At 44.8% G+C, this 57,671-nt stretch carries 56 protein-coding genes, 1 pseudogene and 1 riboswitch (1 of these 58 running past the window's edge); of the genes and pseudogenes, 50 read left to right on the forward strand and 7 right to left on the reverse strand.

Annotation, left to right across the window (positions count from 1 at the left end; translation table 11 throughout):
* Both AWB54_RS03140 and AWB54_RS15185 read left to right on the forward strand, forming a co-directional pair.
* On the forward strand, positions 1 to 229 hold a 229-nt coding region (locus AWB54_RS03140; protein WP_160328897.1), incomplete at its 5' end, for an ATP-binding protein.
* Between the two features lie 336 nt (positions 230 to 565).
* Positions 566 to 763 carry a hypothetical protein gene (locus AWB54_RS15185; protein ID WP_174520053.1) on the forward strand — a complete coding sequence of 66 codons (198 nt, stop codon included), beginning with the start codon at positions 566 to 568 and terminating at the stop codon, positions 761 to 763.
* A 1-nt stretch (position 764) separates the two neighbouring features.
* Here the strand turns inward: AWB54_RS15185 and AWB54_RS03145 are convergent, their stop codons facing one another.
* Entirely contained in the window at positions 765 to 1,310 is a 546-nt protein-coding gene (locus tag AWB54_RS03145) for a hypothetical protein (RefSeq protein ID WP_061213178.1), read from the reverse strand.
* Positions 1,311 to 1,645: 335 nt separating this feature from the next.
* A complete protein-coding gene (locus AWB54_RS03150) occupies positions 1,646 to 2,500 on the reverse strand; it encodes a DegV family protein (protein ID WP_235811075.1) in 855 nt (284 codons plus the stop codon).
* Between the two features lie 438 nt (positions 2,501 to 2,938).
* Between AWB54_RS03150 and ylxM the strand changes: the two genes are divergently transcribed.
* The 30 genes from ylxM to AWB54_RS03300 all read left to right on the forward strand — a co-directional run bounded on the left by ylxM (position 2,939) and on the right by AWB54_RS03300 (position 31,374).
* Entirely contained in the window at positions 2,939 to 3,283 is a 345-nt protein-coding gene (gene ylxM, locus AWB54_RS03155; protein WP_061213180.1) for a YlxM family DNA-binding protein, read from the forward strand.
* Between the two features lie 12 nt (positions 3,284 to 3,295).
* Positions 3,296 to 4,642: a signal recognition particle protein gene (gene ffh, locus AWB54_RS03160; protein WP_061213181.1), complete on the forward strand. Its 1,347-nt coding sequence runs from the start codon at positions 3,296 to 3,298 to the stop codon at positions 4,640 to 4,642.
* 130 nt (positions 4,643 to 4,772) lie between these two features.
* Entirely contained in the window at positions 4,773 to 5,039 is a 267-nt protein-coding gene (rpsP, locus tag AWB54_RS03165) for a 30S ribosomal protein S16 (protein WP_061213182.1), read from the forward strand.
* 28 nt (positions 5,040 to 5,067) lie between these two features.
* A complete protein-coding gene (locus AWB54_RS03170) occupies positions 5,068 to 5,304 on the forward strand; it encodes a KH domain-containing protein (RefSeq protein WP_011640898.1) in 237 nt (78 codons plus the stop codon).
* 295 nt (positions 5,305 to 5,599) lie between these two features.
* The gene (gene rimM / locus AWB54_RS03175; RefSeq protein WP_011640897.1) at positions 5,600 to 6,118 is read left to right on the forward strand and encodes a ribosome maturation factor RimM; all 519 of its coding nucleotides are present in this window, start codon (positions 5,600 to 5,602) and stop codon (positions 6,116 to 6,118) included.
* A 7-nt stretch (positions 6,119 to 6,125) separates the two neighbouring features.
* Positions 6,126 to 6,860, forward strand: a complete 735-nt coding sequence (gene trmD, locus AWB54_RS03180) for a tRNA (guanosine(37)-N1)-methyltransferase TrmD (protein ID WP_011640896.1) — start codon at positions 6,126 to 6,128, stop codon at positions 6,858 to 6,860.
* Positions 6,857 to 7,435, forward strand: coding sequence for an RNA methyltransferase (locus tag AWB54_RS03185; RefSeq protein WP_011640895.1), 579 nt, complete (start codon positions 6,857 to 6,859; stop codon positions 7,433 to 7,435). Before trmD ends, AWB54_RS03185 begins: the two co-directional genes overlap by 4 nt.
* A 114-nt stretch (positions 7,436 to 7,549) precedes the next feature.
* The gene (gene rplS, locus AWB54_RS03190) at positions 7,550 to 7,900 is read left to right on the forward strand and encodes a 50S ribosomal protein L19 (protein ID WP_011640894.1); all 351 of its coding nucleotides are present in this window, start codon (positions 7,550 to 7,552) and stop codon (positions 7,898 to 7,900) included.
* Between the two features lie 93 nt (positions 7,901 to 7,993).
* Positions 7,994 to 8,830: a ribosome biogenesis GTPase YlqF gene (gene ylqF / locus AWB54_RS03195; RefSeq protein WP_061213183.1), complete on the forward strand. Its 837-nt coding sequence runs from the start codon at positions 7,994 to 7,996 to the stop codon at positions 8,828 to 8,830.
* A 68-nt stretch (positions 8,831 to 8,898) separates the two neighbouring features.
* Positions 8,899 to 10,083: a CapA family protein gene (locus AWB54_RS03200; protein ID WP_235811076.1), complete on the forward strand. Its 1,185-nt coding sequence runs from the start codon at positions 8,899 to 8,901 to the stop codon at positions 10,081 to 10,083.
* 135 nt (positions 10,084 to 10,218) lie between these two features.
* Positions 10,219 to 10,599, forward strand: coding sequence for a hypothetical protein (locus AWB54_RS03205; RefSeq protein ID WP_061213184.1), 381 nt, complete (start codon positions 10,219 to 10,221; stop codon positions 10,597 to 10,599).
* A gap of 218 nt (positions 10,600 to 10,817) precedes the next feature.
* Positions 10,818 to 12,923 carry a sigma-54-dependent Fis family transcriptional regulator gene (locus AWB54_RS03210; protein WP_061213185.1) on the forward strand — a complete coding sequence of 702 codons (2,106 nt, stop codon included), beginning with the start codon at positions 10,818 to 10,820 and terminating at the stop codon, positions 12,921 to 12,923.
* Between the two features lie 723 nt (positions 12,924 to 13,646).
* Positions 13,647 to 13,832 carry a Com family DNA-binding transcriptional regulator gene (locus AWB54_RS03215; protein WP_061213186.1) on the forward strand — a complete coding sequence of 62 codons (186 nt, stop codon included), beginning with the start codon at positions 13,647 to 13,649 and terminating at the stop codon, positions 13,830 to 13,832.
* A gap of 219 nt (positions 13,833 to 14,051) precedes the next feature.
* On the forward strand, positions 14,052 to 15,407 hold the full coding sequence (locus AWB54_RS03220) for a thiolase family protein (protein WP_061213187.1): 1,356 nt from the start codon (positions 14,052 to 14,054) through the stop codon (positions 15,405 to 15,407).
* Between the two features lie 21 nt (positions 15,408 to 15,428).
* Positions 15,429 to 16,283 (forward strand): 3-hydroxybutyryl-CoA dehydrogenase, encoded by an 855-nt coding sequence (locus AWB54_RS03225; RefSeq protein ID WP_061213188.1) that lies wholly within the window; start codon positions 15,429 to 15,431, stop codon positions 16,281 to 16,283.
* A 38-nt stretch (positions 16,284 to 16,321) separates the two neighbouring features.
* Positions 16,322 to 17,104 carry an enoyl-CoA hydratase-related protein gene (locus tag AWB54_RS03230; RefSeq protein ID WP_061213189.1) on the forward strand — a complete coding sequence of 261 codons (783 nt, stop codon included), beginning with the start codon at positions 16,322 to 16,324 and terminating at the stop codon, positions 17,102 to 17,104.
* Positions 17,105 to 17,118: 14 nt separating this feature from the next.
* Positions 17,119 to 18,267 (forward strand): acyl-CoA dehydrogenase family protein, encoded by a 1,149-nt coding sequence (locus tag AWB54_RS03235; protein ID WP_061213190.1) that lies wholly within the window; start codon positions 17,119 to 17,121, stop codon positions 18,265 to 18,267.
* Between the two features lie 149 nt (positions 18,268 to 18,416).
* Entirely contained in the window at positions 18,417 to 19,394 is a 978-nt protein-coding gene (locus tag AWB54_RS03240; RefSeq protein ID WP_061213191.1) for a CoA-transferase, read from the forward strand.
* Positions 19,395 to 20,210 (forward strand): CoA-transferase subunit beta, encoded by an 816-nt coding sequence (locus AWB54_RS03245; RefSeq protein WP_061213192.1) that lies wholly within the window; start codon positions 19,395 to 19,397, stop codon positions 20,208 to 20,210.
* A gap of 322 nt (positions 20,211 to 20,532) precedes the next feature.
* A complete protein-coding gene (locus AWB54_RS03250) occupies positions 20,533 to 21,411 on the forward strand; it encodes an MBL fold metallo-hydrolase (RefSeq protein ID WP_061213193.1) in 879 nt (292 codons plus the stop codon).
* A gap of 145 nt (positions 21,412 to 21,556) precedes the next feature.
* Positions 21,557 to 23,509 carry an NAD(P)/FAD-dependent oxidoreductase gene (locus AWB54_RS03255; RefSeq protein ID WP_011640883.1) on the forward strand — a complete coding sequence of 651 codons (1,953 nt, stop codon included), beginning with the start codon at positions 21,557 to 21,559 and terminating at the stop codon, positions 23,507 to 23,509.
* A 100-nt stretch (positions 23,510 to 23,609) separates the two neighbouring features.
* A complete protein-coding gene (locus AWB54_RS03260; protein ID WP_235811077.1) occupies positions 23,610 to 24,293 on the forward strand; it encodes a ribonuclease HII in 684 nt (227 codons plus the stop codon).
* On the forward strand, positions 24,265 to 26,628 hold the full coding sequence (locus AWB54_RS03265; protein WP_061213195.1) for a hypothetical protein: 2,364 nt from the start codon (positions 24,265 to 24,267) through the stop codon (positions 26,626 to 26,628). Before AWB54_RS03260 ends, AWB54_RS03265 begins: the two co-directional genes overlap by 29 nt.
* 122 nt (positions 26,629 to 26,750) lie before the next feature.
* Positions 26,751 to 27,020: an EscU/YscU/HrcU family type III secretion system export apparatus switch protein gene (locus tag AWB54_RS03270; RefSeq protein WP_011640880.1), complete on the forward strand. Its 270-nt coding sequence runs from the start codon at positions 26,751 to 26,753 to the stop codon at positions 27,018 to 27,020.
* 11 nt (positions 27,021 to 27,031) lie between these two features.
* Positions 27,032 to 27,379: a YraN family protein gene (locus AWB54_RS03275; RefSeq protein ID WP_061213196.1), complete on the forward strand. Its 348-nt coding sequence runs from the start codon at positions 27,032 to 27,034 to the stop codon at positions 27,377 to 27,379.
* Positions 27,380 to 27,415: 36 nt separating this feature from the next.
* Complete coding sequence (locus AWB54_RS03280) at positions 27,416 to 28,234, forward strand: bifunctional 5,10-methylenetetrahydrofolate dehydrogenase/5,10-methenyltetrahydrofolate cyclohydrolase (protein WP_061213197.1); 819 nt, start codon at positions 27,416 to 27,418, stop codon at positions 28,232 to 28,234.
* 352 nt (positions 28,235 to 28,586) lie between these two features.
* The gene (locus AWB54_RS03285) at positions 28,587 to 29,573 is read left to right on the forward strand and encodes a FecCD family ABC transporter permease (protein ID WP_235811078.1); all 987 of its coding nucleotides are present in this window, start codon (positions 28,587 to 28,589) and stop codon (positions 29,571 to 29,573) included.
* 2 nt (positions 29,574 to 29,575) lie between these two features.
* Positions 29,576 to 30,385, forward strand: a complete 810-nt coding sequence (locus AWB54_RS03290) for an ABC transporter ATP-binding protein (RefSeq protein ID WP_061213199.1) — start codon at positions 29,576 to 29,578, stop codon at positions 30,383 to 30,385.
* A 31-nt stretch (positions 30,386 to 30,416) separates the two neighbouring features.
* The gene (locus tag AWB54_RS03295; RefSeq protein ID WP_061213200.1) at positions 30,417 to 31,157 is read left to right on the forward strand and encodes a hypothetical protein; all 741 of its coding nucleotides are present in this window, start codon (positions 30,417 to 30,419) and stop codon (positions 31,155 to 31,157) included.
* A gap of 1 nt (position 31,158) precedes the next feature.
* Positions 31,159 to 31,374 carry a hypothetical protein gene (locus AWB54_RS03300; protein ID WP_061213201.1) on the forward strand — a complete coding sequence of 72 codons (216 nt, stop codon included), beginning with the start codon at positions 31,159 to 31,161 and terminating at the stop codon, positions 31,372 to 31,374.
* 81 nt (positions 31,375 to 31,455) lie between these two features.
* On the opposite strand, the gene AWB54_RS03305 is transcribed toward AWB54_RS03300, so the two are convergent.
* Positions 31,456 to 33,867, reverse strand: a complete 2,412-nt coding sequence (locus tag AWB54_RS03305; RefSeq protein WP_061213202.1) for an HD domain-containing phosphohydrolase — start codon at positions 33,865 to 33,867, stop codon at positions 31,456 to 31,458.
* Positions 33,868 to 34,436: 569 nt separating this feature from the next.
* Here AWB54_RS03305 and AWB54_RS03310 point away from each other — a divergent pair.
* From AWB54_RS03310 to AWB54_RS03385, 15 genes and pseudogenes are all read left to right on the forward strand, one after another.
* Complete coding sequence (locus AWB54_RS03310) at positions 34,437 to 36,125, forward strand: ABC1 kinase family protein (protein WP_061213203.1); 1,689 nt, start codon at positions 34,437 to 34,439, stop codon at positions 36,123 to 36,125.
* Between the two features lie 383 nt (positions 36,126 to 36,508).
* The gene (locus tag AWB54_RS03315; protein WP_061213204.1) at positions 36,509 to 37,582 is read left to right on the forward strand and encodes a HEAT repeat domain-containing protein; all 1,074 of its coding nucleotides are present in this window, start codon (positions 36,509 to 36,511) and stop codon (positions 37,580 to 37,582) included.
* Positions 37,583 to 37,587: 5 nt separating this feature from the next.
* Positions 37,588 to 38,418, forward strand: coding sequence for a CheR family methyltransferase (locus tag AWB54_RS03320; protein WP_061213205.1), 831 nt, complete (start codon positions 37,588 to 37,590; stop codon positions 38,416 to 38,418).
* Between the two features lie 11 nt (positions 38,419 to 38,429).
* Positions 38,430 to 38,804 (forward strand): response regulator, encoded by a 375-nt coding sequence (locus AWB54_RS03325; protein ID WP_082735988.1) that lies wholly within the window; start codon positions 38,430 to 38,432, stop codon positions 38,802 to 38,804.
* A gap of 87 nt (positions 38,805 to 38,891) precedes the next feature.
* Positions 38,892 to 41,675, forward strand: a complete 2,784-nt coding sequence (locus tag AWB54_RS03330; protein ID WP_061213206.1) for a chemotaxis protein CheA — start codon at positions 38,892 to 38,894, stop codon at positions 41,673 to 41,675.
* A gap of 3 nt (positions 41,676 to 41,678) precedes the next feature.
* On the forward strand, positions 41,679 to 42,467 hold the full coding sequence (locus AWB54_RS03335; protein WP_061213207.1) for a ParA family protein: 789 nt from the start codon (positions 41,679 to 41,681) through the stop codon (positions 42,465 to 42,467).
* On the forward strand, positions 42,464 to 42,859 hold the full coding sequence (locus tag AWB54_RS03340) for a tetratricopeptide repeat protein (RefSeq protein ID WP_061213208.1): 396 nt from the start codon (positions 42,464 to 42,466) through the stop codon (positions 42,857 to 42,859). Before AWB54_RS03335 ends, AWB54_RS03340 begins: the two co-directional genes overlap by 4 nt.
* Before the next feature lie 267 nt (positions 42,860 to 43,126).
* Positions 43,127 to 44,617, forward strand: a complete 1,491-nt coding sequence (locus tag AWB54_RS03345) for an Hsp70 family protein (RefSeq protein ID WP_235811086.1) — start codon at positions 43,127 to 43,129, stop codon at positions 44,615 to 44,617.
* 73 nt (positions 44,618 to 44,690) lie between these two features.
* A pseudogene (locus AWB54_RS16770) lies at positions 44,691 to 46,605 on the forward strand (methyl-accepting chemotaxis protein).
* Between the two features lie 37 nt (positions 46,606 to 46,642).
* Complete coding sequence (locus AWB54_RS03360; RefSeq protein ID WP_061213212.1) at positions 46,643 to 48,199, forward strand: chemotaxis protein CheW; 1,557 nt, start codon at positions 46,643 to 46,645, stop codon at positions 48,197 to 48,199.
* The gene (locus AWB54_RS03365) at positions 48,192 to 49,253 is read left to right on the forward strand and encodes a protein-glutamate methylesterase/protein-glutamine glutaminase (RefSeq protein ID WP_011640855.1); all 1,062 of its coding nucleotides are present in this window, start codon (positions 48,192 to 48,194) and stop codon (positions 49,251 to 49,253) included. The genes AWB54_RS03360 and AWB54_RS03365 overlap by 8 nt, the downstream gene beginning before the upstream one ends.
* Before the next feature lie 29 nt (positions 49,254 to 49,282).
* A complete protein-coding gene (locus AWB54_RS03370) occupies positions 49,283 to 49,672 on the forward strand; it encodes a response regulator (RefSeq protein WP_011640854.1) in 390 nt (129 codons plus the stop codon).
* Between the two features lie 9 nt (positions 49,673 to 49,681).
* Entirely contained in the window at positions 49,682 to 50,158 is a 477-nt protein-coding gene (locus tag AWB54_RS03375; RefSeq protein ID WP_011640853.1) for a chemotaxis protein CheX, read from the forward strand.
* Positions 50,159 to 50,160: 2 nt separating this feature from the next.
* The gene (locus tag AWB54_RS03380; RefSeq protein ID WP_061213213.1) at positions 50,161 to 50,619 is read left to right on the forward strand and encodes a chemotaxis protein CheX; all 459 of its coding nucleotides are present in this window, start codon (positions 50,161 to 50,163) and stop codon (positions 50,617 to 50,619) included.
* A gap of 537 nt (positions 50,620 to 51,156) precedes the next feature.
* Positions 51,157 to 51,699 (forward strand): gamma carbonic anhydrase family protein, encoded by a 543-nt coding sequence (locus AWB54_RS03385; RefSeq protein WP_061213214.1) that lies wholly within the window; start codon positions 51,157 to 51,159, stop codon positions 51,697 to 51,699.
* Positions 51,700 to 51,725: 26 nt separating this feature from the next.
* Here the strand turns inward: AWB54_RS03385 and AWB54_RS03390 are convergent, their stop codons facing one another.
* From AWB54_RS03390 to AWB54_RS03400, 4 genes are all read right to left on the reverse strand, one after another.
* A complete protein-coding gene (locus AWB54_RS03390; RefSeq protein ID WP_061213215.1) occupies positions 51,726 to 51,953 on the reverse strand; it encodes an ATP-binding protein in 228 nt (75 codons plus the stop codon).
* Positions 51,954 to 52,101: 148 nt separating this feature from the next.
* Entirely contained in the window at positions 52,102 to 52,428 is a 327-nt protein-coding gene (locus AWB54_RS15195; protein WP_082735989.1) for a type II toxin-antitoxin system PemK/MazF family toxin, read from the reverse strand.
* Entirely contained in the window at positions 52,415 to 52,588 is a 174-nt protein-coding gene (locus tag AWB54_RS15860) for a hypothetical protein (RefSeq protein ID WP_160328898.1), read from the reverse strand. Before AWB54_RS15860 ends, AWB54_RS15195 begins: the two co-directional genes overlap by 14 nt.
* Positions 52,589 to 52,805: 217 nt before the next feature.
* Complete coding sequence (locus AWB54_RS03400; protein ID WP_061213217.1) at positions 52,806 to 54,341, reverse strand: YifB family Mg chelatase-like AAA ATPase; 1,536 nt, start codon at positions 54,339 to 54,341, stop codon at positions 52,806 to 52,808.
* A 176-nt stretch (positions 54,342 to 54,517) separates the two neighbouring features.
* Here AWB54_RS03400 and AWB54_RS03405 point away from each other — a divergent pair, with 176 nt between their 5' ends.
* From AWB54_RS03405 to AWB54_RS03415, 3 genes are all read left to right on the forward strand, one after another.
* Positions 54,518 to 54,847, forward strand: coding sequence for a phage holin family protein (locus tag AWB54_RS03405; RefSeq protein WP_061213218.1), 330 nt, complete (start codon positions 54,518 to 54,520; stop codon positions 54,845 to 54,847).
* Between the two features lie 266 nt (positions 54,848 to 55,113).
* Positions 55,114 to 55,446 (forward strand): Sec-independent protein translocase protein TatB, encoded by a 333-nt coding sequence (gene tatB / locus AWB54_RS15200; protein ID WP_082735990.1) that lies wholly within the window; start codon positions 55,114 to 55,116, stop codon positions 55,444 to 55,446.
* Between the two features lie 17 nt (positions 55,447 to 55,463).
* Positions 55,464 to 55,562: riboswitch (SAM riboswitch) on the forward strand.
* Between the two features lie 66 nt (positions 55,563 to 55,628).
* Positions 55,629 to 57,671, forward strand: the 5' portion of a protein-coding gene (locus tag AWB54_RS03415; protein WP_061213219.1) for a homocysteine S-methyltransferase family protein. The gene runs 477 nt beyond the window's last position; the window shows 2,043 of its 2,520 coding nt (coding positions 1–2,043); the start codon lies at positions 55,629 to 55,631; the stop codon falls past the right edge of the window.

The raw sequence follows: 57,671 nt of genomic DNA on the forward strand, positions 1-57,671 counted from the left end.
CCCTTTAAAAGAAACACAGGCATTGGATTTATTGGAAATCGTTGAAGCACGGCACCAGAATGCATCGACCATCTTCTGTACGCAGTTTGCACCAGGCGGTTGGCATGAGAAGATTGGAGAAGTCACTCTGGCAGACGCCATTCTTGACCGCATTGTCCACGATTCTCACACGATTTTAATCGATGGCCGGGTGTCCATGCGGGAACGGCACGGAATCAACGGTAGTTAAAGAATCAAAACTGGTTTTTAAGGGCACGAACTTGCTCTTTGGAGACATCAGCTGTACCAACTGCGGAGCGATATTCCTCCCGAACTCAAGAAAGCGAAATGCGGGGTACAACCCCCAAAAGCGGGGACTCTATACGATCCGGGCATCTTGTACGGCAAAGTAAAATACGCTTTGCCGTTGCCCTCCCGCATTTGGCAGATGTGGGGTTGTTTTTAAAGGGTACAACACATGAAATTTTCAAAGAACAAAATATTAATAAAAGTGGTTCTAATGGTTGCACAAGGTGGCTCTATTTCATGCACAATGTGGCTCTAAAACATCACACTGCTGGCTTTTTTGGATCGCAGTAAACATACGGTGCATGTAATATGTGATCGTGATTACAATTTAATACACCCGCCCTTTGAAATCGACTTGCAAAAAACTACTGAGATTAGTGTTCTTAAGAGACTCAGCAATGAAGAGACAGACATTGTTCGTTCCAAGATTTATATGCAGAAGAATGAAGCGAGGACAGAATCCTGTGTAGGTTGATTTAATCTGGACTTTCAAGAAGTTCGAGTTTTTCAATTTTCCAGGATTTATCAGCATAAGAAAGGTGAACCGTGAAAAGAAAGGAGTCCTGTTCAGAGTAGCACCCTGAATAAGACCGTCGAAAAATAATGCTACTATGATTTGGCTGGTAAAAACTGCATTCATTATAATCCGCTTGAGTTAAAACAGGGATACCATCGCAGGGAACAATCGCCAGCTTTTCATTACCCGGAATCCACTGTGTATAAGCCTCAACTATATCTGAAGCCAGTTGGGGCTCAAATCCAGGGGAAAGAAAGTTGATGGCCTCATCACTATCATTAGCATGTTGGCTGATTAAATATCCGGAAGAGGAATCTACATCTTCCAGCAGAGAAGAGTAGATGGCAAAATCCTTGACCATGGCGGCAAAAGCTTGCTGAACTTCATTTGAGCCTTGGTTTACAGGATAATAAACTGGAGAAATGCTTAACCCATCCCGTGCTGTAGAATGGGCAAAGGTTAAAACTATAGTTATCAATAGTAAACAAATAATTCTTTTCGGCATTATTTTCACTCCAGATATTTTTAGTAATTATAGTATAAGACAAATACCAAATATTTACAATTACCAAAAGCAATCTGCTGGAGTAAGTTACCAATATTTATTTGCTTTTATATAATATCGCTCAGAAATCCTTCTATCTGAATAACCAGGTACTAAGCCCTAATAGGCTATAGCCGCAATCACCGATAAAAAGTGAGTTAGTAGGCGCTTAAATAGTAAGATGTAGTAGGAATTTAATTAACCCCCTTACTTTACTAATACAATAGTTGAACGATGGTTAAGCAATAGTTAAGCAATCGCTAAACTACTGTTCGTCGTCTTCCGCCTTCCGTCAACTAAACCTCATGAAAACACACCCCGAGTAATCCTGGTCCGGTGTGTACTCCGAGTGCCGGGCTTATATCTGAAGTTATTACTTCCCTGATATTGGGGAGATTACGCATTCTTTCTAATATGGCTTCACATTCCGCTTTGGCACCCCCGTGCAGAATAGCTAGGTTGAAGGGTTTGTCTTTCATAGATTGTTCTACCAGTTCAATAAGTTTATCTATGGATTTTTTTCGTCCTTTAGCTTTACAGAAGGTAAAATATTTTCCTTCTAAATTAACCGAAATGATAGGTTTCAGATGCAAAAATTCTCCCAGCATGCTGGCAACCAACCCGATTCTTCCGCCGCGACGCAGGTATTCCAAGGTTTCAATAACATAATAAAGATGCATTTTACTTTGCAGTTTCTTCTGGTTTTCCAGTATTTTATCGAAGCTCCACCCATTGGCAATATTGCGGGCAGCGTCCAGCACCAACCAACCGGTTCCCATGGATAGAGTTTTGGTGTCAATCACTTCTACTTTCATATCTTGAATGTCTTTGGCGATAAGCTTCACCGCTTGAAAGGTTCCCGAGAGCCCGCTGGAGATGTGAACAGCCAGCACATGAGTAAAGCCCTCGCTACGAATTTTATCAAAGATCTCTTGGATTTCTTGTAATGGCGGCATAGCAGTGGTAGGGATTTCCTGGGGCATACGGGCATAAACCTCTTCGGGTTGAATATCCACCCGGTCGGCGTATTCTTGATGGGGATAGATTACTCTGGCGGAAACAACCTTAATATTAAATTTTTCAATAAAGCTGCGAGGCAGGTCACACATGCTATCACATAGCAGGGCTATCTTTTCTTGCAAAATATTCATCTCCCTTATAAATCTAATTTTTACCAATATAACCTGTCCATAAGCTCTAACCTTTTATGAAGCACTTGTATCCGGAGGAAACTAAAGCATTCAGCAAAAGTAAGCTAATTATCTTAACTATAATATAATACTAAGCATATTGTAGATGATTTTTAGTAGTTTGGGCAAAAAAATATAACGAGGCGAAATATTCCCCCGCATCCACAATAGTGAGCGAAGCGAACATCAGTGGTGCCCGCAGGGTGCTTCTTTAAGCTGCCGGGCTTCAATAAATAAAGAAAACAGGCGGCGGGTTCTAATCCCCCGCCTCGTTGCAGCGCTGTGTTGAAACTGCTCCGCAGTTTCTTCCGATGCTTAAACGAATATTTGACATCAGCGAACAATATAAGTAATATTGTTGTGTAAAGCAATTTCCCTTTACGAAGGAGAAGAGTTGCTATGCTGGAGAAAACAGAACATATGATTATGCTTAAAGATTTTTATGGTCCTTTGCTGACTTTAACACAGCAGGATCTTATGAGTCTTTATTATGAAGATGACTGGTCTTTATCCGAGATTGCAGAAAACAGAGGAACTAGTCGTCAGGCGGTTTATGATGTGCTTAAAAGAGCTGAAACTGCGCTACAGGAATATGAAGAACGGCTGGGACTGGTTGATAAATTCGTACTTACCCGCCGGGGATTGGAAGAAGCCTATGCTTTATTGAAAAAGACAGGCTGTTTGGGGCAGAAAGAAATAGAAAAGGCTATTGAAATCCTCCATGAAATAATGGAATCGGTATAAAGGAGAGATACCGTGGCATTTGAAGGTTTATCAGATCGACTACAGGATATTTTCAAAAAGCTTCGAGGAAAAGGCAAAATAGGTGAAGAAGATGTAAAGACCGCGATGCGGGAAGTACGGCTGGCCCTCCTGGAGGCGGATGTCAATTTTAAAGTGGTCAAGGATTTTGTGGAGCGGGTTCGGCAGAGGGCTGTGGGGCAGGAGGTATTGCAGAGCCTGACCCCGGGACAGCAAATCATCAAGGTTGTTCACGATGAAATGACGGCTTTGATGGGAGGAAGCGAAAGTAAATTAAACCTTGCTGCGAAACCCCCTTCAATATATATGCTGGTGGGACTGCAAGGAGCTGGAAAAACCACTACGGTGGCTAAACTTGGGCGAAATTTGCTTAAACAGGGAAGAAGGCCGGTACTGGTTGCTGGTGATATCTATCGCCCGGCTGCTATTAAACAGTTGCAGGTTTTAGGCGAGCAGGTAGGAATACCCGTTTTCTCCATGGGTCAATCAAATCCAGTGGATATTGCCAGGGCTTCCCTGGAATATGCCCGTAGCCAAAATCGGGACATAGTTATTTTAGATACTGCTGGAAGGCTGCATATCAATGAAGAACTGATGGATGAACTGAAGCAGATAAAATCGGCGATTAATCCCCATGAAATTCTGCTGGTGGTTGATGCCATGACCGGGCAGGATGCAGTCAATGTGGCCGAGTCCTTCAACCGGGACTTGGGATTGACCGGAGTAATACTAACCAAGCTCGATGGAGATACCAGAGGTGGTGCTGCTCTTTCTGTCAAAGCGGTTACGGGTTGCCCTATAAAATATGTAGGTATGGGGGAGAAGCTGGATGCTTTGGAAACCTTTTTCCCCGATCGAATGGCATCCCGTATACTAGGTATGGGTGATATCCTGAGCCTGGTTGAGAAAGCCCAGGCCAATATTGATCAGGAAAAAGCCCGGGAAATGGAACGGAAAATTCGTAAACAGGAGTTTACTTTGGAGGATTTCTTGGAACAGATGCAGCAGGTAAGATCAATGGGGCCTCTGGATGAATTGTTGGGAATGATTCCTGGGATCGGGAAACAGATGAAGGGTTTCAAAGGAGAGTTTGATGAAAGAGAGATATTAAGAATTGAAGCCATAATAAAATCCATGACATTGCAGGAAAGAAGAGATACCTCTATCATTAATGGAAGCAGGAAGAAAAGAATTGCCCGGGGGAGTGGAACCAAGGTTCAGGAGGTAAATCGTCTATTAAAGCAGTTTGAAGAATCCAGAAAATTGATGAAACAGTTTGCTGACCTTGGCGGGAAAAAAGGAAAACGAGGGGGAATGCCCCCTATAAGATTTCCGTTTTAACCCGGATGTTCGAAGGCCAGTGCAGTGGTGAAAAGCTAAACGGGGTGTTTGAGTGCTAAAAGCCTACTGGGAATATTAATCCCTCATCCCGCTTTTGTTAAATTTCAGGTTAATTTAAGGAGGTGAATACGTGGCAACAAGAATCAGACTGAGGAGAATGGGAGCCAAGAAGAGTCCCTTTTACCGGTTGGTAGTAGCCGATTCAAGATACCCCAGAGATGGCAGATTTATTGAAGAATTGGGATATTACAATCCTTCCACCACTCCGGCGACAGTAAATATTGATGAAGAAAAAGCACTTAAATGGTTGGCCAGTGGAGCTAAACCTTCTGATACAGCTAAGTCGCTTTTGCAAAAACAGGGAATTATGGCCCGCTTCGCGGAAATTCGCAAGTAATATAAGAGCCAGGCAGGGGGGAAATTTAGTGAAAGAACTGGTGGAGTATATTGCCAAATCCCTGGTAGATAATCCAGACGAGGTTGAGGTCAGAGAAAGCGAAGGGGAAAGATCCACGGTACTGGAACTTAAGGTGGCCGCCGATGATATGGGAAAGGTTATCGGAAAACAGGGCAAGATTGCCAAGGCCATTCGTACTCTGACTAAAGCAACAGCAGCCAAAGAAGGGAAAAGGGTAGCAGTAGAAATAGTAAAGGAGGGCTAATTTATTAGCCCTTTCTATTTGATATTATGCGGGTACTTTAGCGTTGATGCGGGGCATTAACCGGGCATGGGCCGGAACGCTTTTATAACGAGGCGAAATATGACCCCCGCATCCATAATAGTGAGCGAAGCGAACATCAGTGGTGCCCGCAGGGTGCTAAGCGGTCGCCTATTAACAAAACAGGCGGCGGGTTCTAATCCCCGCCTCGTTGCAGCGCTGTGTTGAAACTGCTCCGCAGTTTCTTCCGATGCTTAAAAGCTATTTGGATGAAAAATAGAGTCCGGGAGGCGATGGCTTGAATAGTGATAAGTTGGTGGCTATTGGGAAAATTGCCGGAACTTATGGTTATGCAGGATGGCTTAAGGTGATTCCCCTTACTGATTTCCCGGAACGTTTTTATAAGCTGGATAAGGTTATTCTAAATCAGGGAGGAAAGCTGGGGACATTCCTTGTTGATGGGCTTAAGGCTCATAATAATTTCTATCTATTCAAGTTTAGTGGAATCGATACAGTGGAAGTTGCCCAGGGCTTTCAAAATGGGATTTTGCAGATTGATGAGAGTGAACTTTATCCCTTACCTGAAGGTTATTTCTACCACTTCCAACTCCAGGGACTTTCTGTATACGATGAAGAAAAGGGCCTGCTGGGGGAGTTAACGGATATAATCGAAACCGGGGCCAATGATGTTTATGTAGTGGATTCTCCCCAATATGGAGAAATACTTATTCCCGCTATTAAAGATGTTATCCTAGCGGTAAAGCTGGAAGAAAAGCGCATGGAGATTAAGCTTTTACCGGGCTTGATTGAAGATTGAGGTAATTATGAAGATAGATATTTTAACCCTGTTTCCTGAGATGTTTGTCTCTCCCTTTAATGAGAGCATAATAAAAAGGGCCCGGGAACAGGGAATTATCACTATCAATATTACAAATATCCGGGATTTTGCTCAGGATCGGCAGCAACAGGTGGATGATTACCCTTATGGTGGGGGAGCAGGCATGGTTTTAAAAGCTAATGTCTTGGGAACTGCTATAGAAGAAGTGAAAGGCCCCGATACATGGGTGCTGTATATGTCTCCCCAGGGCAAGCCGCTTAACCAGGACAGGGTGTGGGAATTAGCCAGAAGGAAGGAACTGCTCATTGTCTGTGGTCATTATGAAGGAATAGACGAGAGAGTTATGGCCATGGTAGATGAGGAAATCTCCATAGGTGATTATATACTAACCGGAGGTGAACTTCCGGCTATGGTTTTGGTCGATGCTATAGCTAGATTGATACCAGGAGTTTTGGGCGATGAGAATTCAGCTATGGAAGAATCCTTTAGTTGCTCACTGCTGGAATATCCGCAGTACACCAGACCGGCTAGCTATGGTGAGCAGGAAGTTCCGGAAGTTCTTCTTTCCGGGCACCATGAAAATATCCGGCGTTGGAGAAAAAAACAGAGTCTTTTGCGTACTCTCTTGAAACGCCCCGATCTTTTATTGAAGAAATGCTTTGATGAAGAAGAAAAAAGCTTGTTGGAGGAAATACTATTCCACAGGGAGAATAAGCGTTGAGAAAAGCGAAAGTATACATCGCTCTGTTACACTATCCGATGTATAACAAGCGTATGGAAATAATAACCACTTCTATCACCAACCTGGATTTGCATGACATCTCCCGGGTAGCGCGTACCTATGATGTAGATGCGTTTTTTCTGGTCCATCCTTCCCCTAACCAACAGGAATTGATAAGAGATATTATTTCTTACTGGCAGGATGGTTATGGGGGCCAATACAACCCTGACCGGAAAGATGCTTTCAATATCATAAAAAGTGCTGAAACTTTGGAAGAAGTGCAAGAATACCTGGAGAGTATGAATGGAGAAAAGGTTTTTACGGTAGCTACGGATGCTCGATTATATGCCAATACCATTAGCTATAGCCAGCTGAAAAACATGGTTTTTAATGAAGAGAAATCATTTTTACTCCTCTTTGGCACCGGTTGGGGAATACAAAAGGAAATAATGGAGAGTTGTGATTATATATTACAACCCATCGAAGCGAAGCGGAACTATAATCACCTGTCGGTTCGCAGCGCTGTATCGATAATTTTGGATCGCTTGTTAGGAGAATACTGGTTTAACCTATAGTTTTTTCTTGAGATTATGGGTATCCTGTGATAAAATATTTTTGTTCTGTGTAAAAAAGGTGGTCCGCTGCATTAAACTAAAATGTATGAACACCTTCTGGAAGGAGGTTGGATGATGCAAAACATAATCAAGTCTATCGAAGAGGAATACTATAAGAAAGACCTGCCTCGCTTCGGCCCCGGCGATACCGTCAAGGTTCATGTCAAGGTGGTGGAGGGTACCCGGGAAAGGCTTCAGGTTTTTGAAGGAACGGTAATAAAGATTAGAGGCACCGGTTTGTCCCAAACTTTTACCGTAAGGAGAACCACATCTGGGGTTGGAGTAGAAAGGACATTTCCTCTGCATTCTCCCAAAATTGCCCGAATCGAAGTGACCAGAAGGGGCAAGGTTCGCAGGGGACGCCTGTACTATCTCCGCCAATTGACGGGCAAGAAGGCCCGGGTAAAAGAAAAAGGCAGGTATTAAGATTAATAATGACGAAGGAGAATACCAGCAGGTATTCTCTTTTTTCTTAAGCTGATAAAAAGGTTTTCAACTTTAGAAAAAGGAGGAAATACCTTGACTATTAACTGGTTCCCAGGCCACATGGTAAAGGCCAGGAGAGAAATAGAAAAGAACATAAAACTGGTTGACATAGCTTTAATACTGCTCGATGCCCGGGCTCCTTTTTCCTGCCGGAATAGCGATTTAGAGAAGATAGCCAGGAATAAGAAAGTTGTAATGGTATTAAACAAGGCTGACCTGGCCTCGCCGGAAGCAATCCGTCATTATATGCAAGCTCTTGAGCAGGAGGGTTTTCTGGTAGTTGCCATGGATTCTCTCAGCGGTAAGGGTCGTCAAGCAGTTTTAAGAATGGCAAAATCAGCCTTCCAGGAGAAGGCGGAGGAATTGCAAAGAAAAGGTAGAAGGCCAAGAGCTATCCGAGCGATGATAATGGGGGTTCCCAATATCGGGAAATCTACTTTCTTAAACTCTCTGGTGGGGCAGAAAATTGCCCAGACCGGAGCCAAGCCGGGGGTAACCAGAGGTAAACAATGGGTACGGCTGCGTGAAGATATAGAATTACTGGATACACCAGGCTTGATGTGGCCCCGGGTTGAAAGTGAGGAACAGGGATTAAAACTGGCTCTTTTAGATATAGTGGGGGAGAATGCTTATAGCGAGTATGAGGTAGGACTTTACTTGCTCTCTATTTTAAAAGATAAACACCCGCAAATCCTGCTGGAGAAGCTGGGATTGGATGCAGGAAACCAACTTGAAGAAGAGATGCTGGCGAAGATAGCCGGGAAAAGAGGTTACCTGCTTAAAGGAGGAGTACCCGACCTGGATAAAACCTGCCAGGTCTTGCTGCAGGAATTCCGGCGGGGAAAACTGGGAAATATCAGCTTGGATTAAAGCAGGCAAAAGAACCGTCCCTATGCCTGCCCCCATGCCTGCCTATTGATTTGTTTGGAGTGAGCCTGGTGTTAAGACGATTTGCTATAGTATTTATATTTATCAGCCTGGGCAGTTTGGCCTCATATTATATATACCAGGCTACAATTGGCCAGCAGGAACCTGCGGAGCAGTGTACGGCTTCGCCGGTTTCAAAGATTAAAAATACCCCCACCCCGAAGAAGGCGACTATTACCCTTACTGCAGCCGGTGATTGTTTGATGCACAATACTCAGATATGGTCCGGGCTGCAAGCCGATGGCTCTTACTGTTTTGACAGCTTCTTTCCTGAGGTAAGAGAGCTGATTATGGAAGGAGACTACAGTTCAATCAATTTTGAGGCGGCTATGGCCGGTCCGGATTCCGCTTATACCGGTTACCCTCTCTTCAATAGTCCTGATGCTATGGCGCAAACTCTGAAGGAAGCTGGTTTTGACCTGGTGGCAACAGCCAATAACCACTGCCTGGATCGCGGAGTAAAAGGAGCCATTCGCACCCTGAAGGTTTTAGAACAGGCAGGTCTGGATACTCTGGGAACATATAAAAGTGAAGAAGACAGCCATACTTACTTGATAAAGGATATCAAGGGTGTAAAAGTGGCTTACCTGGCCTATACTTATGGTACCAATGGCATACCGCTGCCGGATGAATACTCTTTTCTGATAAATTTCCTGGATGAAAAAGAAATTTTGGCCGATATCAAGGCAGTCAGACCCCAGGTAGATGTTTTGGTGTTGGTTTTGCACTGGGGATTGGAATATAATCCCCGGCCATCTGACATGCAGAAGAGGCAGGCTTATAGCTTTCTGGAAGCTGGCGCGGATGTGATATTGGGCAGTCATCCCCATGTTATTCAGACCATGGAAAAGATAAGAATCGCGGAGAAGGATAAATTTGTAATCTACTCCATAGGCAACTTCATCAGCCATCAGATTGGACAGGAACGCAATAGCGGCATAGTCCTGAAAATGAAATTCACCAAAGATTTCTCCAGCGGAAATACCCTTTTGGATGAAGTCTCATATACCCCAACCTTCTCCCATTCCTATCAAGAAGCAGGCAAAATGAAATTCCGGGTAGTTCCGGTAGAAAAGACCATAGAAAAAATTGAAAAAGGTGAAGAGAGAATTTTAAGTAAAAACCACCTCCCGCTGCTCCAAGCAGTACTGGCTTCAACCAGGTCCCAACTGGGCGAAGGTTTTAGCAGGAAGTAGAGCTAATACCGCTATTTACCAGGGTTAAGTGCGGGGTTTAGTCTTTATTGAGGGACGTGATTATTGTAAAATAGATGATAATGATAGCAGTATAAAGAGCAGAATAATATGAAGCAATTAGAGGAGGTTTATTGGATGCAGGACTTATATTGGGAGTGCAAAGTTTGTGAAGCATGTGGGGTATGTGGAAAAAGTGAGGAGGAATGCAGATTATACGATGAGTATTATGGTTTCGGAAAATCTCCGGGGGCTGGAAAAGCTGAAAGAGGTTCTTTGGCTGTTCTGGAAAGGGACGCCAGGAAGCTTAATCAGGCCAATCAAGGTGTTATTAACCGTTTAAACGGTCGCATCGTTAAAGTTATTGAAGGAGAATCCACGGCTCTTTTGACTATTGCAATGGGAGAGCATTACATAAGCTCCATGATGCCTTTGAGCAGATTCAGGGAGAGTGGAAAAAAGATCGGAGACCTGCTTGCGGTGGCATTTAAGTCGATTGATGTAAAAGTTATGAATTAGCTCCCTTGAGGACATGCTAATAAAAATGGGGATAGTCAGAACCAGAAATAAACGCTGATTTGTCCCTCAATTAATATCCCTAAAGTCTATTACCAATCATTGTTCTTGTACCAGGTCAAAGGCCTTGGAATTATCCAAGGTCTTTTTTTTTTGCATATTAGTACCAGGCTACAGCAAAATTTATGAGGATATGGTATGTTTAGGGTGAGGTGGTCAGAATGAACTTGGGCGAAATAATGAGCCCCAACCCTGTTTTACTAAGACCGGAACAATCAATCCGCGAAACCGTAACCCTTTTCCTGGAGCGGAATATTGATGGAGCTCCGGTGGTGGATGAGAATAATCAAATTATCGGACTTTTTACCAAGACCCATGTTTATCGAGCGATAAAAGAGAGCATGGATATGCTTCAACCCATAGAAAACATAATGAAGCGCGATATTATTATTGGACACCCGGACGAAGAGATTGAAGATGTGCTATATCCCGGCCTGGGAAGATTGCCCATAGCAGATGAAACAGGGATTGTGGGCATGATTACCCGGACTGATCTGGCTCGGGTTTTCCTGGAGTCATATAGGAATATATCCAGTGAACTGGATGCCATTATCAACTCTACTCATAATATGATTGTTTCCGTGGACAAGCAATCCAGAATCAGGGTATTCAACCGGGCCGCGGAAAAACTTTTAAAACAAAAAGCGGAGAATGTAAAAGGCAAGCTTATCGATGATGTATACCCTACCAGCCGTCTTACCAATATAATCAAGTCGGGGCAGGTTGAGACCTTGCAGAAGATTATGTTGAATAACCACTATTTTATCTCCAATCGTTCACCGATAATTAAAGATGGCGAGATAATTGGAGCAGTTGGTGTTTTGCAAGATATTTCCGAACTGGAAGAGTTGTCGCGGGAATTAAAATATGTTAAAGAACTCAATGAAGAGCTGGATGCCATTATTGAATCATCTTATGACGGTCTTTATATTACGGATGGCAATGGGATGACATTACGTTTAAATCAAGCTTTTGAAATGATAACCGGCGTTAATGGACGCGAATTTTTAGGAAGGTATGTGGATGACATAGCACAGGAGGGGATTGTTTCCGAATCGGTAAGCTCTCTGGCCCTTGCGCGCAAAGAGACCGTGACTATTATTCAAGAAACCAGAAGCGGCAAGACTACTTTGGCTACAGGCAGCCCGGTCTTTGATAAAAACGGCAATATATTTCGCGTGGTTTGCAATGTTCGGGATATTACGGAACTCAATATGCTGAAACAGAAATTGGAGAAGGTTCAGGGATTAAGTCAACACTATGAAAGCCAGTTAAAAACCCTGCGAATTTACAGTGGTACAGATAAAATAATAAGCAAATCTAGCGAAATGAGAAAGCTTTTGGAGACGGTAGTTCGATTGGCAGAGGTAGACTCCACCATTTTGATCAATGGTGAATCAGGAACCGGCAAGGAGCTGATTGCTGAGACCATTCATAACCACAGTGCTCGCGCCAAGAAACCGTTTATTAAGGTAAACTGCGGAGCCATCCCCGAGAACCTGATGGAATCAGAGCTTTTTGGTTATGATTATGGGGCTTTCACCGGAGCCAAAAAGGAAGGGAAGGCTGGTTATTTCGAGCTGGCCCATGAGGGAACCCTTTTTCTGGATGAGATAGGCGACCTGCCCTTTAATTTGCAGGTAAAACTCTTGAGAGTATTGCAGAGCAAGGAAATAAACCGGGTGGGGGGGAGACAAGCTCTCAAAGTTGACACCCGGATTCTGGCTGCCACCAACCGCAACCTCTTGGAAATGGTGCAGAAAAAGCAATTCAGGGAGGATCTTTTTTATCGTCTACATGTAATTCCGGTTATAATTCCTCCATTGAGGGATAGAAAGGAAGATATACCATCGCTGATAGTGCATTTTATCGCTTTGTTTAATCGTAAATATAGACTTAACAAGCGCATTTGCCCAGATGTAGTGGATATATTGATGGCTTATGACTGGCCGGGAAATGTACGTGAACTGGAAAATCTGATTGAAAGGCTGGTGGTTATATCCTCCAGTGATATCATAAGCCGGGATGAGCTTCCGATTCATTTGGGTTCGGCTGTACTTGATTCCCCCCAGGTGAGTGTTTCGGCGATTGTTCCACTCAAAGAAGCGGTAGAAAGTGTAGAAAAACAATTGCTGGAAAGGGCCTTTGCCCAGTATCGTACTACTCGTCAGATAGCAAAAAAATTGGAAGTGAATGCCTCTACTGTGGTTAGAAAAGCTGCCAAATATGGGATTTCATCGTCAAGCAATAGCAATAAGAGAACATAACATGTTGCTGTAGTGCAACGTGTTATGCAAATACGCAACGCGATTTCATGGCGATATTGTTGCAATATTGCAACAATATTAGTATGCGAAAAAAATTGAGATATTTAAAGATTTGACCATTGCTTGAGAACTATTGGAGAAGTTGTAGTGATTAGAACAGCGGAAAAGAGCAATAGAGATATTAAAATACAATACAGGAAATAAGTGCCAATATCAATAAATAGACTAATAAAAATATGATGTTGCTGAACCGCAACAATTGTTATTGTCAGTACAATAACTATCTATTGTATACCAGAGCTTAATCCCTTTTTTAGATTTATAAGCTGCCAAACACTGTACTTCTAATGACCTCCCCTGTTGAACAATCTAATATAATTCTTGGAATTTGAGCAGGAATTGGCCTGGTTTTATGATGTTTTTATAAATATGGCATAGTATTTGCATATATAAAGTGTGACTCAAGATTGTGTTTTATGGCTAGAACCTGATAAGCGAAATGAAAAGAGGTTGCTCTGCAAAAGAATAAAAAAATATGTATAGGAACTATTGAGAGCCTTGAGCCCCACCAGATTCTAATTCGGTTGGGCTTTTATTTTTCTCAAGATTATTTAATGGAATGATTTCGCCAGCACTTAATTATATTAAAAATACATAAGAAAAAAATGGTTCGTTTTTAACATTAAGCTTTTCTATCAATTTGATAAAGGAGGAGAGCGAATTGTGAATGATTTCAGGTGCAATAAGTGTCATAAACTCCTGGGGAAATATCGCGACTGTCTTGAACTAGAGATAAAATGCCCTCGTTGTGGAAGCAGGAACAGTCTCGCTCAAAAGCTAAAAAATGAAAATGAAAATGAAAGAGAAAAGGAATTGTGCCTGGCCAGTATTGAAAAACGGAGAGGGTAAATTTCAATTCTTAATCATTTATACTAAGACAATTATATAATTTCTTGTCTGTTTAGAGAGCCATAGAGCCCCGTCAGATATTTCTGCCGGGGCTCATTATTTGGGGGGGAGGTGAGATTCAGGCGTTTGCTGCTGGTATCAGCTAGTCCTATCGATAGTCTTGCTATCTGTTAAAAAGGGAAAATACATGTAGCACAAAAAGAAAAAGGAGGAAAGATTATGTCGGATTATGTGCAAAAACTAGAAATGAAGAGGGCCGACTATCCCAAGAAAATTGCAGTTAGCGGTTTTGGGGAGAGAAAACCGGATTACAGCGGTATGGGGAGAAATGTCGGCAATGTATACAAGAATTTCCGAGAAGTAGTCTGTGTGGAAGCTTGCCGTACACCTTATGGGGTAATGGGCGGAAAACTTAAAGAATATGATGCTCCGCAACTGGGGGCCCTGGCAATTAAGGAAGTATTGCGCCGCACCAATGGCAAAGTAAAACCGGAAGATGTGGATTATGTCTATATGGGACAGGTGGTGCCGGCAGGCAACGGGCAAATTCCCGGGCGGCAGGCCACCATACTGGCCGGGTTGCCAGAATCGGTTCCGGCCATTTCCGTAAACAAGGTTTGTTCATCCGGCATAAAGACCATTGATCTGGGTGTCCAAGCCATAATGTTGGGGAAAGCGGATATTGTTATAGCCGGCGGACAGGAAAGCATGAGCAACTGCCCCTATTCCTTGCCCGAAATGCGTTATGGACGACGTATGGGGCTATTAAATGCCAATTGTGTGGACCTCATGGTTTATGACGGTCTTTGGGATGCGTTCTATAACCGCCACATGGCCATACACGGCTCGGAAACCAGCGATGAGTTCGGGTTTACCCGCGAAGATAACGACGAGTGGGGGTACAACTCTCAGATGAAAGCTGTTGCCGCAATGGAGGCAGGCCGCCTGGATGATGAAATCTTCCCGGTGGAAACCAACAGAGGGAAAGATGTGTTGAGCAAGGACGAAGGACCCCGTCCCCAGACCAAGATGGAAGCTTTGGCCAAGCTGCCCCCGGTATTCAATCATAAGAGCACTGTTACCGGCAAGCCCGGCAGCGTAACCGCCGGAAATGCCCCCGGAGTAAATGATGGCGGTGATGTTTGCTTATTGATGAGTCGGCAGAAAGCCGATGAACTGGGTCTAAAACCCCTTTTCAGCATTGTCGATTATGCCGAAGTATCCCAGCAGACCAAGGATATCGCCACTGTTCCCGGCCTGTCCATAAAAAAAGTACTGGAACAGAACGGCATGACCTATAAGGATGTGGATTTAATTGAAATAAACGAAGCCTTTGCCGCGGTGGTTCTGGTAAGCGCTCGCACGATACTGGGCATGAGTAAAGAAGAAATGTTTGAAAAAGTCAATGTCAACGGAAGCGCTATTGCCTTTGGCCATCCCATCGGGGCCACCGGAGCTAGAATCGTAATGACTCTGGCCTATGAGTTGCGGCGCCGGGGCGGCGGAATTGGTGTTTGCGGAATATGCTCCGGGCATGCCCAGGGTGATGCTATGTTGATCAAGGTTGAAGCATAGAGAAAACGGGAGGCGAAATTTATGGCTATTAAGAAAATCATGGTCATCGGCGCCGGGCAAATGGGTGGAGGAATAGCTCAGGTATCCGCCCAGGCCGGCTATGATACAGTGCAATATGATATTAACATGGATCTGGTTAACAAGGGACTGGCTATTGTTGAAAAGAACCTGACCCGTGATGTTAGCAAGGGAAAGAAATCCAAAGAAGATAAGGCCGCTATTTTAGGCCGCATAAAACCATCGATCAAGCTAGAAGATGCCGCTGATTGCGACCTGGTAATTGAAGCCATCGTAGAGAATTTTGATATTAAAAAACAAGTATTCAGCCAGTTGGATCAGATAGCTCCGGCCCATGCTATTTTGGCCAGCAACACCTCATCACTGCCCATTACCCAGATTGCTGCCACCACCAAACGCCCGGAAAAAGTGATAGGAATGCACTTTATGAATCCGGTTCCAGTAATGAAACTGGTAGAGATCATTCGCGGTCTGGCTACCACGGATGAGGTCTATAAGATAATTGAAGAAGCCTCCATAAAAATGGGCAAAACTCCGGTTTGGTGCAAAGATGTTCCTGGTTTTATATCTAACCGGGTTCTGCAGGTCATGATCAATGAAGCCCTTTGGGAGCTTTATGAAGGCGTGGCCCCGGCGGAGAACATAGACAACATAATGAAGCTGGGTATGAATCATCCTATGGGACCCTGTGAACTGGCTGATTTGATAGGACTGGATACCATACTCTCTATTCTTAATGTCATGTATACCGGCTATGGTGATCCCAAATACCGCCCCTCTCCTCTGCTTAAGCAATATGTGCAGGCAGGCTGGTTAGGAAGGAAAACCGGCAAAGGCATCTACGACTACCGCAAATAACTTTTGCGGGATAAAAGCGGAAGACAGGTGAATTTATTATGGAATTTGAAAACCTGATCCTGAAAAAAGAAGAGCGGATTGCTCATCTGGTCATTAACCGGCCCAAGGCATTGAATGCTCTCAACCAGGACACCCTTATTGAAATAAAAACTGCAGTGGAAGATGTCAGAGACGACCAGGATATTGATGTGCTGATAATAAGCGGCGCCGGAGGTAAGGCTTTTGTAGCCGGAGCGGATATAACTTTTATGATGGAAATAAGCGCCCTTGAGGGCCGGGAATTCGGGCTTTTGGGTCAAGGAGTCATGCGATTGATCGAAGCCATGGAAAAGCCAGTGATTGCCGCTATTGATGGTTTTTGCCTGGGTGGCGGATGTGAATTGGCTATGGCTTGCGATTTTCGCATCTGTTCCGAGAAGAGCAAATTCGGACAGCCTGAGGTTGGCCTGGGTGTTACTCCGGGTTTTGGCGGAACCCAGCGCCTTCCTCGCATAGTAGGTACGGGAATCGCCAAACAGCTGCTTTATACCGGCGATATTATAAATGCGGATGAGGCTATGCGGGTTGGATTGGTCAATTATATAGTACCATCAGAACAATTGATGGGGAATGTGGAAAAGCTGGCGCAAAAGATTGCCTTACGAGGTCAGAAGTCAGTCAGATTCTGCAAGATAGCCGTAAATGAAGGCATGCAAACTGATATAGACCGGGCCATGACCGTAGAGGCGGATCTTTTTGGCCTTTGCTTTGCCACTGAGGATCAAAAGGAAGGTATGAGAGCTTTTGTAGAAAAAAGGAAGGCCAACTTTATTGGAAAGTAAGGAGATGAGAATATATGGATTTTAGTCTTAGCGATGAATCTTTAATGATGCGAGATATGTTCAGAAAGTTTTCTAAAAACGAGGTAGAACCTCTGGCTGCAGAAACCGACAGGACTCATGAATTTCCCATGGGTACTTTCAAAAAGATGGCCGATTTGGGATTGACCGGTTTGCCTATTCCTGAAGAGTGGGGCGGGGCTGGAGCCTCTTATCTTGATTTTGCTATGTTTGTAGAGGAACTGGCCAAGTGCTGCGCTTCAACTGCAGTAATTATGAGCGTGCATACTGGCCTGGGCTGTATGAGTACCTATCTTTATGGCAGCCAGCGGGTTAAGGAAAAATACCTGCGGGCATTGGCCACGGGAGAGATAGTTGGAGCCTATGCGCTGACTGAACCCAATGCTGGTTCCGATGCGGCTTCGCTCAAGTGCAAAGCGGAAGACAAAGGCGATTATTTCCTGGTCAACGGCAGCAAGATATTTATCACCAACGGGATAGTTGCTACCACTTATTGTACCTTTGTAAAGAGTGACCCCACTCAAGGATCCGGCCGGGGCATAACTTGTTTAGTTATCGAAAAAGATACGCCCGGTTTTACCATGAGCAAACCAGTAGCCAAGATGGGAATGAATGGCTCTCCCACAGTTGAACTCTACTTTGAAGATGTCAAGGTACCCAAAGAAAATGTATTGGGCGAAATAAACGATGGTTTTAAGGTAGCCATGGGTCTTTTAGCCGGCGGGCGCGTTACCATTGCGGCTCAGGGGCTGGGGATTGGTGAAGGGGCCTTGGATTATACCGTCCAGTATATCAAGGAAAGGCAACAATTTGGCAAGCCGCTGGCGGCCAACCAGGGGGTGCAGTTTATGGTGGCAGATATGGCTGCTGCGCTGGATGCTGCTCAATTGCTGGTTTACCGGGCTGCCTGGCTGAAGGACAATGGATTGCCCCATAACAAGGAAGCTTCTATGGCCAAAAAATTCGCCACTGATACGGGGATGGAAGTATGCACGAATTGCGTACAGCTTATGGGAGGCTATGGGTACTGCAATGAATTCCCGGTGGAGAGAATGATGCGTGATGTTAAAATAACCCAGATTTATGAAGGTTCCAACCAGATTCAAAGGATGATAATCGGACGGGAAACTATAGGCCGCTTCTAAAAAAGGGTGCAGCCCCTGGATGCTATAAATTAAATAGCCATCCGGGGGCGGCAAATAAAAATAGTACATTTTTAATTTAGAGCTTTGGACAGTAAAAGGCAAGTCCAATAAAAGAATTAAGACATAGGAAATATAAGGAGGAGAGAGGAATGGGTAAAGCGGAAAGAATTACCCTGAAAGAGGCGGGAGCCCTTATACAAGACGGCGACATGTTATCTTTCAGTGGCTTTACTATTTGGCGTCGACCTATGGCTCTGGTTTACGAGCTGGTTCGCCAGGGGAAAAAGAACCTGCACCTCTTTGAAGTGAATGGTGGCACCCACACCGAGGTATTGGCGGGAGCAGGGGCGGTTAAAATTTGGGAATCCTGCTGGGTAGGGCATGAACTCTATGGAAAATTGGGTGAAGGAGTAGCCCGGGGGCAGTGCGAGAAATCCATGATAGTTGAGGATTACAGCCATGGTCAGGTTGTGGCCAGATTGTTGGCCGGAGCCTATGGCTTGCCATTTTTCCCCACGGCACTCTCGATGGGTACCGATATTTTGAATCCCCAATACGATATGCTTAAGAGAGCTGGTCTTAGAGATGGCTCCAATCCTAAAATTCCCCGGCAGAAGTATACAGTGAGCCAGGATCCGTTTTATGATATGGGAGAAATCCTGCTAATGCCTGCTGCTAATCCCAATTGGGCACTGGTCTACGCTTCGCAGGTTGGTGATGAGGGAACCATGCGGGTTAATGCTCAGACCTATACTGATGCGGAAGTGATTAAGGCAGCGGATAAGGTTATTGTTGTGGCAGAAGAGATTGTTCCAGACAGCTATTTGCGCAGCGAGCCGGAAAAAAACATTGCTACCGGTTACTCCATTGATTATGTGGTAGAGCTACCCTGGTCAGCACATCCCACCGGTTCCCAGGGTTATTATGATGTCGATGCCGACTTCATCCGTAATTTCTATTCCGCTTCCAAGAGCAAAGCCGGCTATGACAAATGGGCTGAGGAATGGATATTTGGCGTTGATAGCCATGAGCAATATCTAGAGAAATTGGGCATTAGTAATTTGGAGAAACTGCGGGCCAATAAGGTCCTGGGTTATTCCACCAGGGTGAAAAGGGGGTCGAGATAAATGACAGCGAAGAATAATAAACTGGCCAAAGCGGGTGAATATAAACCAATTGATCTCCTGGCAGTTGCTGCTGCCCGGGAGGTAGTTGATGGGGATATTGTCTTTGCTGGAACCGGCCTGCCCATGCTGGCCATTATGTTAGCTCAAAAAGTAAGTGCTCCTAATGCGGTATGTATTTATGAAGCCGGGAGCATTGACGGACGGCCCATTGACCTGCCCACTTCTGTTGGTGATGCCCGTTGTGCCCACCAGGCTTCGATGGCAGCTGGTTTAACCGAGGCTTTTTACGGGCAGCTTCACTGTGGATATGTGGATCTGGCCTTCCTCGGGGGAGCTGAGATCGACAAGTATGGAAATGTAAATACTACAGTGGTTGGCGATTACCTAAGTCCGGAAAAGCGTTTTACCGGTAGTGGCGGTAACCCGGATATCAATGCTCTGGCCAGACGGACGGTATTTATAATGGTTCAGGAAAAGCGCCGTTTCAGAGAACATGTTGACTATATTACTTCTCCGGGCTGGAGGTTGCCCAAATGGCCCGGGGGAGAATTCGTGCATAAGAGAGAAGTATACGGCAAATTCTTCCGCGGGGGCGTGGAAGCAGTAATAACCAATATGGGCGTATTCAGGTTTGATGAGGAAGGGATAATGTACCTGGATACGGTTCATCCGGGATTCACTCCGCAACAGGTGAAAGATAACTGCTCTTTTGATCTTAATATCTCCCGGGTAAGCGGAGAGACCAAACCCCCGACTTATTACGAACTGGAATTACTTTATAAAGAAGTCGATCCGGAAGGTATCTTCTTGCCCTAGTTAAATCAGGTAGTCCCCTTATATTATTTATAGATTTTGGCCTCATTATCTTAGGTTTTGAGGCCCTATTTTTTTAAAGGGTTAATCATGTTTAGTAGGTGGAATTCCCAGCCCGCCTAGCTGTTGGTTATCTGTTTGTAGAGCAGGGGGTAAGTTCGATGGCACTGAAAAAGTAATAAATATTATTATGCTTATATTTTAAGCATCGGAAGAAACTCCGGAGCAGTATCAACTGTGCATCAAAAGGAGTTTTGCAGTAAAATCATTGATAAATTCTGCTATTATAGTCATAGAGAGATATTAAAGGGAGGAGTGATTTGTAGTGCAGCTTAGCGAGAATGTTTTGCTATTGGGCAATCGACACTTCAATTATTTTCTGGTGGGGAAGAAAGAGGCCGCCATTATTGAATGCGGGGTAAGTGGTGGGGTTTATAGTTTCCAAAAGCAGTGGGAGAAACTGCACCAAAAACCGGAAGTAAAGTATTTAGTGGCAATGCATGCTCATTTTGACCATGTTTGCGGAATACCTGCCTTGCAAAAGATGTTTCCTGCTGCTGTTTTACTGGCCAGTTCCCCAGCGGAAGCCGTTTTAAAAAAGGCCAAAATAATGGAAAACTTTTTTGCTCAGGATGAAAAAATGTTGGATTTGCTAGCGGACGAAGGAATAATTCCCCGGGGGCTGCAATCACCTAATGTAACGGAGATTGCTCTTGATAAGCTAATTGCTGAAGGAGATGAGATAAAGCTCGGCGGTGATTTGAACATCAAAGTATTAGATGCTCCCGGTCATAGTCCCTGCAGTTTAGCCTGCTACCTGCCTGCTGAGCAGGTTATGTTCATTTCTGATGCTTGTGGCTTTCAAATCTCGGATGAGGATATCTTTCCGGTGTTTTTTCAAGCTTATGACATTTACCTGGAAACTATAAAGAGGCTGATGAGCTATCCTAGCAAGCTTCTGGCTATTCCCCATGAACGGATATGGACAGGACGGAATATTGATGCTTTTTATAGAAGGGCTTTAAGCTCTGCAGAGCAGGCTTTTAATATAATTCGGGATTTATTGGATCAAGGATGGGAGGATGAGAAGATAGAAAAGGAGCTTTTTGCTCGCTATTATAAGGGTAGCTTAAAAATCTATACTCCGGAGAATATTCAACAATGTGTGCAAATCTTGCTCCGGCGAGTAAAAGAAAAGCTTTAAACCCGATCGTATATTAGCAGATATCCTGGACAAGCGGAAAATCTTTATAAAAGCTATGCTATAATGGTTAGAAACGTGCTTATCTCCTCTTTTAGCATGTAGGTTATATGTTAAACAACTACGCAATAAGGGTGGTCGGCTAAATATGAAGACTTTTCCAGAACTATTTTCCCCGGCTTATATTGGCAAATTGCTGGTGAAGAACAGGATTGTTATGGCTCCTATGCTAGTATCCTATGCCAGTTCTGATGGGGAAGTGAGCGAGCGCTTGCTGGACTATTATGAGGCCAGAGCCCGAGGGGGGGCAGGGCTTATAGTGGTTGAAGCCGCTTGTGTTGATGCTCCCACCGGAAGGGAAAGTTTCCGGCAGATAAATATAGACAGCCTACGTTATGTGGCCGGGCTGCAACAGCTTGCTCAGCATATCAAGGCTTATGGTTGCCGCACTTTTATCCAGCTCTTTCATGCCGGAAGGCAAACATCCAGCCTGTTTACCGGAGTGCAACCAGTAGCTCCATCTCCCCTGGCCTGTCCCATGGTAAAAGAAATCCCCCGAGAATTAACCGGGGAAGAAATCAAGGAGATCGAAAATAAATTTAGCCAGGCGGCGGCTTATGCTTTTATGGCTGGATTTGATGGAGTGGAATTGCATGCAGCTCACGGTTATTTGATTAACCAATTTCTTTCTCCTCATAGCAACCTCCGCCAGGATGAGTATGGCGGCTCCCTGGAAAATCGGATGAGATTTCTCTTAAACATTATCAAAAAGATTAAGACTTCCAGTCCCGGGTTGATCATATCAGTACGGATAAATATGGATGATTTTGTCCCCGGTGGCCTGGAGCTAAAAGAAAGTGTAGAAATATGCCAGCATTTGGAACAGGCGGGAGTTGAACTGATTAATTGTTCCTCCGGGACTTATGAATCTGGGCTTAAGAGTATTGAACCGGCTTCCTATAAGGAGGGCTGGAGGGTTTATTTGGCCGGGGAGTTGAAGAAGTGGATACATATTCCGGTTATTGCCGGGGGAATGCTCAATAACCCGGCTTTTGCCAACCAACTGATAGCCGGTGGGCAGGCTGATTTCATTTTCCTGGGACGAAGCCTGCTGGCGGATAGCGAATGGCCTCATAAAGTTCGCGAGTCGGGAACGGAAGACATTCGCCCCTGCATACGTTGCAACAATTGTATTGACAACAACTTCCGCGGCATGATGGTGGATTGTAGCGTTAACCCCCTTACCGGGCGTGAGCGACATTTTTCCCAAGAAGGGAAAAAGCTTCTGCACAAAGCCAATGTGATGGTAGTAGGTGGCGGCCCTGCTGGTATGCAGGCGGCTTTGTCATTGAAGAGTAGAGGCCTTAATGTCACACTATACGAAAAGGAGAAAAGCCTGGGCGGCCTTTTGAATCTGGCCTGTCTGCCCCCGCACAAACACCGGGTAGCTTACTTGCGCGATTATTTAATAAGACAAGTAGAGAAAAGCGGTGTAGAGGCATTTCTGAACTGCTCCTTTAATCTTGAAAGTTTGCCCGACCTTAATCCTGACTACCTGCTTATTGCTACTGGTTCCAAGCCTCTGTTGCCGCAGATTCCGGGATGGGATCAGAGTTATTGCCTGGGTATTAGGGAGGTATTAGAAAGGAAACCGGAAATCAAAGGGAAAAGGGTGGTCATAATTGGCGGAGGCAGCAATGGTTGCGAAGTGGCAGATTTTCTCCTGGCGGGGAATAATCAAATCACCATTGTGGAGCAGAATAAGTATCTGGCGGCGGACATGGAAAAAAAGAATCGCCGCGATCTGATGAACCGATTGGAAGAGGGTAAGGTGAATAAGAAAACTTCCAGCCAGGTAATGGAGATAAAGGATCAGCAACTGCAGCTAAAGAGCCAGCAAGGTGCTTATGAGTGCCTGGAAGCTGATTACATTGTACTGGCTACAGGATTTACTCCTAATAATGCTCTCTATATTGAGGCTCAGAACAGACATAAAAATGTTTACTTGATTGGTGATGCTTTCCAGGTTAAAGGCTTTAAAAATGCCTTTTTGCAGGGTGAAGCAGTGGCTCATATGATAGCGACGGGCTTAAAGAAATAGATGATTAGTAAGAAAAGTGAGGAGTGAGCAACCGCTATACAACAAAAGGCTTTTCAGCGACATCATAGATAAATCTACTCACTTTAAGGAAGGATTGGGTTTGGATAAGCAAAAGTATTTATTAGATGAAGTTAAGAGAATAGAGGATTTAAAGCGATATGAATATGAGGCTTACAATAATGGTTTTCGATACATAGCTGGAATCGATGAAGCAGGCAGAGGACCTATTGCCGGCCCAGTAATGGCGGCTGCGGTTATTCTATCCCGTGATTTCTTTTGTCCCGGGATTAATGATTCCAAGAAACTTACAGCTTTGAAACGCTCTAAATTGGCGGCAGAGATAAAAAAACAAGCCATTACATGGTCGGTGGCAGCGGTTTTTCCTTCTTACCTGGATAAGGTAAACATTCTTAATGCTACCCGTGAGGCTATGTTGTTAGCAGTAAAAAATCTCTCCCCTCGCCCGGAATTTTTACTTATTGATGCCGTGCAATTACCCGATATAGATATTAAACAGTATCCTTTAATAAAGGGAGACAGTTTGAGCGTATCTATAGCCGCTGCCTCCATCCTGGCCAAAGTGGAGAGAGACCGAGTAATGGAGGCATTTGACTCACTCTATCCCGGCTATGGATTTTCCAAGCATAAGGGTTATGCTACCCGGGAACACCTGCAATCTTTGCTCAGGTTGGGTACTTGTGCTTTGCACCGGGTGAGTTTCGAACCGGTGAAGTCTATGGTATTAGGAGCTAGATATGGAGAACAGCCAGCTTTATTTGAATAAGATTATGCTAAATATAACTACCTCCAAAGATCAGAATCTTAATTTTGTAAAAGGTGAAGTCTTGAGGGGGATGGTCCAGGACATTAAAGCTGATGGCCTGGTTTCTTTGTTTATTAAAGGTCAAATGATTGATGCGGTCAGTGAAGTACTGGTTCAGCCCGGTCAGCAATTGCAGCTAATGGTGGAGGATTTTAGAGATGGTCGTGCTTATTTAAAAGTCTTGACTCCCCAGTTAATGGAGCGAATCGAAAACAGCAATATTTCGCTAAATCTAACCGAGATCGGGGTTCCTGCCAAAGAAGAAAACATTATGATGGCCAGAAAGCTTTTGCATTACAAGTTGCCGGTTACCTCCAACAACCTCAATCTGATGAGTAAAGCTATGGTAATACTGGGGGGCGCTAATGAAAAAAACGCTGAAATAGTGGCTTTCTCCATGGCCCGGAAGCTTCCCCTTGATGCTCCAACCTTGAAGAGCCTGGCCCAATTCCTTATGCCTGCTAATGATGTCAGTAAACTGGCCGGAAACCTAGATAAAGGATTGTTGCAATTGGAGCAGACAGTAGCCCGTATGGTAGAAACCAGTGGGTCAAGCCATATAGCAAGTTCTCGGCCAGTCGGGGAAATGGGAACAGAAGCTACCCGCCAGCCTGGAATATCGGGAGATAAACTTATAGCGGAAAAAGTGTTTTCAGCTACTGCCGTTGCCAATAAGGGAAGCGAATCCATGCAGGTTTCCAGCAAAGGCCCAGAGATTCAGGGCTTTACAGGGACTAAAAGTGGAGAAGTGCTTTTGCCCGGGGAAGGACGACCGGCGTTAGGGCAGGCAAGCTCAGCACCGGAGGCTAAAATAGCCAATGTTATTGAACAGAATTACGGGAAGATAAAACTGGAAGCACTTCTTTCTGGTAATTCAAAGAATATTAGCGAACTGCCGGTCGAGCCTGCTGATGCCAGGCGAAATATCACTTTGACTGGCGAAAAAGCTGCGGCAGTATCAAGCCGTGTTACTACCTCGAGTTCCCCCACTCAAGCGAGTCCTCAGTCGGAAAATGTGACAAGTACCTCGCCTGCTGTTAACCCGGCAAAAGCCGGGGGGGAAACATCGGCGGTAGAGAAAACATTACTGGGGCAGATAACTGCAACCATTAATAGCAAAGAAAGTACTCTGGCAAGTGAGACCGGGAAGAATTTGGGCGGAAGCCCGGCTATGGATCAGGGAAAATCTGTCTCATCGCCGGTATTGGTGAATGAGAAGGCAACGCTGGAGGGTGGAAAGAGCCCAGGAGTACAAACGCTTGAAAGCACTATAAATAAGAAAGAGCCAGCTTCAGGGATTATAAAAAATGTCTATACCCCTACCGCAACCTCTGCCACATCGGGGAGGGAAAGGCAACCTCTTGTTACAAATCTGCCGGTAACAGACGGAAAAACCGTGAATGTTCCTGAGCTTTTGCCGGGAAATATTTCAGATAAAGCACTATCATCGGGCGGGATGCCTATGGATAGCTATAAGCAGATAAGCGGGCAGGGGGCTATAGCGCAAGTATCTCCGCCAATTATTGCTGAAGGGGTAACTGAGGTTTTTAAGGAAGCATTTGCTCTCTTAACCAACCCCAATAACGATTGGACTGCTCCCGAGCAGCGAGAGCTTTTGCGCCATCTTCCGCTCTTGCGTACTCTGTTGGAGACACTACATCTGAACCTGGAGGGAGACAGCCGGGAGATCGGAAACAGGCTGCAAAACGCTTTTTCACAAGAAAGAGATATAATCAGGGGACTAAATCTTTTGCAGGATATTATTAAGAATGACTCTATTACTTCGAAGAATCCGCTTATGGCTGATTTATTCAATAGAATAGAGGGGATGGAAAGAGAACTGTCGGCCCAACGGATGCTGAATTTCGCTAGCCGGGGAGCAGTAGATAGCAGTAGTAATTATTTCTATTTTGCTTTTCCCGTACAATGTGGTGAAAAATATCGCCTGGGGCAGCTAAGAATTAACCGGGAACTGGGTAAACGGGGCTTAAATAAGCAGGATAATATAAGATTTATTGTTTCCTTGGATACGGTGCAAATGGGGGTGGTTCTTTTCCATGTAAACTGGAAAAGGCTTGGAGAACTGGAGGTACAGGGTGTAGTTGAACGACAGGAGATTCGAGAATACCTGAATAGAAACCTGGGGGAGCTTTTTCAGGGTTTGGAAAGTCTGGGTTACCGGATAAAAAATCTAGGGATAAAGGTGGTTGAGCAGGAAGAGGAAATGAGACTTAGACTGGCTTTAGAGGAAACGCCGCTCAATTTCCGGCCTTTTGGTATAGATGTAAGGGTTTAGTATGAAAAGTGAGGAGTAAGGGGTAAGGTGTCAAAAGGACCGTCCCCTTGACAACTCCATCGGTGGTTGTAGTCCCTAGGCCATGGGTGGTTAGTACTAAGAGCAAATCGAGGAGATAATTCGTGAAAGAGAAAGATATGGAAAAAGCAGTAGCCCTACGCTATGATATGGAGAAGGATGAGGTGCCGGTAGTAGTAGCCAAGGGCCAGGGGTTTATTGCCGAAAAGATAAAGAAGGTAGCTAGGGAAAGCGGGGTTCCTATTAAAGAGGATCGTGAACTGGCTGATTATCTCATGGCCCTGGATCTTTATGAGGAAATACCACCGGAGTTATATGCTGTGGTAGCAGAGATTCTGGCTTTTATTTATCGCATGGATAAAAGATTTATATAGAGGAATTATTAATGAATAGAGAATTAGGTTTGTGGGGAGAAGAGCTGGCAGCACAATACCTGAGGAAAAAAGGATACAAGATATTAGAGCGCAATTTTTTTACCCGCTATGGGGAGTTGGATCTGGTATGTGAAAAAGACGATAACATAGTTTTTGTGGAAGTTAAAACCAGGCGCAGCACCCGCTTTGGAAGCCCGGAGGAGGCGGTTACACCTCGCAAAATAGGTAATCTAAAAAAAGCCGCTATTCTTTACCTTAAAAGCAGCCCGCGATTTTTCCCGGAAATCTCTTTTGATGTGGTTTCCATTCTTGTCGAGGATGGTAAGAGCAGAATAAATCATATAATCAATGCATTTTAACGAGTATTTCACTCTGATATTATTGGAGGAATAGACATGCTTATTTATGGAAAAGATATCCGCGAGCAAATCAAGGAAAGAGTCCGCCAAACAGCTATAGAAGTTAAAATGGGTCTGGCTATAATACGAGTGGGAGATGACCCCTCATCCCTGGCTTATGTGCGAGGAATTCGCAAATTTGCGGAAGAAACCGGGGTTAAGGCGGAGATTGTCAATCTGCCGGATAGTGTTGGAGAAAGGGAGCTTCTGAACACTATAGGGGATTTAAATAATAACTCTGTAATTACTGGAATTATGTTACAAACGCCCCTTCCGGCCGGTTTAAATGCCAGCCGTCTGATCAATGCCATTGACTTTGACAAAGATGTTGAAGGAATCCATAATTACAACCTGGGTAAGCTAATCAGCAAAGAGGAAGGAGTTAGACCCTGTACCCCCAAGGCGGTTATCTCCATGTTGAAGGCTCATGATATTCCCATCGAAGGCCAGAAGGTTACTATTATTGGCCGCAGCATGACGGTGGGCAGTCCGCTGGCACTTATGATGACAGCGGAAAATGCCACGGTTACTGTCTGTCATACTCGTACCAGGAAACTTAAAGAAGAGGCATTGCGTGCTGATATCCTGGTGGCTGCAGTCGGGAAAAGAGAGTTTGTTACTGCAGATATGGTACACAAAGATATGGTTGTTATAGATGTCGGTATCAATTTTGATGAGAATGGCAAAATGCTGGGTGATGTGCATGAAGAAGCCTGGAACCACTGCCGGGTAGCCAGCGCGGTTCCCGGAGGGATAGGGGTTATTACAGTGGCGGAGCTTTTTGATAACCTGCGAATTCTTAGCCAGAAGGCTTGAAGAAAATTGCAAATATTTGAGAAGTATTTTATGGTAAATGGGTTGGGGGGAGATATATCCCCCTAAATTTTTGGTCATTTTGAGATACCAAATCTTTCGCTCTATTAATAATTTAATTTGGGTGCTATAGTTTATTAGGGTTTTTATACGAAGATTTCGAACCTGCTAGTGTTGTAATTAGCGGTATTATCAGCCTTAATCATAGTTAAAGATAGTCTAAGTGCTAAGTTACGGATAAATTTTGGGCAACCAGGAATAACAAGAAAAATACCGGGTTTCCGAAGTTCCAACAGCTTAACTTAAGCCAAGTACTCTTGCAGGAGTGGGTATTACGAAAAAGAGAGTTATTTATTTGTTATTAATAATATCTCCTTTGCTTTGTATTTTTGCTTCCCTTTTTATTGGCAGATATCCGCTTTCCATAGACGAAGTAATCCGTATTCTATGGTGTAAAACGGCCCAACTGCCTTGCGAGGTTCTGGATATTAAGCAGACTATAGTCTGGGATATTCGATTGCCCCGGGCTATACTGGGAGCTTTGGTGGGAGGATGCCTGGCCATTAGTGGAGCGGCTTTTCAGGGGTTATTCCGTAATCCCCTGGTCAGTTCCGGTATTCTGGGGGTAAGCTCCGGGGCCGGTTTTGGTGCGGCTCTGGCCATAGTAATGTTTAGCAGCGTGTCGTCCGCTACCTATATTTTTGCTTTTGCTTTTGGTACATTGGCGGTATTCTTAAGCTATATAATCGGCAGGGTCTATGATACCACTCCAACTATAATGCTGGTTCTGGGAGGGGTCATAGTATCATCGGTATTTTCTGCTCTTATTTCCTTGCTGAAATATGTGGCTGATCCCTATCAGCAATTGCCCGCCATAGTTTTCTGGCTAATGGGTAGTTTGGCTACAGCCAGGTATAGTGATATTGTAGCAGCTGGGTTACCGATGCTGGTGGGAATTGCCGGTCTTTTGGCTATACGCTGGAGGATTAACGTTTTATCCATGGGGGATAAGGAGGCCCATACCCTGGGGGTAAACCTGGCGGTGGATAAAGGACTGGTAATAATATCTGCTACTCTGGCCACGGCAGCGGCGGTTTCAGTTAGCGGGATCATCGGTTGGGTGGGATTGGTTATTCCCCATATCTGCCGCATGCTGGTAGGGAACGATAACCGGGTATTGATTCCAGCCAGTCTTTCCATGGGAGCCTGTTTTCTTATACTGGTAGATGACCTGGGCCGGATTATAACTGGTTCGGAAATGCCTCTGGGTATCTTGACTGCGCTGGTGGGAGGCCCATTTTTTGTATGGCTGCTTAAGAAAACCAAAGGGGGCAACTGGTAAGCATGTCTCTCTTACAGGTAATAGAAGCCGGTTTCGGATATGAAAAACAGGAGATTTTTCGAAAACTTAATTTTCAGGTGGAAAAGGGTGAAGTATTCTGTCTTCTGGGACCAAATGGTTGTGGCAAAACTACCCTCCTTGATTGCATATTGGGAGTTCGCCAACTAAATGCAGGAAAAATCCTGTTAAATGGGCAGGATCTTAACACTTTTCGTTCAGGCCAGATAGCCCGCTATATTGCTTATGTGCCGCAGAGTCATGAACGCACTTTTCCCTATACGGTAATGGATATTGTAAAGATGGGGCGGGCTGCATATACCGGGAGGTTTTCTGCTCCCTCTAAATTAGATAAGGCCATAGCCAGAGAAGCCCTGGAGATGGTAGGGCTTTTTCATCTTCGCCACCGTCCTTACACTCAATTAAGTGGCGGTGAAGCTCAGTTAGTTATGGTGGCCCGGGCCTTAGCCCAGAAGACTCCCATGATTATCATGGATGAACCGACAGCCCATCTTGATTTTAAACATGAGCTTGAGGTACTGGAAACAATAGTTGAACTGGTTGGAGATAGTCAGATTTCCATTATTATGGCTACCCATTTTCCCAACCATGCCTTCTATTTTGAAAACAAGAAGCTCCCCACCCGGGTAGCCTTGATGCATGATCATAATTTTCTGGAGCTAGGGCGACCAAGCGAGGTAATTGCTGAAGAAAGCATGAAAACATTATATGGGGTTAATACCAGGTTGATTTCCTGTGCTACAGGTGAACGAAATGAATTGAAGCAACTGGTTCCCATCAGTACCATAAGTTAGTTTGAGATTGTCTTTAAGGGGTTGTGTATTAATGAAGATTCTAGTTGCTATAGATGATACGGATAATATTGATAGCAGGGGAACAGGGGAATTGGCTGATCTCCTGTCAAAATATCTAGAAGAAAAGGGCTGGGGAAAAGGCGGAGCGGTAACTCGTCACCAGTTACTGGTTCACCCGGATATTCCCTATACATCTCATAATAGTTCCATGTGCTTTATGGCAGAAATAGAAGCAAGTTATTTAGCTGCATATATCGAGTATGCGGGGCATTTTTTGGAAAAGGAGCGTGCAGAGGGTTCAGACCCAGGCCTCTGTGTGGCTGCTATTGAACAGATTACTTTTCCAGATGAGTTGATAGACTTTGGCTACCGGGCCAAGCAAGTGGTTTTGACCAAAAACAATGCCTATGATCTGGCTAAAAGATTAGATATTCATTTGTCCGAACATGGTGGTAGCGGACAGGGGGTTATAGGGGCTTTAGCCGGGGTAGCTTTGCGTTTAACCGCTAATGATGGTCGCTTTCGAGGAAAATTGAAAGTAAAATCCAGAGATGATCTGCTTAGTGTAAGAGAAATAAAGAAGCAAACTCCGGTTACAGTAGTCAAGAGTTTGGATGATATGCTTGTTCTGGATGATGATAGCATTATTCTCATGGGGGAAAAGTTGAAGGCGGTTTTGCTGGAAGGAGAATGTACTTTGCTGGTTGTTCCTACTGGTATGAATGATCCCAAATGGCAAAGCTGTGCAACCAGCCAGTTAAGGAAGTTTTGAGGTGATTATTTTGAGCCACTGGATATTTACCGAAGAAGGTAAATATGAATTTCGACAAGGTAAAGATGCCTGGAAAGAGGCAGCTCAGATAGCAGACCGGTGCCCACATTTCCAGCCCGATGAAGAGGAAGAGCAGGTAGCGGATGAGAACTGTTCCTGCTACAATTGCCGTTACCGCAGATGGACTCAGAAATCTTTTTTATGTTTGAAGCTATAGATGCTTAAGTCCTCCAGTTTATCCTAATCCCAATTTTGAATATTGACTAAAACAACACTATCAGGGATAGGGGTTTGGCGTTTACTGTCTCCTGCTTATACCCTTCTTTATTTCTAAGAATAGCCGGACCAGCTCAGGATCAAACTGGCTGCCGGCACATCTGTGTATTTCCTGTAAGGCCAGGCTGGGACTGATTGCTGCCTTATAAGGACGCCCGCTTATCATGGCATTATAGGAGTCTATAATAGCCAGTATTCGTGCTCCCAGGGGAATTTCCTGCCCGGCAATTCCTTGGGGATAGCCAGTTCCATCCCAGCGTTCGTGATGTGCCAGTATAGCTTCAGCAATGGCCAGTAATTCTGGGGTTGATTGGGCAATACGATAACCTGTTTCTGGGTGTTTTTTTATGATTTCCCATTCTCCCGGGGTTAAGGCTGCTTCTTTAAATAGGATTTCCGGGGATATAGTTATGATGCCGATATCGTGAAGAGAGGCTAAAAGAAGAAGGTTTTGCAGCTCATTCTTGGATAGACCGAGTAACATCCCTATATTTTTAGCGGTTTCTTGTTTATGTACAACATAGAACTGGCTTTTCCTGGTACGGGTACGAAGACTGTTTTCTAAAGATAAAATGAAAGAGTTGCGAGTATTTTTACTCTCCTGAACTTTGTTGCTGTACATGCGATCATCAGTTTCTTTAATAATAGTGAATATGTTTTCATCAACTGTCTCTTTGCTGGCTGTACCCAGGGCTATACTTACCTGAATAGGTTCACTCTCGCTTTGCTGGCAGGCATTTTTAATACGCTGGCAGAGCTGTAAAGCCTGCTGGTGAAAAGTATGGGGCAGAAGGATAATAAACTCATCGCCGCCCCAGCGGGCAATTATATCTTCCTGACGACATGAATCTTTAAGGATTTGGGTGGCACGAAGCAGAAGTCGATCTCCTTCCCGGTGCCCAAAGGCGTCATTTACCAGCTTTAAGCCATTAACATCACCAATAATAATACTAATGGGCAGATATTCTTTTTTATCCAGCCGTTTGACTTCTTCTTCAAAGAACGAGCGATTGTAAAGACCGGTTAGCTTATCAAAGTGACTTAAGTAACGGATTTTTTCCTCGGCCCTTCTTCTTTCGGTCACATCCCGTATGGATTCAATAGCTCCCACCCGGCGACCATTGGCGTCATATAACGGGGAAGCGGTACCGAACATATACAAGCCGGATTGCGGACTGAATATCTCTCCAACCAGGGTTTCATCGCGCTTTTCAAGGGATAAATAACTATGTTTGAGTGGATGATCCGGATTCATTACCAGGTCAATAAGCATGGGGCGCTTTGTTGCGAAAAAAGGGAGGGCATATTCGTAATTATCCTTTCCCAGTATATCTTCTCCTTTGATTCCGCTCATCTCTTCCATAGCCCGATTCCAGATTATCACCCGGCCTTGCTTGTCTATAGCAAAAGTAGCGTCAGGTAGAAAATCAATAATTGAGGCCAGGCGCTGTTCGGAATCCCGTAGGGCATTCTTCACCTGGCAACGGGTCCAGTAGAGAGCAATCATCTCTGCCAGCATGCGCAAGGTTTTTATATCCTCAGCTAGCCAGTGACGGGTGGACTGGTTGTCATCAAAGCCCAGAAAACCAACTAGTTCTGAATTTTTTAAACAAATAGGCACCACTAGCAGTGACTTGATTCCCTGGGATTGTAACAGGAATTTTTCATTGTTTGCTTCCGCCGGGAGAGCATTTACATCTTCAATAACTATGTTTTCTCCATTTTTTAATCTTCCCAGCCACCAGGGAAAAAGGCTGCTGTCCAGGTCCTGCAACATTTCCTGGGCGGGCTCTATACCGGTTGCACACCACTCGTAGGTATTGCTAGATTTTTTACCTTCATCAAAAAACTCGAAAATATAAACCCGGTCCGCATTGACAGCTGCACTGACAATACTCATTATATGTATTAAATCAACATTATCAGCCGCCAGGAAAAACTGGGAGGCGGTAGCTATGGCCTCTTCCAGGTTTAAACGCTGCCGAACTGTTTCCTCTAACGCTTTGCGCTCACTTATGTCCCGGGAATAAAGCAGCAAAGCGACGGTATCGGCATCAAACTGGATTTTTTTACCACTGCTTTCCAGCCAGAGATATTGATTATCTTTCTTGAGGAAGCGGCATTCGCAGGTGCAGCCATCTTCAATCCCGGCTATCTGAATCGTCTCCAGAGCTCGAGTTAGGTCTTCCGGATGGATTAGATTCATGGGGTTTTTCCTCATCAATTCCTCTTTGCTCCATCCCAGGATTTTGGGCCCGGTAGAATTTATGTACAGATAAGATAAGTCGGAAAGGTGATGAATGCTTATTATATCATTGGCGTTTTCAACCATTGTCATGTATTTTTGTTCGGACGAAGGCAGGGCCTCTTCCGAAAGCCGAAAAAACTCAAGAAAATCATCCAATAAGTTTTTGTTCTTAATGTCTTCTGGCATATATTTCTTCTCCCTGGTTATTAAATACTTTAGTAAGGGTTAAGGTGGAATATAGTAAGTGGTATAATATCTTATTGATTCTGATTTAGTAAAAATTTATGAATTAGAGAATATAAGCAGTATAATATTATAACGAGGTGAAGCATGTCCCCCGCTTCTTTAAGCGTTGTGTTCCTATTAACAAAACAAGCGGCGGGTCCTAATCCCTCGCCTCGTTGCAGCTATGTGTTGAAACAGCCCCGTAGTTTCTTCTGATGCTTAAATTGCTGGTATTACAAAGAGTAGCACAAAGAAAATAACTCTATAACAAATAGGACATATATCCTATTTTTCGTACTATGTTTCCTTTATACACCAAAATGGCATAAATGAGAAGTGTTTTTTGATAAATTAGTTATACTTTTCGCTATTTTCTGAATATTAGTTTACCTTAATTTAATAGAATAGAAGCGAAAATCAATGATTTGCTCTTAATAAGCTTAACAATCAAATGAACGAGTTAAAATTATTACACTGAAATTGAGTCAGAGAACCTTTCCCTGACTCATCCATTATGAAGAGGTTTTTATATGAGATTATCCGGATTTTCCGCTTGGTCACGGTTTTTCCGCGTGCTTTTTCTTTTCTTAAGCATATTTTGGGCTTTTTATTCGCTAAAGTTCAAAAAAATCTGGCACCGGAGAAATTGGATTGAAACCAAAAAAGAAAAACTCTATATCAGTGAAGCAGAGCGCTTTCGTAAAACTGCAGTAAGGATGGGAGGGCTATTAATCAAGCTGGGGCAATTCTTTAGTACCCGGGTTGATATCCTGCCCCAATCGAGCATAGATATTCTGGCAGGATTACAGGATGAAGTGCCCGGAGTAGCTTTTGCCGAAATCAAAAAAGTTGCAGAAGAAGAATTTTCCCGCCCTATAGAAGAGATATTTTATCAGGTCGATGAATCGCCTCTGGCTTCTGCTTCCCTGGGACAGGTTCACCGGGGAGTGCTGGCTGGTGGGCAAATTGTGGCCATCAAAATACTTCGTCCCGGAATTGAAGAACTGATAGCGATTGACTTAAAAGCCCTTCGTCAAGTACTGAACTGGATAATAAGCTTTACCAACTGGGAAAGTTTTATTGACCTGGAAGCAATTTATCAGGAGTTTGAAGAAACCGTATTAGAGGAACTGGACTATATTCGTGAGGCGCATAATGCTGAAACTATTGCGGAAAACAGCCAGAACGATCCCGAACTAATAGTCCCGGGCATATTTTGGGACTATACCCGCAGGCGCGTTTTGACCATGGAATTCAAAGAAGGAATTAAGATTAATAATTTGGCGGCCTTCGACCAGGTGGGAGTGGATCGCAAAGCTATTGCCCGCAGGCTCTTGGAAATCTATGTCAAGCAGGTGCTGGTTGATGGCTTTTTTCATGCTGACCCTCATCCGGGAAATCTCTTCGTTACCAACGATGGCCGCATAATCATGGTTGATTATGGTATGGTAGGCACCATTACGCATGAATTGCGGGATCAGCTTCTGGAGTTGGTCTTTGCGCTGGTAAAAAGGGACTACCCAAGCGTAGTGGACTATTTGAAAGAGATAGGCTTTTTACGCTTTGATGCCGATAATGAAACCGTAACCAGAGCTGTGGGCATATTTATTGAACATGTTTTGGGGAGAAGAAAAGACATGAGAAGTCTTGACCTAACGAGCTTCCTGGAAGACCTGGAAGTGTTGTTGTATGAGCAACCTTTCCAGATTCCAGCCAATTTTACCTTTTTGGGGAGGGCTTTGGGAACCTTGTACGGTATTTGTATTGCTCTGGACCCACAGATTGACTTTTTGGAGGTGTCTAAACCCTATGTAGACCAGCTTGCTCCGGCTAAAGAAATCTGGAGTTTGGTGAAAGAAAAGACTACAAATTTCTTTGCCTCTTGGATAGAAATACCACCGCTGATGGAAAAGGTATTGTTGCGGGTGGAAAGAGGGGAAATTAAACTAAAGCTCCCCTTGCGCAGTCTTAATGAGAAGATACAGGAAAACACCCGGGCGCAAAAAATGCAGGCCTGGGCTATAGTTTTCGGTTTTTCGCTGCTAAGCTCCATATACCTCCTGGCCAATGACTTCGTATTTCTATCTCGCTATACTTTCGTGTTCTCAGCCCTCTCCTTCCTTTTGCTTCTTTACCAAAATCGCTCACCAAAAGCCTGGAAGGCCCCCCACCCCCCGCTTGGGAAGAAAGGCCGAAAAAAGCAGAACAAAAAGTCCTAATATCTCGGCCTTTTGTAAAGCCAAAGCAAATATCCTTATTAACCACCCATGGCCCAGGGGCCACAAGCACCTATGAAAAGTGATTAGTAGGGGCTTGAATGGTAAGATGCAGTAGGAAATAAATTAAACCCCTCACCCCTTACCCCTCACTCCTCACTTTTCTTACTAATTCTGTATTGCAAAAAAGCGCCCCCTTTTTTGGGTGTTTGTATTCTCTGACAAAATATTTGTATTTTATGTAGAAATATATGAAAAGATGTTAGTAATAAAGCATGGAAAATATAGGACTAATGTCTTGGTTTATCCAGTATAATTTGTGTGGATGGAATAATGCCGGATTATTAATGATTCAATGTTTATTAAGCTTAGTGGGTGGTGATAAATTGTCGAATAAAGAAGAATTTATTAAAAACCTTTCTTCTGAAGATGAAAGGGAAAGAGCATTTGCGGTAGAAGACATTGTTTATGAGGGAATACCAGAAGCTATTGACTTGCTGGTAGCCCAGCTGGAAATCGAATCCTCTCAATTTGTCCGCGAAGTAATCATTAGAAATCTTCGAACCCTGTCTGGTTCAGTACTGGTAGAAAAGACCATCCCTCTTTTACATAGTGATGATGCCTTCATTCGAAATGCGGTTATCGAAGTACTCTCGGAGCAGGATGAACTGGCAATTTCCCACATAGAACCGTTGCTGGATAATCCGGATAAAGATATTAGAAAATTTGCCGTTGATATCCTTTTTCAACTGCAGAGTCCTCACTCTGCTGCAGTTATCGCCCGGGGCCTGGATGATTCGGATATTAATATTAAAATAACCGCGGCAGAATACTTGGGAAAATTAGAGGCCAAGGCTCATATTGGTGGCATTAATCGGCTTTTTCTTAACAGTAGGAATTTACTTTTACGCTGTACCTGTTTAGAGACTATGGCCATACTGGGCGATGAGGAATCTGCCCGTCTGGTTGCCGAGTTTTATCCTCAACCTGAGCAAATAAATGAACTGGAGTTGTATTCATATTTAAAATACTTGGCTCGGCAGGGAAAGGAAGAGTACCTGCCTTTTGTTTTTTCACTAATGAAAAGTAAAGGGAAATTAATGGCCAAAGAGATAATCAACACTATTGAGGGTATACTGCGGCGAAGTGGTGCTGTTTATTTACCTGCGGGGATGGTGGAGGATCTAGCCCTTTATATTGCCAGTGACATCAATGTAATCAACAAATATGAATTGCTGGTTTTCCTGGGTCATTTTAAAAACTCCGAAATTGGGCCGTTGCTGGCCAGTTATGCCTGTTCTGCTGAAAAACTCTTGTGTCTGGGCGCGGTTGAGGGCTTAGGATTTTTAGGCGATCCGGAGCAACTCCCTTTGTTGCTGGAACTTAAGAAGCAGATTGGAGACGATGAATTGTTGGAGGCCGTTGGAAAAGCGATTATACAACTGGCCCCGGTGAGGTGATGCATATGGACTTATCTACGGAAGATTTTATTGCTATTAGAAATTTGATTTATGAGCGCACCGGAATGCATTTCGGAGAAAACAAGATTTACTATTTCAAAAAACGGCTGCAAAAAAGAATGGAAATAAACCAGCTGCAAAAAGTAAGCGAATATATTAAACATTTGAAGTTTTACGATAGGGATAATCGTGAATTTCAGGAACTAATTAACCTCATTACCATAAATGAAACCTATTTTTTTCGGGAATTCAGCCAATTAGAAATATTTGCTGAAGTCTGTTTACCCGAAGTATTAGAGAAAAAGCGAGCCAAAAGCGACCCAAACCTGCGTATATTCTCCGCTGCTTGTTCTTCCGGTGAGGAACCTTATACCCTGGCTATTATCCTTAAAGAAATGCTGGAAGACTTCCACAATTGGAATGTAGTGGTAAAAGGAGCAGACATCGATGAAAATGTAATAAAACAAGCGCAGCGTGGAATATATGATAGCCGTTCGGTAAAAGATGTTCCTCCCCCCTACCTGGAAAAATACTTTTCGAATCCTTCCCCAGGTAGGTTTATGGTAAATCCGGAAATTAGGAATATGGTGGTTCTGGAACAATTAAACCTTATGGAACGCCGGGCTTTACGCAATGAGCGAAATTATGATTTTATTTTTTGCCGAAACATGTTGATTTATTTTGATGAATACTCCCGCAAACAATTGGTAGAAAAGTTCTATGCCATGCTCAACAAGGGTGGATATATATTTTTGGGACATGCCGAATCTCTTAGCCGTATCTCTACGGCTTTTAAAATTAAACGAATGAATGGTCATCTTATGTACCAGGCTTGAGGAGGGATATAGTGACAAAGAAGAGGATAATAGTAGTAGATGATTCCGAGATGATTCGCAACTTCCACTGTTATATCTTAAAAACGGCAGGGTTTCAAGTAATGAGTGCAGTGGATGGGGCTGACGCCCTGGAAAAAATATACAGCAGCGAAGAACCGATTGATATGGTGGTAACAGATATTAATATGCCCAATATGGATGGTTATACCTTCATTGAGCGTTTGCGCGAAGACGAGCAGTATGAAGAGATTCCCATCATTATTATTTCAACGGAAGATGAACTGAAGGACATGGAAAGAGGTTATGAGGCGGGGGCCAATATCTACATTGTCAAGCCCACTGAGCCTGAAGTTATGGTAGAAAATGTACGGATGTTGATGGAGTAATAACAGGAATTAGCCAGTATTGATTATGTTGGTAAAACTTTAATTTTGGTTCAGCGAGTGGTTTGTGGAAAGGCAGGCTGGAATCGGATGAAATTCGTCTTTGACCCTGATGATTTGGAGATATTGCAGGGAATCGTAGAGGAATCAAGTGAACACCTGAACGGGATTGAAGAGGGAATACTGAAGTTGGAAGCTGAATTTGATTCCGAACAGCTGGATGCTGTATTTCGAGCCATGCACTCGGTTAAGGGGGTAGCTGCATTTCTGGATTTAATCCCCATCAAAGACACCGCCCATTCCCTGGAGTCCTTTATGACTGATATGAAAAAAGGTTTATATCCAGTCACTTCGGAGATAACTGACATTCTTCTCAAGGGAGTAGATATTCTCCAATTACAAATTCGGCAACTGGGGGAGCATGTCAAGAAACTGGAGGTCAATCCTCCCCGGGAAAAATTTGAACTGCATATAAAAAAGCATGGCTTTCAAGAATTTGTTCAGGAAGCTGGAGTTATAAGAAATAATACTTTGGAGAGCAGGGAAAACGGTCGGGAGGAAAGCTGTGATTCTAAAATCCAGCTGGAATGTGAATGGCCGGAACCGGTCGCCAATGTTATGAAAATAGAGATTTCGTCTTTTCGCGAACAGCTCTTGCAGGATTTTTTTGAGGAAACCAGCGAACACCTGGATACTATTGAAAAGAATTGTGTGGAATTGGAAAGACAGCCCGAAGATTTGGAACGCTTGAATGCCATCCTGCGTGGTTTTCATAGCATAAAGGGTGCGGCGGGGGTAATAAACAGCATGCAGGAAGAAGAAACCCCCGATGACCCTTTTCAAAAGATTAAAAACTTGAGCCATGTTGCCGAAAGCTTGTTGCAAACCTTTCGCAACCAGCAACTCCCCCTTTCTTCCCCGGTGATAGATATTATTCTGGAAGCAGTGGATAGGACGGCTGCGCTCAGCCAAATGGTTCAAGGTATGGAAAGTGAAGATTTGCCTATTGAGGACCTGCTTACCAGGATTAATGCCCTGAGCGATGTGGACAAGGAAGCGAATCAATCCATTATTTCAAGTCCGGTAGAGAATATACCCCGGCAGTTCAAGGCCTTTGTCAATATAACGAATCAAGCTCTGGAGTCTATGGAGAACATAATTGCTTCGGCCCGGGAGGATGTTCCTATCAGCCGGAAGAGGGTTAAACAGTACCTGCGGGCACTTAATAGCATAGCTTCCTCCAGTCGATACCTGGAATATGAGGATGTACAGGTGCTTATTGCCTCCCATACGCAGTTTTTTAACGACCTGGTCCCTGGGGAAGACCTGGTAAATCCGGAACTTATTGAAGAAATGAAAAGCCACCATGGGCAGATAAAAAAGCTGTTGGGAGATAAGGTAGCCGATATTAAGGATTTGCTAAGCAATGTACCCATAGAGTATGGAGAAAAAAGGATCGGTGAAATCCTGGTGGCCCAGCAAAAACTCAGCCAGGAGGAACTGAACGAGGCCTTGGCCCAGCAGAAAAAAATCGGGGAGATCCTGATCGATAGGGGTAAAGTAACAACCAAGGATGTGGAACGGGCTTTGCTGGAACAGCAGCTGGCCCGGGAAAAAAGTAAGGAAACCCCTGAACCGGCCCGAGCTTCGGGTGATATCGGGGGACAGTCCATTCGGGTTAGCCAGGATAAAATGAATCGCCTGATGAATATGATTGGAGAGCTTTTAATTTCCAAAAACCGGGTTTTCCACCTGGCTGGTAAAATTGGACTGGAGTACGAATTGCCGGGACTGGCCCGGGAAGTGAAGGATATTGCCTCTGAAGTAGCCAGGATATCTGATGAGTTGCAGGATGCAATAATGTCGGCCCGCATGATCCCGCTTAGAGTTTTGTTTCAACGCTATCCCCGGACTATTAGGGATATCTCTCGCAAAGCCGGAAAAAGTGTGGATCTGGTAGTGTTGGGAGAAGAAACGGAACTGGATAAAACGGTAATAGAAGCCATCAATGATCCCTTAGTACATATGCTGCGTAATGCGGTTGATCATGGAATTGAAGCACCAGATAAGCGGGAAGCCCAGGGCAAGCCCCGCCAGGGCAAGATATATTTGAAAGCCCGTTACCAGGGCAACAGCGTAATAATAGAGATATCCGATGACGGTAAAGGCATGAATCCGGAGGAGATTAAGCTCAAGGCTTTGGGTAAGGGCTTGATAAGACCGGAACAGATTGAAAGCATGAGTAATGAAGAGGCCTATCAGCTTATTTTCCTGCCTGGTTTTAGTACTCGTGAGGAAGTTAGTGAGCTTTCCGGCCGGGGCGTAGGCATGGATGTAGTCAAAAATAATATTGAGCAGGTCGGGGGAACGGTGACCATGTCCAGCCAGTTAAACCAGGGAACGAAATTCCTGCTTAGAATACCCCTTTCCATGTCCATTATCCGAGGTCTGATGGTAAAAATGGGTTCGCAAAGTTTTATTCTCCCGCTCGATAGCATTGAAGAAACAGTGAAACTACCGGCCCATAAAATTAGAAGCTACAAAAAAATCAAAATAGCTGATATACGGGATGAAATCGTTCATCTCATCTACCTTAAAGACTTGCTGGGTTTAAAAGAAGATTTGGATGAGCCGGAAGTTACTTCCGCTAGGCGGATTCCAATTGTAGTTATTAATTTTGATGGCAACAGGTTCGGACTGGTGGTAGATTCCTTTCAGCACGAACAGGAATTTGTAGTAAAAACGCTGGCAGAGGAGTTGGCGGCCTTAAAGATCTATACTGGTGCTAGCATAATGGGTGATGGCAGCGTAGTCTTGATTCTAAACCCGGTTCAACTTTACCAGCTTTTCCTGTTGCTTGACCATGGAGGATAGATAATGGCAACAACTATTGCTCTGGCCAACCGTAAGGGCGGAAGCGGCAAAACTACCAGCACTTTAAACATAGCGGATGGACTGGCCCGAAAGGGCTACCGGGTTCTGGTAATAGATGCCGATTCACAGGCGCAGGCGACAACCGGCTCCGGGATTCTGCCCCACCAACTGGATACGAGCATTTATCAACTTCTTCACCTGGCAGCCAAAAATGATCTCTCTCGGGAATCCATCCGTGATACTATCATCCAGGAAGGCAAGAGTTATGACCTTATTCCTTCCCAGGCTGACTTATCGGCTCTGGAAATCGAATTGAGTTCAGTAGTGGGGCGAGAATCCCTTTTGCGCAACCTATTAATGGAAGTGGAAGAGTATTATGACTTTATCATAATTGATCTGCCCCCGTCGCTGGGCTTAATAACCGTAAATGGATTAACCGCATCTGATTGGCTTTTGATACCAATAGAATTAAGCTTCTTGTCCATGGATGGCCTGGCGCAAATGATGGGGGTGCTCTATCGCGTAAATGCCCAGCTTAATCCGGCTTTGAGGCTTCTGGGTATTATGCCGGTGAAGTGTGATTTGCGAACCAACCTGGCACGTAGTGTTAAGGAAGAAGTAGAAAAAAACTTTGGCTTGGAGCGGCTTCTTCCCCTGGTTAGGAACGACATCAAATTGGCCGAAGCACCCAGCTTTGGCAAGAGTATCTTTGAATATGCCCCTGGCTGCCGTGGAGCTATGGATTACCTGCAAGTGGTAGAGACTATTCTTGCCAGGAGTGTTAGAACATGAACAGAATGAAAAACCTGGGTATGGGCCTGGATCTGCTCCTGAGCTCAAGCGAGCTTTCCCCCAGGCAGGAGGGGGAAGAACAGGCCTTAAGGAATGCCGAATCACTATTTAAAAAAGCTCTTAATGAGGATGAAGATGGGCAGCTATTTGAAGCTTATTATTATTACCGGCAGGTGATGGACTGCCTGGAACCTTTCTTGTCTCTTAAGCAGGAAGCTGCTAAAGATCTTTTGTCTCAGGCCTGTAACAATGCCGCGGTTATTCTTTTTGCAAACGGGGCAATTAAGGAAGCTCAGGCCTTTTTGGAAAAAGCTTTGATGGCTAATCCCCGGAACCAGGTAGCCCGGGAGAATTTGCAGGTCATGGATAGCGATTTTAAAGATAATGGATAATATAACTTTGATGTCACTGCAAAAAGTTATAAATATGCATTAGCGTGCATATTTATACCGCTCAGCTACATTAAAAGCGACCGAAGGGTGTGTAGGGAACGACCCCCGTGTCGTTCCGAATCAGGCTTCGCCAGCGCTTTGTATATTTATGCAACCCTTATGCAACAAAAAGGGTTTTTGCAGTAGGGTCAACTTTTAGTAACTAGCAAAATTAATTTACCAGGACTTTCTTAAGCTAATGGCATAAAGGGGGAGAAGTTTTTGATAGTGGGGATTGACCTGGGAACCACCAACTCGCTGGTAGCTTTTATAAACCGGGAGGGTAAAGCGGAGATCATTATAAATGAAAGAGGAGGCCGCCTAACCCCATCGGTAATTTATTTTAAAAATGAGCAGGAGGTTCTGGTGGGAGAAGTGGCCCGCAACCAGGCTTTGCTTAAAGCCGGGCAAACGATTAGCTCGATTAAAAGACATATGGGATCAGATTTTCAGGCGGAGATCTCGGGCCGGACTTATTCCCCCGTTGAGATTTCCGCTTTAATTTTGCGCAAATTAAGCGACTATGCAAAAGAATACCTGGGTCAGGAAATAGAAGCCGCAGTGGTAACTGTACCGGCCTATTTCAATGATAACCAAAGGCAGGCTACCTATATGGCTGGTGAGTTGGCCGGGCTTAAAATATTGCAGCTTCTTAACGAACCCACGGCGGCAGCTCTGGCCTATGCTTCAGAACAAGCGGAAAAGGAACATATTCTGGTTTTGGATATTGGTGGAGGAACCCTTGATATAACCCTTATGGAATATGAGAAAGGGCTTTGCCGGGTAAAAGCTACCGGAGGTTCCAGCAGCCTGGGTGGCATGGATTTTGACCAGCGCCTGGCCGAACATATAGTACAGAGTTTTCAGGAAGCAAACGAGATAGACCTGCGTAATGATATGGTGGCTATGCAGCAAATCTATATTAATGTGGAAAAGGCCAAACTGGACCTCTCTACGGTAAAAGAATGCTCAGTTTTGATTCCTTACATAAGTATGGGTATGGCTGGCCCCTTGCATATTAACCAGCTCTTGCAACGGGAGCAATTCAATTACCTCTGCCGTGATTTGTACCAGGAGATCAAGGAACTGATTGGGCAGACCCTGGAGCGGGCCGAGGTAGATGAAAAATGGATAGATGTAGTGGTTTTCGCGGGTGGCGCCTCCCGGATGCCGGGATTTAGAGAGTTAGTAGCAGAGATCTTCCCGACAGCAGCTATAAGGACAGAGATTAATCCGGATGAAGTGGTAGCCTTGGGGGCGGCCTTGAAGGCCGGTATGCTTTCCGGCCAGGTCAAGGATGTAAAGCTCTTCGATGTTACCAGCCATACCCTGGGCATAGAAGATCACGAGGGGGAATTCATCCCTCTTATTGCCGCCAATACCCCTTATCCAACCGTAGAATCCAAGCTGTTTACCACGGTTGAAGACAAGCAGGAGGAGGTGATTATTCACATATTGCAACGGGATGAAATGAGTGATGTTGATGGTAGTGAGGATTATATTTCCCTGGGCAAGTTTCATTTATCCGGTATCAGGAAAGCGGCAGTTGGCGAAGCCAATATTGATGTAACTTTTGCAATTGATCGTAATGGTATATTACATGTATCGGCTATGGATATCGATACTGGCATACAAAATGAAATTGAGATAAATGGGGTAGGATATCTTTCTAAACAGCAGCAGCTTTTTCGCAGGGGTAAAAACCTGAAGGTTATATAAAATCTTTAAGGAGGGTTAATTAAATGGCAAAAAAACTGGCAAAACCGGCAAGTACTATGACAGAAAAACGGGAATAGCGGTTAAACAAGAAAACGGCGATGAGATTACCAAGAAGAGGGAAATAGCCAGGAAAATGGCTCAGGAAAAAGCCCGGGCCCGCACCCTGGCCAAGCAGCAGGCTATGGCGGAAAGGATCGCATCAGCTTCGGAACAACTGGTAGCAGGAATTGAAGAGTCTAATGCGGCTGGTCAGGAATTTACCCGTCTGGTGGAAGTGGTAGCTGCCAACGGGGAGAAGATGGGCAGTAGTGCGGAACAGATGCGGGTAGCCAGTGTGCAGCTCAACCGCTCCGCTGTCGACTTGAACCAGCAGTTGCAGAAGCTGTACCAGGCTGCTTTGAATGGCAATGTCGGGGCCAGGGAAGCCATCAAGGCTATGCAGGCTATGCAGAGCCAACTTAAGGAAGCCGGGGACAAAAATCAGCAATCAGCCCGGAGAATTGAAGAATTAGAACAGCAGTCCCGGCAGATCGGAGAAATAGTCCAGGCGGTGGTTATGATAGCGGATCAGACCAACCTGCTGGCCTTGAACGCCGCCATTGAGGCCGCCCGGGCCGGTGAACATGGCCGGGGTTTTGCTGTGGTGGCTGATGAAGTGCGCAACCTGGCTGAGACCTCGGAACGCTCCGCTCGCGACATCCGCGGGGTGGTGGAAGAGATCCGGACCGGGGTCGAAGCGGTGGTAGAGGACATTAACAAAACGGTACAGGACTTTGATGAGATGCAGAAGGATTTGCAGGATAGTGTTGATGGTTTTGAAAAAATGGGATGGTTTTGAAAAAATGGGACAGCTTTTCGGCCAGTATAACGAGCATATTGATAATGAAGTAAAGAATTCAGACTTGCTGGCACAGAATGCCAATGAATTCCTGGCGGGCAGTGAAAACATCGCTTCGGCTAATGAGGAAGCGGTCAGTGGAACCCAGGAAATCGCCAAAGCGGTAGTGGAGCAAAGCAAAGCCCTGGCAGAAGTCAATGTAGCCAGCCAGGAGCTCAGCGAAATGGCGGAGGATTTGAAGACCTCCACCAATATCAACAAATCGGCGGAAGAAGTAGCGGCTACGGCCGAACAATTATCAGCCAACATTGAAGAACTGAGCACCTCGGCAACGCAAATTGCCAGCTCTTTAATGCAGCTGGCGGAAGCGGCCCGTTCGATTAATGAGGAAACTCATAAGGCGGTTTCCCTGAGTGTAGACTGCGGGAAAGCTACGGAAGAAATAGTAGCGGTGGCGGCTATTGCTGGTGAAGTAATTGAAGAAGTTAGCCAGACCCTGGAGCATAATCGCGCTCTGGCCCGGGCGGTGTGGGATCGCATCCGCAGTTGCATGGAATCTTACCAGGGAACCAATGCTGCAGTAGAGGAACTGCAGGAGAAAATCCGCCGGATTGAGAAAATTGTGGACACCATTGAAAATGTTTCCATTCAGACCAATATGCTGGCCGTAAACGGCTTTGTGGAAGCAGCCACCGCCGGGGAGCACGGCCGGGGATTTTCCGTGGTGGCCGGCGATATTCGGAATCTGGCTAGCGAGTCGGGGGAAAATGCGGACAAGATTAAGGACCTGGTAAGGGATATTCAAATGCAGATGGGTAAAGTAATCGGGGAAATATTACAGTCGGAAAACTCCACCCATAAAGCCGATGAGATGGCGGAAGAAGCGGCTCAGAAAAATCAGGCTGTTACTAATACCCTGGGAGAAATCGATGTGGCGAAAAAAGCCTCTTTAGGAATTGTGAATGAGATTAAGAAGGCAGTGGCGGAAAACGAACGGGAAAGTCATGAGGTAGCTGAAGTTATGGAACAAGTCAAAGTACAGGTTGAAGATGCTTCCCGCGTGGCCGATGAACAGGCCAAAGCTATTGACGAACTGGCCAATTCTATAGAAGAAATCGCCTCTATCGCCGATGAAATGCAGGCTAATTAAGAAGGAGGACGCAAAATAAGAAGCGGGAGGGATCGGGATGAGTGTTGAAAGCGTTTTCTCCTCAGGTGAAATGCAACTGGTTACCTTTGCTTTAGGTGAAGAGACTTTTGGTATAGATATTATGAATGTGCAGGAAATAATCCGTATTCCTTCGATTACGGTAGTACCTCAGGCGGCTGCCTATGTGGAAGGGGTTACCAACCTTCGGGGGCACATCCTGCCGGTAATTGATACCCGGGCCAAGTTTGGCCTGCAGAAAAAAGAAAGAGAAGTATCCAGCCGCGTTATCGTAGTGGATGTAAACGGTAAAACCGTGGGCCTCAGTGTGGACTCAGTTTCCGAAGTTCTGCGGGTGGATACCGAGCGAATTGAAGCTGCTCCAGCGACGATAACCGGGGTGGATAGCAGTTCCATAAGCGGGGTGGTCAAGCTTAACGACCAGAAAAAGCTGGCCATGATTCTGGATGTGGCCAGTGTTTGCAGTATGGAAAAGTCAAGCGCTGCAGAGGGTGCAGGTTTTAGAAAAGGAGTAGAGCAAGCCCGGAAAAAAGAGGAAAAGGCATTGGATGAAGTACAGCTGGTTTCTTTTCTCTTGGGAAATGAAGAATTCGGCCTGGAAATCGAAAGGGTACGCGAGATAATTCGCTACCCGGAAATCGTCAAGGTACCCAATGTTGCTCCCTATATCAAAGGATTAATTTCTTTGCGGGATACCTTGATGCCCATAATCGACCTGCGGGTCAAGCTAAATATGGGCAGTGAAGAAAACACCATCAGCACCCGGGTGGTAGTGGCTGATTTGGAAGGGGTCATGGTAGGACTTATTGTGGACAAGGTATTTGAGGTTACCCGGGTACCCCAGGATACCATTTTTCCTCCTCCGCAGGCTTTAAGCGGAGAAACCGGGGAGAGATTAAAGGGTATTGCTCGTTTGGAGGAAGGGAAGCGCATCATAATGCTGATGGATTTGCAGGATATCATCAGCAGTGAAGAGCTTCAGGAAATTGAGCAATTCGAGTCAAAGCAGGATATCGAAGAAGAAACTCTGGAACAGGAACTACAAGAAGATGAGGAACAGATGGTGGTTTTTCGCCTGGCCGGGGAACAATTCGGGGTGCGCATAACCCAGGTGCAGGAAATCAATCGTCTTTCCAAGATTACCAAAGTCCCCCGCGCGCCGGAATATGTAGAAGGGGTAGTAAATCTCCGGGGAGAAGTAATTCCGGTAATTGACTTGAGAAAGCGCTTTGCCATGGGACATAAGGATTACACCGAGTTTACCCGGATTATTGTCAGCGACATTAACAAGAAAAAAGTGGGTCTCATCGTGGATGAAGTCCTGGAGGTATTGAGGGTGTCTCACCAGCTGCTGGAGGAAGCCCCCGAGATTCTGCAGGATAAAGAGGTGCAGCGTTTTATGGATGGCATAGCCAACCTGGATAAAAGGATGATAATGCTGCTTAATCTGGAAAACATCCTCCTGGAGAAGGAGTGGAAGAAAATATCCCAAATCGGGCAAAACGAAGTCCCGGTCTCCAAAAGGGCTGCTCCTAAATTAAAAAAACAGGGTAAAGGAAAACAATCCAATGATTAAGGTATTGATTGCCGATGACTCTGCGTTAATGCGTAAAATGCTCAAGCAAATATTAGAATCCGATCCGGAAATCCAGGTGGTGGGAGCGGCCCGGGATGGCGAGGATGTTGTGATTAAAGCCCGCGAATATCGTCCGGATGTCGTTACCATGGATGTTAATATGCCTAAACAGGATGGGATAACTGCTCTGCAGTATATTGTAAACGAAGAAATATGTCCGGTGCTTATGGTTTCCTCCCTTACTCAGGAGGGAGCCATGACTACTTTTGAAGCACTGGAACTGGGCGCGTTTGATTTTGTAGGTAAACCCGGGGGGACGGTTTCCAGTTCCAGTGATATGAAAAAGGTTGCAGCCGAGATTATCAATAAGATTAGAGCTGCCGCTCAGTTGAAGAACCGTGTGGTTAAAAGAGAAAGATTGGCCCGGGGGCAGCGCCAACCGGTTGTAAAGAAAAAAGCTCCCCCCCGACCGGGTCGGGAAGTTACCAAAGCAGTAGCCATGGGTATATCCACTGGTGGACCGAAAATGATATATGAAGTAGTTCCGTTGATTCCACCGGATATCAATGCCGCTCTTTTTCTGGTTCAACACATGCCCCCTAACTTTACTCCCGCCTATGTCAAAAGGCTTAATGAGGCCTGTCAGATAGAGGTTATTGAGGCCCGGGCCGGGATTAAGGTTGAACCGGGTGTATTATATGTGGGCAGTGGAGGCCGCCACTTGAACCTGGTGAAAAATACCGCTGGTGATGTAATAATTAGGCTTAGTTCCAAACCGGACCATCTTTTCATCCCTTCAGTCAGCGTAATGATGGAATCAGTTTTGAAGGTTTTTAGCAATAGAACCATAGGAGTTTTGATGACCGGGATGGGTAATGATGGTGCTGATAGCATGGTTAATATCAGGCAGGCAGGGGGCATTACCATTGCTGAATCCGAAGAAAGCGCCATCGTCTTTGGCATGCCCGGAGATGCCATCAAGAGAGGCGGAGCGGAAATAGTAGTTCCCATCTGGAATATAGCTCGTGAAATTATACGGGCGGTAAACCGCTAAAACTACTTTAAAATTGGAGGTGGAACAGGATGAAGGGTATTAGAGCGGACGGAACTCCCATAAAAGTGATGGCGGTAGATGATTCCCCTATTTCACGCAAAATGATAAAAAAAGCCCTGGAACCGGAAGGTTTTTTAATAGTAGGAGAAGCAGGCAATGGTAAAGAAGCAGTGGAAAGCTACCCGCAGTTTCAGCCCGACATTATAACCATGGATGTAACTATGCCCATAATGGACGGTTTGGATGCTGCCAGTATGATAAAAGGCATCAATCCCCAACAAAAGATTATAATGCTTAGCGCTATGGGTGATGATGACATAATAAATGAGGCAAAATCCCGAGGAATCAATGATGTCTGCTGCAAGCCTTTTAAGGCGGAAGAACTTTTGGAGAAGATTCTCAAAGTATTGGAGAATTGAGGTGATTGAATGGCTACCAATCATATAGTACCATTTGTCAGGGCCAGTGTAAGCATTTTCCGGGATATGCTGGATTTGGAGGTTAGGAGCGGAGAAACTGAAGAGGAAGGAGACTCCTTTGTTTCCCGAGGTTTCACGGTTATTATTGGTTTTACCGGGGGATGGAAGGGACGATTTTTTCTGGATATGGGCGGCGAAACCGCGATGCATGTTGCCTCAACCCTTACCGGAGAAAGTTACAGTACTTTTGCTGAGGAAGAAGTGTTGCTCTCCGGAGCTGAGCTGGGCAATATTATTAGCGGCAATGCCATTACCGATATTAACAACAACAACCCCGGCTTAAACCTGCGCCTTACTCCTCCCAGCGTTTTTACCGGGGAGGGTTTGACTATGTTTAATGTGCGGCTTAGTTCTTGTTCCGTACTTCTGCAGACCGATGCCGGACCCGTCAAAATCAATGTGGCAGTGGAGGAGGGGAATAAATAAGGATGGATATCAAATACATAAACCCTTTTATAAACGGCCTGCTAAATGTTTGCACTATGCTGGGCATGAAAGAACTAAAAAGAACCGGATTGAGTAAAAGGGAAAAACTTCAGACCGAGCATGATGTTAATGTAATAATTGGTCTCGTGGGTGGTTTGAAAGGAAATGTGGTCTTGTCTATGCATGAAGCTACAGCGTGCCATATAGCCTCCACTATGATGGGGGGTATGCCGGTTCCCCAGTTTGATTTAATGCCCAAGAGCGCCATCTGTGAACTGGCTAATATGGTTGCCGGCAACAGTGTTAGCAATCTTCAGGAGATCGGCAGCCTGGTAGATATAACGCCGCCTACCCTTATAAGCGGGAAGAACATGGTTTCCATGATCAGCCTGGTGGAGACACTGGTGATTCAGTTTATCGGGGCAGAAGGCAGCTTCGATCTTAATATTGCGTTGGAATAGCAGGCTTACCCCTCACTTTTTCTCATTAGGTTCTTATACCCAGGTACTAGCAATTATGAAATTAGAGTGAGGGGTAAAGAATTTTCTAATTACCACAAAATCTGTATCAAGAGAGCTATTGATAGAATAATAAAGCCCACCCACCAGATTTTCCAGAATGTTTTCCATGCTTTAGAGTTTCTCATAGTCTACCCTTTCTGGAGTTCCTAGCTATTTCTGTTAATGCAACTATTTTCTCACAATCCGCCTGTTTTTTAAAGTAGCAATTAGCTGACAAGGGTAATTGCTGGTTCAACTGCAAAAACCCTATTTTCTTGCAAACTAATGCAAATTAATAACTTTTTCCGTAGAATCATAAATCATTAAAGGATTTTATCTAAATCTGATGAAAAACCACATAATAGAAAAGTTAGGACAAGATGCTGGCTAATACGCAAAAAATTGGCAAAACCGGCAAGTAACAGGACAACTACTTGCTCCTCACTCCTCACTTTTCTTACTAGTCATAGAAAACTACAAAATGGAAGGAGTTAACTTATGCCGCTATATGAATTCGAGGGAAAGAAGCCATTAATACCAGAATCTGCATTCGTGCATCCTGATGCAATCATTATCGGTGATGTCGTATTGGGGGAAGGGTGCTTGGTGACAGCTGGTGCAGTTATCAGAGGCGATTTCGGGAGGATAATAATAGGTTCGGGATCGAATGTTCAGGACAATTGTGTTATTCATGTTGACCTTAACACCGAGGCTATTATTCACGACAATGTTCTTATAGGTCACGGCGCTATTGTTCATGGTCCTTGCGTAATTAATGAATATGTTGTGATAGGAATGGGGGCTATTGTCTCCACGGGATGTGAAATAGGCACCGAAAGTATACTGGCAGCAGGTAGTTTTCTCCCCAATGGCCGTATAGTACTGCCGCATAAAGTGGTTATGGGAAATCCGGCTACTATTATGAAGGATTTGAGCGATAAAAATATCATAATGGCTAAGGAAGGCCTTAAACACTACCAGAAGCTTACTAAAAGATATATGGAAGGGCTTAAATTAGTAGGTAATGAGCCCAGGTTTTGATCTTACTTCCAATTCAGGCGTTGGAATTATTTAATATTTAATACCAGCAGCGGGTTGGTGGTACCCATGGTTTTACTTCCCAAAACATCGGTAAGGTAAATAATTATTGTAGCAATAATACCAGAGGGGAAAATCATCCGGTCAAGCAGGGGACCACTTACCCTTCCCAGATAGCGTTGTATCTGCAGTGGAGTACAACGGCACTCCATTTTCAGGCATGAAATAGAGAAGGATTCTGATTTTATCTTCATCATGTATTATTTCCTTTACTATACTGCGCAGGAAATTCCTCTTTTCTTCAAACTCAAGTTGGTCAAAAACCTCATTAAACCGGAGAAGGTTTCCAAAGACCATTTCCATATCTACCTTCTGCCAGTCTCATGCTGGCAACCAGGCTACTCTCTAAGAATTTAACATTAAGCGTAGAGCGTTCATAACATTTTTTAGATCAGCTGGATGTAAAGAACCCAACTTCTTAAGAGCTATAGATTGATCAATTGTAAATATGCGATGGATGCGAGCAACAGTTGGCTTAGGTAATCCGGCGTTTTCCAAATGTGAAACAGTAATTTCATTTATGCCTTTTAGTGAGGAGGTGAGCATCATGCATACCAATTCCCTCCAATCATTAATAGCCGCCAAAACTAAAGCAGGCCGCTTTTTTGATCCGCTTAGGTCGCTGAATGGAAAGGGAATTAGAATTACGTCACCCCGTTTATAACTGGTCATAAATTTTGTCCTCAGGATTTTCCCAATCAGATAGTACTTGATCAGCAAGCAATAAACTTCCCAATAAATCAAGTTTATCAACTAACCGCTGTAATATCTCCTGCTGTTCATCTAAAGATAGCTTTTCAATTTCCTTAAATAACTGATCAACTTTACCCATGATTATAAGCATTCCTTTCTTGAGGCATAAAACGTCATGAAAGATTTTCTTTCAGATTTTACCTCCCAAAGCGCTAGTAAGCTTAATAATTATTGTAGCAGAAATACCGGCGAAAATAACGGGGAATATTCCAATCCAATGGAAGGCTTACTAAGCCTTATATCGATATCGGAAACAGGCTCCTGTTTGCTACACATTAACCTGATGAAAAGTCTTCTCAACTTTGCCAGTACTTCCGATCCAGGCTGCGGTATTGCAGGGCTTCAGCTATATGTTCCAGCTTAATATCGTCTGATTGTTCCAAATCGGCAATGGTTCGGGCTACTTTGAGGATGCGGTCGTATGCGCGGGCGCTCATAGTGAGCCGGTCGAAAGCATTTTTTAAAAGCAGTTCTGATTCTTCATCCAGACGGCAGAACTTTTTAACATCAGCCGGTCTCATCTGTGAATTCAGGGTGATCTTATAGCGCTTAAAGCGCTTTTTTTGTTTCTCCCGGGCCATGGTAATTTTATCCCGCATGCTGGCTGAACTTTCTCCATTCGCCCTATCCCGAAGTTGCTCATATTTGACCCGAGGAACCTCCACATGCAAATCCATCCGGTCGAGCAGGGGACCGCTTACCCTTCCCAGATAGCGTTGTATCTGCAGTGGAGTACAACGGCACTCCATTTCGGAGCCGAAATTCCCACAAGGACATGGATTCATGGAAGCAACCAGGCTGAAGTCGGCAGGATAGCTAAAAGTAGCCTGGGAGCGGGCTACAGTTACTACTTTATCCTCCAGAGGTTGGCGCAATGCTTCCAATACATCACGGCTGAATTCGGGCAATTCATCCAGGAAAAGCACCCCGTTATGAGCCAGGCTGATTTCCCCTGGTCGGGGAATACGCCCCCCGCCAACAATACTGGCGCTGGAAGCATTCTTATGTGGGGCCCGGAAAGGGCGGTTAAGAATGAGGGGTTGTTCCGGGTTTAGAAGGTCAGCTACCGAATATATTCGCGTCGTTTGCAATATCTCTTCCCGGCTCATTTCTGGCATTATCCCCGGAACCCGGCGGGCCAGCATGGTCTTTCCCCCACCGGGTGGACCGATCAAGAGGATATTATGTAATCCCGCCGCTGCTACCAGCAAAGCTCTTTTCGCTGTTTCCTGCCCCTTAACATCGGCAAAGTCGGGAGTGTTATCCAGGGATGAAACAGACAAATATTCTGTGGGAGCTATGGTTGGTAGTTCCAGTTTATCCTGCAAATAGCAGCATACCTCGGACAAATTGCTGGCGGCCAGAGAGCTTACTTCACTTACCAGTCCGGCTTCCTGGCTGTTAGCCTGGGGTATGACTAAATAGGAGTCGGGTTCTTTTTCCAGCAGTTCGAGGGCCATGGGCAGTACCCCCGGAATGGGGCGCAAGGCACCATCCAAAGAAAGTTCAGCGGCGAAATAGTGCGTCTTGTATTGGCAAATTTCCAATTGCTCGGAAGCGGCCAGTATCCCCAGGGCAATAGCCAAATCAAAGTGACTGCCTTCCTTTTTAAAGTTAGCTGGGGCCAGGTTAATTATTATCTTGCGGTTGGGAAACTTGTAACCAGAGTTCTTGATGGCTGAACGAACCCGCTCACGGGATTCCTTGATTGAGGCCTGAGCGAGGCCGGTAATTTCAAAACCGGGCAGTGCTCCACTTTGAATATCTACTTCAACCTTAACTGGCTTGGCATCTATCCCAGCGGTAACTAAAGTATAAAAATTGGCCAGCATCTTATCCCAACTTTCCTATTATGTAATTTTTCGTCAAGATTGGGTAAATTCCTTTAATGATTTATTCAGAATAAAATTTTTCGTATAGTATTTTGCTTTTCTACGAATCATAACTACAGAGCTTAAGGAATCTATTGGGTATAAAAATGTTGTTCTAAAGGAGGTTTAAGACTACTATGATTGGTGCCATAGTCCGTTTCGTTGTCTCTGCTCTGGTTTTGCTTCTGGTGGGTTACCTTTTGCCAGGGATTAGCGTAGCCGGGTTTACCGGAGCCTTGATTGCAGCAATTGTAATTGCTCTTATTGGCTATGCTGCTGAGGCTATTCTGGGCACCCGGATATCGCCCCGTTCCCGTGGATTTGTGGGTTTTATTACGGCTGCCATAGTCATTTACCTGGCCCAGTTTATTATTCCCAGTTATCTGTCGGTATCCTTATTGGGAAGTCTGCTGGCGGCTTTTGTCATAGGCCTGGTTGATGCATTTATTCCAACTGAGCTTAGGTAAGTTGCTTTCGCCAGGGTAAAAGGGCAAGATTATCCCTCTAGCAATAATATTAGCTTTGGGGGAGAACTCAAGCATAAAGAAAACATATCTTACTCAAAAGCCAGTATATACTGGCTTTTGAGTTTTGCCGGAAAAAGTTTGCTTATATTTATAAAGACAAGTAAAATAAACAAGCAGTAGGCTCTTTTATTTCCCTGGATTGAAGATAAAAAGCTTGAATGGGAAGACAGGGATCAGAGGAAGATTGGATAGGGGGCGGAAGAAAAGTGTTCGGCTTTATCGGTAATATAGGACCCTGGGAGTTAATTTTAATATTGGTTGTTGCCCTGATAGTAGTTGGACCGGGTAAACTCCCGGAAGTAGCTAAATCTATGGGGAAAGCGGCCCGGGAATTTAAAAAAGCTACTACCGGGGTGCAAAAAGAGTTTCAAGATGCCTTAAAGGTTGATGAGAAACCTGCGCCGGCCAAAAAAGAGCCGGAAGCGGTGCCGGAAAAAACTGAAGTTTCCCCTACGGTTTCCCTTGACGAATTGAATGAAATGAGTCTTAATAATAAAGAAAAGGTCAAAAAAGATGACCCCGGAAATACCTTATCATAAGCAAATAAATACTTTTACTCTTATCCAGAGTGGTGGAGGGACTGGCCCGATGAAACCCGGCAACCGCCTGAAAGGTATGGTGCCAAATCCTGCAGGAGGATCCTGGCAGATGAGAGGGGATAGCATATCGGCCCTCTTATATGAGGGCTTTTTTAATTGTATATTTGGGGGGAGGGTTGTTAATGACGGCGAAGCTGTACAATATTCTATCCAGTAGAATTCTAATTCTGGATGGAGCCATGGGAACCATGCTCCAAGAAAGAGGAATGGCCCCGGGGGAGTGCCCGGAGCTTTTTGGGGTTAATAATCCATTGATTTTGGAAGACATCCACTACCAGTATATGGAGGCCGGAGCAGACATTATCCAATCCAACACCTTTGGCGGCAATCGCTTTAAACTGGCCGAATATGACCTGCAGGAGCGGGTAGCAGAAATAAATGCTGAAGCCGTAAGAATTGCTCGCGCCGGAGCCAGGGGAAAGGCCCTGGTAGCAGCCTCCATCGGTCCCAGCGGTAAAATGTTGCAACCCTTCGGGAGTGCTAATTTTGCGGAGCTCTACGCGGCTTTTTCCGAGCAGATGATCAGTTGTGAAAAAGCCGGGGCTGATCTCATATCAATAGAAACCATGACTGATATCGGAGAAATGAGGGCTGCCTTGATTGCGGCCTGTTCCCATACCCGCCTGCCGGTTATTGCTCATATGACTTTTGAGCCTGGGGGAAGAACGTTGATGGGTACTGACCCCCTTACCGCTCTTATTATTATGGAGGCTTTGCAACCACTGGCCATTGGAGCCAATTGTTCCGGGGGTGCCCGGGAATTGCTTCCCATTATAGAAGAAATGGGCCGCTATAGCAGTATATTTCTGTCGGTAGAGCCCAATGCCGGTTTACCCCACCTGCTCGGGGAAAGAACCGTCTTTCCGGATAGCCCGGAGGAAATGGCTGAATATGCCCTGAAACTGAGGGATGCGGGGGCCAATATCATTGGCGGCTGCTGTGGTACCACCCCGGAACATATAAAAGCTATCGCCAGCACTTTAAGGGGACTTTCCCCCCGGATAAGGACAGCCCGTAGAATTAGGGCCTTGGCTTCTCGCAGCCAGGCAGTGGTTCTGGGAGAGGGGAAGCCACTCTCTTTTATCGGAGAAAGAATAAATCCTACCGCTCGCAAGAAATTGGCTCAGGATATCAAAGAAGGCCGTATGCAGATGGTAGTAGATGAAGCCAGGAAACAGGTGGAAGCAGGTGCCGCTATTCTGGATGTAAATATGGGAGTACCCGGAATTGATGAAGCTATGGCTATGAGAGAGGCAGTAGTTGCAGTGCAGGCTGCGGTTGATGTCCCTCTTGCTTTGGATTCCACCAGCGCCCAGGCTATTGAAGAGGGTTTACAAGCCTTTGTTGGCCGGCCTTTGATTAACTCCACAACCGGGGAAGATAAACAATTGGAAATCATCCTTCCCCTGGCCAGAAAATATGGGGCCGCTGTATTGGGTCTCTGCCTGGACCAAAATGGAATCCCAGAGCGGGCCGAGGACAGGGTAGAGATAGCCCGGAAGATTTTTGAGCAGGCGCGGGAGTATGGTTTACGAGAAGAAGATATTTATATAGATTGTTTGGTGAAAACCGCCAGTGCGGAACAATCCCAGGTTATTGAAACCCTGAAGGCTTTGCGGATGCTTAAGGAGGAACTGGCAGTGGGTACGGTGCTGGGAGTAAGCAATGTATCTCATGGCCTGCCCGCCCGTGAGCTATTAAATTCCACCTATTTGGCAATGGCCTGGGCAGCCGGACTGGATTTACCCATAATGAATCCTTTTGACAGCAGAATGATGGAAACTACCAGAGCCGCTGCCGTTTTGCTCAATCGTGACCTTAATTCGCTAGACTTTATTGAAAAATATAAAGACTATAAGGTAAATAAAACCCAGGATTCTACCGGAGTTAGCCGACCGGCTCACCGTATTTGTCAGCAGTGTAATATTCCGGATTTGTTAGATGATCAGGTAAAGACTACGTCAAGCACGGGTAATAAAGCTAAAGAGAAGAAGGTTGAGAAACCGTCCTCCATCCTGGAGATGATCAGCCAGGGAGTCCTGCAAGGGGATAGGGAATTGGTTTTGCAACAGGTGCAAAAAGCCCTGGACCAGGAAGAGATAGCCCCGATGGAAATAGTAAATAAGGCGCTAATTCCAGGAATCGAAAGGGCGGGAGAACTCTAT

This window comes from Syntrophomonas wolfei subsp. methylbutyratica, from assembly GCF_001570625.1.
Classification (GTDB): domain Bacteria; phylum Bacillota; class Syntrophomonadia; order Syntrophomonadales; family Syntrophomonadaceae; genus Syntrophomonas; species Syntrophomonas methylbutyratica.

Bases quoted from the DNA above. Each gene is read 5' to 3' on its own strand.
- AWB54_RS03145 (WP_061213178.1), bottom strand. From the start codon at position 1,310: ATGCCGAAAAGAATTATTTGTTTACTATTGATAACTATAGTTTTAACC.
- AWB54_RS03150 (WP_235811075.1), bottom strand. From the start codon at position 2,500: ATGAATATTTTGCAAGAAAAGATAGCCCTGCTATGTGATAGCATGTGT.
- ylxM (WP_061213180.1), top strand. From the start codon at position 2,939: ATGCTGGAGAAAACAGAACATATGATTATGCTTAAAGATTTTTATGGT.
- trmD (WP_011640896.1), top strand. From the start codon at position 6,126: ATGAAGATAGATATTTTAACCCTGTTTCCTGAGATGTTTGTCTCTCCC.
- rplS (WP_011640894.1), top strand. From the start codon at position 7,550: ATGCAAAACATAATCAAGTCTATCGAAGAGGAATACTATAAGAAAGAC.
- AWB54_RS03205 (WP_061213184.1), top strand. From the start codon at position 10,219: ATGCAGGACTTATATTGGGAGTGCAAAGTTTGTGAAGCATGTGGGGTA.
- AWB54_RS03210 (WP_061213185.1), top strand. From the start codon at position 10,818: ATGAACTTGGGCGAAATAATGAGCCCCAACCCTGTTTTACTAAGACCG.
- AWB54_RS03220 (WP_061213187.1), top strand. From the start codon at position 14,052: ATGTCGGATTATGTGCAAAAACTAGAAATGAAGAGGGCCGACTATCCC.
- AWB54_RS03225 (WP_061213188.1), top strand. From the start codon at position 15,429: ATGGCTATTAAGAAAATCATGGTCATCGGCGCCGGGCAAATGGGTGGA.
- AWB54_RS03230 (WP_061213189.1), top strand. From the start codon at position 16,322: ATGGAATTTGAAAACCTGATCCTGAAAAAAGAAGAGCGGATTGCTCAT.
- AWB54_RS03235 (WP_061213190.1), top strand. From the start codon at position 17,119: ATGGATTTTAGTCTTAGCGATGAATCTTTAATGATGCGAGATATGTTC.
- AWB54_RS03240 (WP_061213191.1), top strand. From the start codon at position 18,417: ATGGGTAAAGCGGAAAGAATTACCCTGAAAGAGGCGGGAGCCCTTATA.
- AWB54_RS03245 (WP_061213192.1), top strand. From the start codon at position 19,395: ATGACAGCGAAGAATAATAAACTGGCCAAAGCGGGTGAATATAAACCA.
- AWB54_RS03255 (WP_011640883.1), top strand. From the start codon at position 21,557: ATGAAGACTTTTCCAGAACTATTTTCCCCGGCTTATATTGGCAAATTG.
- AWB54_RS03265 (WP_061213195.1), top strand. From the start codon at position 24,265: ATGGAGAACAGCCAGCTTTATTTGAATAAGATTATGCTAAATATAACT.
- AWB54_RS03275 (WP_061213196.1), top strand. From the start codon at position 27,032: ATGAATAGAGAATTAGGTTTGTGGGGAGAAGAGCTGGCAGCACAATAC.
- AWB54_RS03280 (WP_061213197.1), top strand. From the start codon at position 27,416: ATGCTTATTTATGGAAAAGATATCCGCGAGCAAATCAAGGAAAGAGTC.
- AWB54_RS03290 (WP_061213199.1), top strand. From the start codon at position 29,576: ATGTCTCTCTTACAGGTAATAGAAGCCGGTTTCGGATATGAAAAACAG.
- AWB54_RS03295 (WP_061213200.1), top strand. From the start codon at position 30,417: ATGAAGATTCTAGTTGCTATAGATGATACGGATAATATTGATAGCAGG.
- AWB54_RS03305 (WP_061213202.1), bottom strand. From the start codon at position 33,867: ATGCCAGAAGACATTAAGAACAAAAACTTATTGGATGATTTTCTTGAG.
- AWB54_RS03310 (WP_061213203.1), top strand. From the start codon at position 34,437: ATGAGATTATCCGGATTTTCCGCTTGGTCACGGTTTTTCCGCGTGCTT.
- AWB54_RS03320 (WP_061213205.1), top strand. From the start codon at position 37,588: ATGGACTTATCTACGGAAGATTTTATTGCTATTAGAAATTTGATTTAT.
- AWB54_RS03330 (WP_061213206.1), top strand. From the start codon at position 38,892: ATGAAATTCGTCTTTGACCCTGATGATTTGGAGATATTGCAGGGAATC.
- AWB54_RS03335 (WP_061213207.1), top strand. From the start codon at position 41,679: ATGGCAACAACTATTGCTCTGGCCAACCGTAAGGGCGGAAGCGGCAAA.
- AWB54_RS03340 (WP_061213208.1), top strand. From the start codon at position 42,464: ATGAACAGAATGAAAAACCTGGGTATGGGCCTGGATCTGCTCCTGAGC.
- AWB54_RS03360 (WP_061213212.1), top strand. From the start codon at position 46,643: ATGAGTGTTGAAAGCGTTTTCTCCTCAGGTGAAATGCAACTGGTTACC.
- AWB54_RS03365 (WP_011640855.1), top strand. From the start codon at position 48,192: ATGATTAAGGTATTGATTGCCGATGACTCTGCGTTAATGCGTAAAATG.
- AWB54_RS03370 (WP_011640854.1), top strand. From the start codon at position 49,283: ATGAAGGGTATTAGAGCGGACGGAACTCCCATAAAAGTGATGGCGGTA.
- AWB54_RS03375 (WP_011640853.1), top strand. From the start codon at position 49,682: ATGGCTACCAATCATATAGTACCATTTGTCAGGGCCAGTGTAAGCATT.
- AWB54_RS03380 (WP_061213213.1), top strand. From the start codon at position 50,161: ATGGATATCAAATACATAAACCCTTTTATAAACGGCCTGCTAAATGTT.
- AWB54_RS03385 (WP_061213214.1), top strand. From the start codon at position 51,157: ATGCCGCTATATGAATTCGAGGGAAAGAAGCCATTAATACCAGAATCT.
- AWB54_RS03390 (WP_061213215.1), bottom strand. From the start codon at position 51,953: ATGATGAAGATAAAATCAGAATCCTTCTCTATTTCATGCCTGAAAATG.
- AWB54_RS15195 (WP_082735989.1), bottom strand. From the start codon at position 52,428: ATGACCAGTTATAAACGGGGTGACGTAATTCTAATTCCCTTTCCATTC.
- AWB54_RS15860 (WP_160328898.1), bottom strand. From the start codon at position 52,588: ATGGGTAAAGTTGATCAGTTATTTAAGGAAATTGAAAAGCTATCTTTA.
- AWB54_RS03400 (WP_061213217.1), bottom strand. From the start codon at position 54,341: ATGCTGGCCAATTTTTATACTTTAGTTACCGCTGGGATAGATGCCAAG.
- AWB54_RS03405 (WP_061213218.1), top strand. From the start codon at position 54,518: ATGATTGGTGCCATAGTCCGTTTCGTTGTCTCTGCTCTGGTTTTGCTT.